The organism is Saccharothrix deserti (assembly GCF_009769385.1).
GTDB lineage: Bacteria > Actinomycetota > Actinomycetes > Mycobacteriales > Pseudonocardiaceae > Actinosynnema > Actinosynnema deserti.
Genome location: NZ_ML775959.1, coordinates 288,358 through 346,028 on the forward strand (window position 1 = coordinate 288,358; position 57,671 = coordinate 346,028).

Below are 57,671 nucleotides of genomic sequence, written 5' to 3' on the forward strand. Positions count from 1 at the left end.
GATCGGCTGACCACCCGTTGGTCGGCTTCGACCACCCGTTGGTCGGCTGACCCTCCTCGAAAGCAGGAAAGCCCATGCGTTTCCCCTACCGGCGTGCGATTCTCGCCGCCGTCGTCACCCTGGGCGCGGCGGTGGTCGTGCCCTCCACGAGCGCCAACGCCGCCACCCCCGTGTCCGGCACGACGTACCAGGTCAGCGTCACGAAGAGCGGCAAGTGCCTGGACATGGCGGCCGGGTCGACCGTGAACGGCGGCCTGGTCCAGCAGTGGGGTTGTTCCGGTGACAAGTGGCAGCAGTTCACCCTCAACTCGTCCGGATCGGGTGTGTTCACCCTGGTCAACGTCAACAGCGGCAAGTGCCTGGACATCCCCAACGGCACCACGCAATCGGGTGTCCAGCTCCAGCAGTGGAGTTGCAGCGGCGCGTCCAACCAGCAGTGGCGGCTCACCGCGTCGGGCAGCGGCACCTATCAGGTGATCAACGCCGCCAGTGGCCTGTGCCTGGCCAACAAGGACGCCTCCACCGACTCCGGCGCACCCATCATCCAGGAGAGCTGCACCGCCAACACCAACAAGCAGTGGCTCTTCACCCCCGTCGGCGGGCGGACGTGGCCGAGCACCGCCGACGGGTTCGCCGGCACGGGCGCCGGCACGACGGGCGGCGCGGGTGGCACGACGGTCACCGTCACGACCTACGCCGACCTGGTCCGGTACGCCACGGCGAGCGCCCCGCACGTGATCCGGGTCGACGGGACGATCACCGTCACGCCGATGGGGACCGAGGTCAGGGTGGCGTCGAACAAGACCATCGTCGGCGTCGGCACCCGCGGCCAGATCGTCAACGGCGGGTTCTTCCTCGGTGCGGGTGTCAGCAACGTGATCATCCGCAACCTGACGATCCGCGACACGCGCATGGCCGACGACGACCCGGGTGACGACACCTACGACTACGACGCCATCCAGATGGACACCGCGAACAGGATCTGGATCGACCACAACCACCTGGCCCGGATGAACGACGGCCTGATCGACAGCCGCAAGGACAACACGAACCTCACCGTGTCGTGGAACGTCCTGGCCGAGAACAACAAGACGTTCGGCATCGGCTGGACCGACAACGTCACCTCGCGGATCACCATCCACCACAACTGGTTCCGCAGCACCAACAGCCGCAACCCCAGCGGCGACAACATCGCCTACGCCCACATGTACAACAACTACCTCCAGAACACCGGCTCCGGCAACTGGTCCAGGGGCGCCACGAAAATGGTGCTGGAGAACAGCTACTTCGAGAACGTGAAGGACCCGTACTACAAGGACGCCGCCGCCGAGCTGCGGCAGTCCGGCAGCATCGTGGTCAACTCGACCGGCCGGCAGGAGACGGGCGGCTCGGCGTTCAACCCGGGCTCGTTCTACTCCTACACGCTCGACCCGGCCGCGAACGTCCCGTCCCTCCTGCGCACCTACGCCGGTCCGCAGGCGAACATCGGCACCTGAGTCGGTCCGGTGGTCCCGGAGGGAGGCGGCACTCCCTCCGGGACCACCCCGCTCCGCACCTATTCGGAAGGGGCCTCGGCGCGCTGCTCGGCGACCCACGTGGCGATCTGCACGCGGGAGGTGAACCCGAGTTTGGTGAGGATGTGCTCCGTGTGGGTTTCGGCGGTGCGGATCGAGATGACCAGTCGTGCGGCGATCTCCCGGTTGGTGAGGCCCTCGGCGATCAGTTCGGCGATCTGCCACTCGCGACGGGTCAGCACGCGCGGCGAGGCCGCCGGCGACTCCTCTGCCGGCACCGGGACGAGTTCCTCGCCGAGGGCGAACGCGATGGCCTCGTCAAGGCTCATCGCCCGCCCGCGGTCGAACGCTTCCTGGAACCGCTTGTCGCCAAGCCGCTCCTCTGCGTTGCGTCGGCATTGCTCGTGCATGGGGTACATGTGCTGGTAGGTGCGCAGCGGGCGACCCATGATCTCCCAGAGTCGGTCGGCGACGCCGAGCAGCGTCGCGACCCGCTCGGGCGGCTCGACCGCGGCCTCGGTCCAGGCCAACGACTCCAACGACCAGCCCAGTCCGGTGAGGTCGCGCACCTCTCTGCGCAGCCGGATGCTCTCGCGGTGCAACTCGGTCGCCCGGGAGTGGTCGCCCTGCTGCATCGCGAACAGGCCGAACGTCCACAGCGCGTACGAGCGGTGGAAGCACTCGCCCGCGGGCTCGGTGATGCGCGTGGACTCGGCGTAGCAGGCATTGGCGCGTTCCGCGTCCCCGATCAGCGCCGACGCGCTCGAGTAGCTCAGCAGCAGGTCCAGGCGCCGGGGCAGGTCGTGTCCCGGTGGCAGTGCCGCGAGGCCGCGTTCGAAGATCGTGATCGCGGTCGGCAGGTCGCCGCTGTAGAGGGCGAAGCTGCCGTCCACCCAGTGGGCGAAGGCCTCGATGGAGGGATCCGCCACGGTGGCGGCGATGGCCTCGGCGTCCGCCAAGCGCTGCCGGGCGGCCTCGAAGTCGCCGTCGGCCTGCGCCAGGCTGGCGTCGGTGAGCAGGGCGTTCGCTCGAACGGCGGTCGGCGGGCCGGGTTGGTCGAGCGCCCGCGCCAGCCACAGCCGGCCTTCCCTGGCCCACCCGCGGCCCCACCAGTAGAAGTGGAACAACGACGCCAGCATCCGCAACGCGGATTCGAGCCGGCCGGGCTCCTTGAGGAAGTAGTCCGCGGCCGTCTGGACGTTGGGGTGTTCCCGGTCCAGCCGGGCGAACCAGTCCACTTGTCGGGGGCTGACCCAGTCGCGCTCGGCCCGGTCCACCAGCAACGCGTACCAGTCGGCGTGCTTGCGGCGCAGCTCGGCGTGCTCGCCGGCCTGCTCCAGCTGTTCCGCGCCGAACTCGCGGATGGTCTCCAGCATCCGGTAGCGCATCACGTCGCCGTCCTGCTCCCCGACCAGGATCGACTTGTCCATCAGGGAGGCCACGGTGTGCAGCACGTCGCCGACGGCGAGGCCGTCACCCGAGCACACGTCCTCCGCGGCGTCGAGTTCGAACGCACCCGTGAACACCGACAGCCGTGCCCAGAGCAGCTGCTCCTGGAGCGAGCACAGGCCGTAGCTCCACTCGATGCACGCCCGCAACGTCTGCTGCCGGGCCGGCATGTCGCGCAGCCGGGCGGTCAGCCGGTGGGGCTGGTCCAGCAACCTGGCGAGGATGTCCTTCTCGGACAGCGCCCGCAGCCGGGCCGCGGCCAGTTCGATCGCCAGCGGGAGGCCGTCGAGGCGCTGGCAGATCTCGACCACCGCGGCCCCGTTGTGGTCACCGACCGTGAACCCGGGCCGGATGGTCGCCGCCCGTTCCACGAACAGGGTCACCGCCTCGGACTGGACCAGGTCCTGGTCGGCGAGCACGCGTTCCGGGTCCGGGAGCGTCAGCGGCGGCACCGGCATGACGACCTCGCCGTGGATGCCCAGCGACTCCCGGCTCGTCGAGAGGATCCGCAGCTCGCGACAGCGCTGCAGCAGCACGCCGGTCAGCTCCGCGATCGCGTCGATCAGGTGCTCCGAGTTGTCCAGCACGAGCAGCAACTGGCGCGAGGCCAGGTAGTCGACCAGCATCTCGACCGTCGCGCGACCCGACTGCTCCCGCAGGCCGACGGCCACCGCGACCGTGTTCGGCACCAGCTCCGGGTTCCGCAACTGGTCGAACTCGACCAGCACCACGCCGTCGGGGAACACCCGGCGCACGGCGTTGGTCACCTCCAGGGCGAGTCGCGTCTTGCCCACTCCGCCCGGCCCGGTGAGGGTCACCAGGCGTGACGTCGACAGCAGGCGCCTGACCTCGCCCACCTCACGTCGGCGGCCGACGAAGCTGGTCAGCTCCAGCGGCAGGCCCGACGTCCTCTGCCGAACGACGGTGCTCATACCGACGCACGGTAGTGCGGCCGACCCCGGCGCGCAGGGTGTACCCACGACGGTTCGGCCGCCGTCGACCTGCGGCGGCACCCGCTTCGCGCCCGTGGCGGAGTTCGCGCCTATCCGGCGGAGGGCCTGGCGCGCTGTTCGGCGACCCACGTGGCGATCTGCACGCGGGAGGTGAACCCGAGTTTGGTCAGGATGTGCTCCGCGTGGCTCTCCGCGGTCCGGACCGAGATGACCAGTCGTGAAGCGACCTCCCGGTTGGTGAGGCCCTCGGCGATCAGTTCGGCGATCTCCGACTCGCGACGGGTCAGCACGCGTGGCGCCGCCGGCGGCGACTCCTCCACCGGCGTCGGCGGCTGCTCGTCCAGGGCGAACGCGATGGCCTCGTCGACGCTCATCGCCCTCCCGCGCTCGAACGCGTCCTGGAACCGCTTGTCACCGAGTCGCTCCTGCGCGCTGCGCTCGCACTCCTCGTGGTAGGGGTAAAGGTGCTGGTAGGCGCGGAGCGGACGACCCATGATCTCCCACAGGCGGTCCGCGGTGCCGAGGAGCGTCGCCACCCGCTCGGGTTCTCCGAACGCCGATTCCGCCCAGGCCAGCGATTCCAGCGACCAGCCTGCTCCGGTGACGTCTTGGAGTTCTCTGCGCAGCTGGAGGCTCTGCTTGTGCAACGCCGCGGCCCGGTGGTGGTCGCCCTGCTGCATCACGTAGAGGCCGAGCGTCCAGAGCGCGTACGAGCGGTGGAAGCGTTCGCCCGCCGGCTCGCTGATGCGCAGCACCTCGGCGTGGCAGGTGTTGGCGCGGTCCGTGTCGCCGATGAGCCCGGCGGCGATGGAGTAGCTGACCAGGATGTCCAGCCGCAGCGTCAGGTGCTGCCCGGGTGGCAGCACGTCGAGCCCCCGCTCGAAGATCGTGATCGAGGTGGGGAGATCACCGCTGTACTCCGCGGCGCACCCCGCCGCCCAGCAGACGAAGCCCTCGATGGCGGGATCGTCCACGGTGTCGAGGATGGCCTTGGCGTCCTCGATGCGTTGCCGACCGCCCTCCATGTCCCCGGCGCCCAGCGCCAGGGTGGCGTCGGTGAGCAGGGCGTTGGCCCGGACGACGGAGAGCGGGCTCGGCTGGTCGAGCGCCCGCGCCAGCCACAGCCGGCCTTCGCGGGACCACCCGCGGCCCCACCAGTAGAAGTGGAACAACGCGATCAGGATCCGCATCCCGGATTCGAGTTCGCCGGGTTCTGCCACGCAGTGGTCCAGGGCCGCCTGGATGTTGGCGTGCTCGCGGTCGAGCCGGGTGAACCAGTCGACCTGCCGGGGGCTGATCCACTCGCTGCGGGCCCGCTCCACCAGCTGCAGGTACCAGTCGCTGTGCCGGTGGCGCAGGTCGGCGTACTCGCCGATGTGCTGGAGTCGCTCCACGCCGAACTCGCGGATGGTCTCCAACATCCGGTAGCGCATGACGTCGCCGTCCTGCTCCCCGGCCAGGATCGACTTGTCCATCAGGGAGGCGACGGTGTGCAGCACGTCGTCGGCGGTCAGGCCGTCACCCGAGCACACGTCCTCCGCGGCGTCGAGCTCGAACGCACCCGCGAACACCGACAGCCGTGCCCAGAGCAGCTGCTCCTGGGGCGAGCACAGGCCGTAGCTCCACTCGATGCACGCCCGCAACGTCTGCTGCCGGGCGGGCACACCCCGCCCCCGTCCGGCCAACAGGTGGGGCTGATCCGACAACCTGGCGAGGATGTCCTTCTCGGAGAGCACGCGCACGCGAGCCGCGGCCAGCTCGATCGCCAGCGGGAGGCCGTCGAGGCGGTGGCAGATCTCGGCCACCACGGCGCCGTTGTTCCCGTTGACCGTGAAGCCGGGCCGGGTGGTCGCCGCCCGTTCCGCGAACAGGGACACCGCCTCGGACTGGACCAGGTCCTGCTCGGCGAACGGCAGCTGCGGGTCCGGGAGCGTCAGCGGCGGCACCGGCATGACGACCTCGCCCTGGATGCCCATCGACTCCCGGCTCGTGGACAGGATCCGCAGTTCAGGACAGCCCCGCAGCAGCGCGCCGACCAGTTCCGCGACCGGGTCGATCAGGTGCTCGGAGTTGTCCAGCACGAGCAGCAACTGGCGCGGAGCCAGGTAGTCGATCAGCATCTCGACCGTCGCGCGGCCCGCGTTCTCCCGCAGGCCGACCGCCACCGCCACCGTGTTCGGCACCAGCACCGGGTCCCGCAGTTGGTCCAACTCGACCAGCACGACCCCGTCCGGGAACACCCGGCGCACGGCGTTGGTGACCTCGATGGCGAGGCGGGTCTTGCCCACTCCGCCCGGCCCGCTGAGGGTCACCAGGCGTGACGTCGACAGCAGGCGCCTGACCTCGCCCACCTCGCGCCGGCGGCCGACGAAGCTGGTCAACTCCAGGGAGAGACCCGACGTTCTCTGCCGAACGGCGGTGCTCATACCACCGCACGGTAGTGCCGCGATCCCCGCTTCGCCGGCCGTAACGACAACGGTTCGGCCACTACCGACATCGGGACGCCGCCGCGCGCCCCTGTTCCGGACGGTTCGCGCCTCGGCAGGAGGCGCTCGGCAACGGCTCCGCGACCACGGCGATGATTTGCGGCGGTGAGAATACCGGTTGATTTGAACCGTTTTGAATAGGGACGGTCGTGCCTGATGTGACGATTTCGGTAATCAGGCGATCGGTCGCCCGAGCGTTTTGTCGGGTCGAACTCCGACTGGTAGCCGTGCGGGCACTTTCCGTTGCCCTGTAACGCTTTCCGGTGCGTTCCCCGATGTCCACGTCAAGTGGAACGAAAGGGGGCCGCAATGTCGCAGCACCCCAGGTTCAAGGCAGCTCTGCTCACTTTTGCCCTGCTCGTGCCCACGGTCGTGGCGATATCGACCGCCCAGGCCGCGACGCTCCCGCCGAACTTCTCCGACCGGGTCGTCTTCAGCGGACTCACGAACCCGACGGCGATCCAGTTCGCCGACGACGGCCGGGTCTTCGCGGCGCAGAAGAACGGTGTCATCAAGGTCTTCGACAACCTGGCCGACACGACGGCGACGACGTTCGCCGACCTGTCCGCGAACGTCCACGACTTCTGGGACCGCGGCATGCTCGGTCTCGCGCTGCACCCCGGCTTCCCCGCGAACCCGTACGTGTACGCGCTGTACGCCTACGACGCGCCGATCGGCGGCACCCCGCCCACGTGGGGTGACGGCTGCCCGACGCCGCCGGGCCCGACGACCGACGGCTGCCTGGTGTCCGGGCGGCTCTCGCGGCTGACCGCGAGCGGCAACACCCGTTCGCCTCGTCCTCCGACCCGAACGCGAAGCGGATCATCGGCTACGGTCTGCGCAACCCGTTCCGGATGACGCAGCGGCCGGGCACGGACGAACTGTGGATCGGCGACGTCGGCTGGGGCACCTGGGAAGAGGTCAACCGGCTCACCGCCACCGGCGGCCGCAACTTCGGCTGGCCCTGCTACGAGGGGGCCGGGCCGCAGAGCGGGTACCAGAGCGCCGGGCTCACCATGTGCTCGCAGCTCTACAACACGGCCGGATCGGTCACGGCGCCGTACTACGCTACAACCACAGCGCGTGCGTGGTGAGCTACACCGGGTGCCGCACCGGCAGCTCGTCGATCACCGGCATGACGTTCTACCGCGGCGGCTCGTACCCCGCGGCGTACAACGGGGCGCTGTTCTTCGGTGACCACAGCCGCAACGAGATCTGGGCGATGATGCCCGGGACCAACGGGTTGCCGGACCCCGGGCAGCGGCAGTGCCTGGTCTGCGTGGACTCCACCGGCGCAGGCGCGGGCCACCCCGTCGACCTGGAGATCGGGCCGAACGGCGACCTGTTCTACGTCAACATGGACAACGGCACCATCCACCGCGTCACCCACTGGCGGCCGGTGTCCGATCCGGATACCGGCCGCCGAGGGCTCAGAGCAGGCGCGGCCCCGTTTCGGGACCGCGCCTGCGCCGGGTCGAACCGGGGTCAGCCGACCTGCACCAGACTCCACTGGTGGTCCAGGGTGCCGGTGTCGTTCCACTGGAGCGTCGCGGCGCCGGAGGTCTTGGACGCGTCCTTGACGCCGAGCACCAGACCGCTGTTCTTGTTGACCAGCTTGCGGTAGCCGCCGCCGGCGTCGACCACTCGCCACAGGTGGTCGGCGGTCAGGGTGTCACCCCACTGCAGGGCGGTCGCGCCGGCCGCCGTGGACGCGCCCTGGATGCCGAGGACGAGACCGCTGTTCCGGTTGAAGATCTTGACGTAGCCGTCCTCGGCCGGCTCCAGCTGCCACTGGTGGTTGACGCTGCTGTCGGCCGACTGCTGCACCACCGCACCGCCGAAGGCGGCGGACGCCCCGGCGACGCCCAGCTCCAGGCCGCTGTTCCGGTTGACGATCCGCACGGCGGCCTGCTGCGGGTACCACGACTCGAACTCCGTGACGCCGACGAACTTGCCCGCCTGCGGGGTGAACACGACCCGTAGCTGGGACGTGGTCACGGTCGTGAACTTCACCTCGTTGGGCTTGTTCGCGACCGGCGTGGCGGGCGTCTTGACCTGGCCCGGCACCGACTGCCACGTGCTGCCCGACAGGTACTGCACGTCGAAGCTCAGCGGCGCCCGCACGTTCTGCCCGTCGTCGTAGGTGTAGATCTTGACCTCGTTGACCGGGCGCTGGTAGCCGAAGTCCACGCCGAGGTGGTCGGTGGCGTTCGGCGACCCGGCGTTGGTCCACCGGTCGTCCGGCATCTTGTCGTACCGGATGAAACCGTTGGTGGCCTTCAAAGGCGCATCAAGAGCCTCGATGCAGCGGGGGTTGTCGGCGCTGCGGCAGCGCTTGCCGTTGGACGCGGTGTTGGTGTACGAGGCGAACGCCTTGGGGTAGGTCTGCGTGTAAGTGCGCCTGTCCCAGCCCTTGAACCACTCCTGGTCGGCGTTCCAGGCGTTGGCGGCCACGTTCTCCAACCGGGTGGCAGCGGGCGGCGCCACCGGGGCCGCGACCTGGATCGTGGTGTTGCCGAGCCCGGCGGACTGGTGGATGCGCGTGCCGTCCTGGAACACCTGCAGGCCGGAGCCCTGGCCGTAGCGCGTGCCGTCCCGGTCCCACAGGATCGTGTACGTGTGGCCGTGGTAGGGCATGTCCTGCACCGCGAAGTGGTTCCAGCTGTCCGGCACCAACGGCTTGAGCACGAGCGTGTTGCCCGCCTGCGGCTTGATGCCCAGCAGACCGGTCAGCACGAGGTCGTTGAAGCTGGAGTGGTTGTAGTGCTCGCTGAAGTCCTGCGCGTCGTAGACCCACTCGCCGGTGTCGCCGTTGGCGGCCTCGGCCACGTACGGCTCGCCGTTCTTGTGCTGGAGCGTGGCGAACTGGCTGAGCAGCTTGTTGTAGGTCTGCTTGGTGACGTAGTCCTGCGCCGGGTAGTCCTGCAACAGGTTCGCCAGCCCGGTCAGGGTCGCGCTGGTCGCGAACGGCCAGGTGGGACCGTTCCAGTGGCAGCAGTTGGTGTCGTCGCGGTTCTGCGTTGCGGGGTAGGCCTGGTAGTTGAAGTACGGGTTCGCGGCGATCTTGTCCAGCTCGGCGTACCCGGTGCCCCTGGTGAACTTCAGGGTGTTGGCGCCCGCCTGCATCGGCACCTGGACCGTCACGGCCTGCGAGCCGGAGAACGAACCCCACGCGCCGGTCGCCGGGTAGCTCACCGTGATCGGCGAGGTCGACCCGTTGACCGCGAGCCGGTGGGTGGAGGTGGCGCCGGTCGCGTTGGCGTAGTGCACCTTCACCGGGTACGTGCCCGCGCCGGGGGCCTGCACGGTGAACGTGACGGAGCTGTCGTCGAAGTCGATCTGGCCGATGTACTGGCCGTTGGACGCGCTCGTCGCGCTGCGCGTGTTCGCGTGGACCACGGCCGCCTGCTCGGCCTCGAAGTCGTGCACCCGCTCCAGCGTCGTCGGCCCGAACGCGGCACCGAACCGCTGCGGGTCGTCGAGGTACTGCCAGGCCGCCGAGTACTTCGCGTCCGGGAGCCCGAACGCCCACGGCGCGTACCCCATCGCCTCGCGCCACGTCGTGCGGGTCCCCGCGATGCCGACGTTGGTGGAGTTGTTGTTGTACACGTGCATGAAGAACTGCCGCTGCGGGTCCCAGAGCGAGTTCTGCACACCGGCTTTGAGCGCAGCGGCCTTGGCCGCGTAGGTGTTCGCGGTCGCGGTGTCGCCGGTCATCGTCGCGACCTTGCTGATGGCCTGCGCCGCCGTGTACATGTAGCTGTTGATCGTCGACCGGTAGCCGGTGCCGCCGGAGAACCAGTTGGTGCTGCGCATCGACGTCTCGGTGTACTCCGTGGCGTCGGAGATCGGCGACTGGAAGTAGAGGTCGTCGCTCGTCTGGGTCCCGTTGACGGTGATGTTCTCGGTGTAGTTCGAGTTCCACTTGTCGAACAGCATGATGAACTGCGGCAGGTACGCCTTGAGCTGCTCCGCGTCGCCGGTGACCAGGTACCGCTGGTACGCCGCGCCGGTGATCCACTCGCTGTAGGTGCGCACGGTGTCCGTGCCGGAGCCGCGCAGCCAGTAGTTGAGGTAGTCGTCCACGTAGGTGCGGTCGCGCAGCCAGCGGCCGTCCGTGATGTGGTACCCCGCCGCGTCCGGCAGCCCGCTGTAGGACACCTTGCCCGAATACCAGACGGGCTGGTCGTACTCGGTGGAGATGTAGCCGGTGCCCGGCGTCGTGTAACGCAGCGCGCGCTTGTAAGTGCTCCACCGGTAGTAGTACACGTCGTTGATGTTCGTGTCCGGCGTGTCCACGAACGGGATGTTGTCCTTGTACCACTGGGGCTCGTCCAAGCCCTGTGCGGCGAGGATGGCGTCCTTGTCGAGAACGGAGGCTCCCGCCTCGTCGGCGGCGCCGGCGTCGACGTTGGCGACGCCGACGACCAGGCCGGCGACCAGCGCCAGACATGCTGCCGCGAACGTCCGGTGACGTTGGTGGGTGCGACGGCGCACGGAACCTCCAAACGCGCGTGGATCCGCCGGAAGGCGGATCTTGTTAACGTTCACATGAACGCCGCGTCAGTTTCCGTGCGAGCGGCATCCGCGTCAACGCCGACTTCGAGACGTAATCGAAGCGACGTTCAGGGGTGCTGCGTGCCGCGTACTGAGACGGTGGGTGGTCACCGGGTGTATCGCAGTGGACGCATAACGGAAAACTGGGCGTTGACTTGACGCCGGGTGATCGCTGAGGATGTGTCGCAACTCGTAGGACATCAACACGAAACCTGGCCGGCACCCGGGTCGGTCCCGGCTGGTCGCTGCACGATTGTGCAATATGTTAACGTTAACATCCTAACATTGTCGAGGACTGACGCATGCCGCGTACCCGTTCCCGAGTCCTGCCCGCGACCGTGGCCGTGATCGTGCTGCTCACCGGCCTGCTGGTGGGCGCCACCCAGTCCGCGTCCGCCGCAGCCGGACGGCCGTACACCAACCCGATCAAATCGGGCAAAGCGGCCGATCCGTTCATGACCTTCTACAACGGCAACTACTACATGATGGGTACGCCGTTCTCGAACACGCTGTGGATGCGGAAGTCCCCGACGCTGGCCGGGCTGGCGACCGCGCCGAGCGTGCAGATCTGGCAGGACACCACGAGTTCGCGCGGTGCCAACTTCTGGGCGCCGGAAATGCACTTCGTCAACAACCGGTGGTACGTGTACTACTCCGCCGCGCAGGTCGGCGCCGCGTGCTGTGACACCCAGCGGACCCACGTGCTGGAGAGCGCGGGCGCCGATCCGCTCGGGCCGTACACGTACAAGAACATGCTCAGCGGGTCGAACCTCACGCCCGGCGGCTGGCTGATCGACGCGAGCGTGTTGCGGCTGAACGACTCGCTGTACCTGCTCGGCAGCGGGTTCCTCAGCGGCGGCGAGCAGAGCCTCGTGATCGCGCCGCTGACCAACCCGTACACGCTCGCCAACACGACGTTCAGCGTCATCTCGAGCCCCACGCTGTCGTGGGAGCGGTCCGGCGGCGCGGTGAACGAGGGCCCCGTCGCGCTCCAGCGCAACGGGCGGACGTTCATCGCCTACTCGGCGAGCGCTTGTGGCACCGCCGACTACAAGCTCGGCCTCCTCTCCTACAACGGCGGCGACCCACTGTCCGCCGCCTCCTGGACGAAGAACCCCAACCCGGTCTTCCAGCGCAACGACGCCAACGGCGTCTACGGGCCCGGCCACAACGGTTTCTTCAGCTCACCGGACGGCACCGAGAGCTGGATCGTCTACCACGCCAACAACTCCGCCACCCAGGGTTGCGGCAACACGCGCACCGCCCGTGCGCAGAAGTTCGCCTGGAACGCCGACGGCACGCCGAACTTCGGCCAGCCCGTGGCGCTGGGCACCACGCTCGACGGACCCTCCGGTGAGACGGCGGCGACGCCGACCGCGTACCGGATCGTCAACCGCAACAGCGGCAAGTGCCTGGACGTGGCCAGTGGCTCGTCGGCGGACGGCGCGAACGTCTTCCAGTGGACCTGCAACGGTGGCACCAACCAGCTGTGGCGCGTCGAAGACGTCGGCGGCGACACCAACCGGCTGGTCAGCGTCGCCAGCGGCAAGGTGCTCGACGTCGGCGAGTGCGGCACCGCCGACGGCGCCGACATCCGGCAGTGGTCCTGGCTGAACAACAACTGCCAGAAGTTCCGCGTGATCATCAGCGACGTCGGCGGCTGGGTTCGCCTGCAGAACGCCAACAGCGGCAAGGTCGCCGACGTGGCCAACTGCGGCACCGCCGACGGCGCCGACGTGCGCCAGTGGAGCTGGCTGGCCAACAACTGCCAGCAGTGGCAACTGCAACCGGCATAACCGCCGCTTCCCAGGACATCGACACAGATCGGGGCAATGATGAAGCGTCGACAACTGCTCTCCGCCGCGGGCCGGGTGGCCGTGGCGATCGGCACCGGTTCGGCCGGTGCGCTGCTGCTGCGTCCCGGCGCCGCCTCGGCGGCCACCTACTCCGGCTACGCGATGGCGTACTTCACCGAGTCGCCGTCGATGAGCGCCGCGAGCTACAGCCTGCACCTGGCGGTCAGCTCGGACGGTCTGAACTGGACTCCGCTCAACCAGAACAACCCGGTGGCCACCCCGACCCAGGGCAGCACCGGCCTGCGCGACCCGTTCATCCTGCGCAAGCAGGACGACACTTTCGTGGTGCTGGCGACCGACCTCAAGGGCACGGACTGGAACTACCAGAGCCAGTACCTGCACGTCTGGGACTCCGCCGACCTGCGCACGTTCACCAACTACCGGCTGCTCAAGGTGCACTCGCTCGCGACGCACGCCTGGGCGCCGGAGGCGGTCTGGGACGCCTCACGGGGCCAGTACGCCATCGTCTACTCGGCGGTCAGCGGCGGCCACAACGTCCTCATGGTCAACTACACGACCGACTTCGTCACGGCGTCCGCGCCGCAGGTGTTCTTCGACCCCGGTTACGACGCCATCGACGGCAGCTTCGTCACCGTCAACGGCGTCAACTACATGTACTACAAGAACAACACCAACAGCACGATGCTCGGAACCCGGTCGAGTTCGCTCAACCCCCGCAGTTGGAGCATCTACACCGGCGCGATCTCGCCCGGACGCGGTGTCGAGGCGCCCAACATCGTCAAGTCGAACACCTCGAACGTGTGGTACATGTGGGGCGACACGTGGAGCCCGAACGGTCGGTTCTTCTGCTGGCAGACCACCGATCTCGCGGGCGGGTCCTGGACGCAGCTGAACGACCGGGCCTACACGCAGCCGCTGAACTCCAAGCACCCCGGCCTCACGCCGATCACCGCAACGGAGATGTCCAACCTGGTCGCCAAGTGGGGCAACCCGACCTGGAACCGGATCAAGTCGTACAACTTCCCCGACCGGTACGTCCGGCACGCCTCCAACGTCGCGCGCATCGACCCGTACCCGTTCGACCCGTACCAGGACCAGCTGTGGAAGATCGTGCCGGGCCTGGCGGACTCGGCCGGCGTGTCGTTCCAGTCGGTGAACTTCCCGAACATGTACCTGCGGCACGAGAACTACGCCCTCGTGCTCGCCACCAATGACAACACGAGCGTGTTCAGGTCGGACGCCACCTTCCACCGGGTGGCGGGTTTCGCCGACTCGTCCTGGACGTCGTTCCGCTCGCACAACTTCCCGGACCGGTACATCCGGCACGCCGGTTACGTGCTCCGGATCGACCCGATCTCCAGCAGTTCGTCGAGTTCGGCCAAGCAGGACGCGACGTTCCGAATCGGGTACTGACGCCGATGTCGGCCGCAGGGTGTCCAGCCCTGCGGCCGACGCAATTCGCAATTGCCGCACTCGACGCCCGGCTCGGCTTCAGGCCGCGGTGCAGCCCCACGGCGAAGACCAGCGTCAGCACGCCGAACACCACGAAGTTGACCTGCTGAACCCAGCCCGCCGGACCGGCCTCCAAGGCGCTGACCGGCTCGGCGATCGGGTCGAACTCGTCGCGGCGGAACGCTTCCTGCGCCAGGAAGCCCACGGTGAACAGGACCGGGCCGACGATCCCCGCCCACGCGTGCGGTCGGACGCTCATGGTGCCTCCTCGGAGAACAACCGGAATGACCGGAATGCCTTCTCCGAAAGGACGCTACGAGCGCCCGGCCGCGTCCGCGATCGGGAGTCGATCGGGAGCCGGTCAACCCGGTCAACCCGATATGTCGTTTTCCTCCCGCATGAAGCCGGTGCTCACCAGACGATTGACCCAGGCGTCCATGTAGGCCCGGATCTGCTCGTAATCGATCTCCCACGTGTCCGCCAGTTCCGCGGCGGCGCGGTCGACCTGGCCGTCGTGTTGTTGCAACGCGATCCACATCGCCGCGGCCACCGGATGACCGCGGTAGTGCTCGTCCGTCTCGGTGGACTTGAGCTCCAAGTAGCCTTCCCGGGTGATGGTCACCGCGACGTTGCGGGCACGTTGCACACCCACAGTGCACCCCTCTCCGTGTGGCTCGGCGCAACGCGGTGCCGACAGTGCGCTGGTTGCCAAGGTCAGCCATGCCGGGGGCGGTTCCCAGGGCTTGCGTACTACATACACTTTCTGTGTATATCGTACGCACTATGATCTTGGTCGTCAACCTCGCACCGAATGCGCGCATCTCGGGTGAACGGCACGGCACCTTTGCCGCGTGTTGAATCGGCTGTCGTCACGCGGATAGTCTTCAGGTGTCCGATCGCCCGATCAGGTCGCGGAGGTCAGTGTTGGACGGAAAAGCTCCTGTTGCGGACCACCGCAAACCCCTGGTGACGATTCTCGGGGCTTCGGGTTTCATCGGATCGGCGGTGATGTCGATTCTCGCGGAACGGCCGATTCGGCTCCGCGCCGTCGCCCGCGGCGAGGTCCGGGCGCCCGCCGGTGCGCGGGCCGAAGTGGAACCGGTCCAGGTCGACATCACCGACCCCGCGCAGCTCGCCGCCGCGGTCGCCGGGTCGGACGCCGTGCTCCACCTGGTCGCCTACATCGCGGGCGACGGGGCGTGGCGTGCCGGCGAGGGCACCGACGCGCGATCGCGGACCAACGTCGGCTCGGTGCACGCGCTGATCGACGCGCTCGCGGACGACGGCGGACGCCCGACCGTGGTGTTCGCCGGCTCGACCTCCCAGGTCGGCCTGTCGGACCGGGTCCGCATCGACGGCACCGAGCCGGACGACCCGCGGACCGAGTACGACCGGCAGAAGCTGGAGGGCGAGAACGCGCTGAAGGACGCGACGGCACGGGGCGTCCTGCGGGGGATCACGCTCCGGCTGGCCACCGTGTACGGCATCGGCCCCGACCCCGGCGCGCTCGGCCGCGGCATCGTGCTGGCGATGGCGCGTCGGGCGCTGGCGGGCGAGCCGCTCACCATGTGGCACGACGGCTCGGTCGAACGGGACCTGGTGCACGTGACGGACGTGGCACGCGCGTTCGTCGCCGCCCTGGACAACGCGGACGCGTTGGCCGGCGGGCACTGGCTGATCGGCGGCGGCGAGAGCCGTCCGCTCAAGGACATCTTCGGCGTGATCGCGCAGGCCGTGTCGGCGGAGACCGGGCAGCCCCCGGTCCCGGTGCTGTCCGTGCCCGCGCCCGACTACGCCAACGCCACCGACTTCCACGGCGTGGACGTCGACGCGTCGGCCTTCCGGGCGGCCACCGGGTGGTCGCCGCGAGTGTCCCTTGAGGACGGACTGCGCGGCGCCGTAGCGGCCGTCGCAGGTCGACGGGAATCGGGTCGGCGGGAACCCGGTCCGCTGGAATCGGGTCGGCGGGAATGACGAAGGCCCGGGGTGGCCGGTGAGAACACCGACCACCCCGGGCCGTTCTCGCCGCGGAGGGGGTTCACGAGGGGTGGCCGCGGCGATGGGGGAGGGGGTCTACAAGGGATCAGGCACTCACCCGGCGGAACCGGCGGATCGACAGCGGGACGAACAGCACCAGCAGGACCAGCGGCCACACCACCGCCATCAGCTGGGCGTTCTGCACGATCCAGGAGTCACCGCCGACACCGGGGTTGCCCCACAGCTCCCGCGTGGCGTTCACGACGGACGTGATCGGGTTCCACTCGGCCGCGACACCGAGCCACTCCGGCATGCGCTCCGGCGCGACGAAGCTGCTGGAGATCACGGTCAGCGGGAACACCAACGGGTAGACGATCGGGGAGACCGCCTCGGCGGGCACCGTCAGCCCGAGCAGGATGCCGCCCCACACCAGGGCGAGCCGCAGCAGGAGCAGGATGCCGATCGCGCTGAAGAAGTCGCCCCAGTCGTTGTGCCACTGCCAACCGATCAGCAGGCCGACGGCGATCACGATGACGGTCTCCACGACACCGCGGATCATCTCGTAGAGGGCACGACTGGTCACCAGCGCGGAGGCGGCCATCGGCATCGAGCGGAACCGGCCGTAGACCGCCTTCTCGGTGTCCCTGGCCATGCCGGACGCGGTGTTGCTCAGGCCGTAGGCCATCACCATCACGATGATGCCCGCGATGAGGAACTCGCGGTAGTTCGCGCTGCCCGGAACCGTGATCGACCCGCCGAACACGTAGCCCAGCAGCAGCATCATCATGATCGGGATCATCAGCGACAGCATCGGCTCGATCGGCTCGCGGATGCCGTGGATCACGTTGCGCTTCAACAGGACCATCGAGTCCGACCAGGCCTTGGCCGCACCCGTGGCCCCGGTCCGCTCGACCTCCGCCGTGGTGCCCACCAGCGTCGTCTCCGCACTCGTGCTCGTCGATGTCGATGTCGATGTCATGACGACGTCGCCTCCAACTCAGGCTCGCCGGCCCGGCGTCCGGTCAGGCCGAGGAACACCTCGTCCAGGGTGGGCCGTCGCACGCCGATGTCCTCGGCGTGGATGCCCGCGTCGTCCAGCGCCCGGACCGCTTCGGTGAGGATCGCGATCCGCGCGCCGGACACCACGACGCTGATCTTGCGGTCGTCCGGCTCGATCTGCGGCTCGCCGCCGCCGATCCGGCGCAGCACCTCGGCCGCGCGCTCCAGGTCGTCTTCACTGCGCAGCACGACGTCGATCTGGTCGCCGCCGATCCGGGACTTCAGCTCGTCCGCGGTGCCCTCGGCGATCACCTTTCCGTTGTCCAGCACCGCGATCCGGTCGGCCAGCTGGTCGGCCTCCTCGAGGTACTGGGTGGTGAGCAGCACCGTGGTGCCCGCCTTCACCAGCGCCCGCACACCGCTCCACACCTGGTTGCGGCTGCGCGGGTCCAGCCCGGTGGTCGGCTCGTCCAGGAACAGCACCTCGGGCGCCTGGATCAGGCTCGCGGCCAGGTCCAGCCGGCGGCGCATACCGCCCGAGTACTGGACCACGGAGCGCTTGGCCGCCTCGACCAGGTCGAAGTGCTCCAGCAGCTCGTCGGCCCTGCGGTCGGCGGCGCGGGCGGTGAGGCCGTACAACCGGCCGAACATGACCAGGTTCTCCCGGCCGTTCAGGATCTCGTCCACCGCCGCGTACTGACCCGTCAGACCGATCCGCTTGCGCACCTCGTCGGGCTGGCGGGTGACGTCGAACCCGGCGATCTCGGCGCTGCCCGCGTCGAACCCCGACAACGTGGTCAGGCACTTGACCGCGGTGGTCTTGCCGGAGCCGTTCGGGCCGAGCAAGCCGTAGACGGTGCCCGTCGTGACGGTCAGGTCGAATCCGTCGAGGGCCTGCACGGAGCCGTAGCTCTTACGTATGCCCTTCGCGACGATGGCTGTTCCGGTTGTGGTCACATCCCCCTCCTCGAACTACCGGTCGATTGCCCTCATCCGAGCGGCACCCGGTAGAGTTTATAGCATACACGTACGCCATACACAACGAAAGGGATGTCCTGCCCCGTTCGCGTGGCCACGGGGGTGGTCGGCAGGTCTCGGCCCTGCTCCGGCCTGCGCGTCCGGGCTCGACGACGACCGCCGTCCACCACGGGTGGCCGGCGGTCGGCAGTCGTCGTCGCGTGCGCGACTCAAATCAACCGAGCATGTTTCACAATGTTTCGACAACGTTCCGAACGGCGCTGATGATCTTGTCCTGGAGGTCCGGTGACAGGGCGGGGTACATCGGCAACGAGAAGATTTCCCCCGCCAGTGCCTCGGTCACCGGGAAATCGCCCGTCCGGTAGCCGAGGTGCGCGAAACCCGTCATCGTGTGCACCGGCCACGGATAGCTGATGTTCAGCTCGATGTCGTACGCCTTGAGCGCTTCGAGGATTTCGTCACGCTTCGGGTGGCGGACCACGTAGACGTAGTGGACGTGCTCGTTGCCCTCGGCCGTGCGGGGCAGGACCAGGTCCGTGTCGCCCAATCCCTCCACGTAACGCCGCGCGACCTCACGGCGGCCCGCGATGTAGGCGTCGAGGCGGCGCAGCTTGCGCCGCAGGATCTCGGCCTGCACCTCGTCGAGCCTGCTGTTGTGGCCCGGCGTGGTGACCACGTAGTAACGGTCTTCCATGCCGTAATAGCGCAGACGGCGCAACGCGGCGGCGACCTCGTCGTCGGCGGTGATCGTCGCGCCGCCGTCGCCGTACGCGCCCAGGACCTTGGTCGGGTAGAACGAGAACGCCGCGGCGTTCCCCATCGTCCCGGCGAGTCGGCCGTGGTGTCGCGCGCCGTGGGCCTGCGCGCAGTCCTCCAGGACCACCAGGTCGTGCTTGCGCGCCAACTCCTCCAACGGGGCCATTTCGACGCACTGCCCGTACAGGTGCACCGGCAGCAGGGCACGGGTGCGCGGCGTGATCGCCGCGGCCACCTGGTCGGTGTCCATCAGGAAGTCGTCCGCGCGCACGTCGACGAACACCGGCTTGGCGCCGAGCGCGTCGATCGCGACCACGGTGGGCGCCGCCGTGTTCGACACGGTGATCACCTCGTCGCCCGCGCCGATCCCGAGCGCCTGCAAGCCCAGCTTGATGGCGTTGGTCCCGTTGTCGACGCCCACGCAGTGCGGCACGCCGTGGTACCGCGCGAACTCGCCCTCGAATCCGCGAACGCTGTCACCCATCACGAGAGTGCCGGAGCCGAACACGGTTTCGACGGCGTCGAGGATGTCGTCGCGCTCCTGCCCGTATTCCCTCAGGTAGTCCCATACGCGAGTAGTCATCGGCTCGCCACAACCTCCCGACGCGCAGGTGCACAGTATCCTTGCGACGCGATAGCCCGGTGAGGACATCACACGTCGCGAGAGCGCCACAACCCCCTAGTCGCACCCCAGTCGAACCGCCGTCCCCGGACTTTCCGCAGGTCTATTGCGGGGCGTCGAACGGCGGTCCTACGGTCGGCAGCACCTTATGGTTCGGCGAGGAGCTGGCAATGAAGGGCATCATCCTGGCCGGCGGGGCCGGCACACGGCTACACCCCATTACCCTGGCCTCGTCCAAACAACTCCTCCCGGTCGGCGACAAGCCGATGATCTACTATCCGCTGACCGTGCTGATGCTCGCCGGAATCCGCGAAATCCTGCTCATTTCGACACCGGCCGACATCCCGCAATTCCGCAGGCTGCTCGGTGACGGCAGCCGGTTCGGGCTGCACGTCGAGTACGCGGAGCAGCCGGAGCCGAACGGCATCGCGGCGGCGTTCGTCATCGGCGCGGACTTCGTCGGCGACAGCCCGGTCGCGCTCGTGCTGGGCGACAACATCTTCCACGGCCACGCGTTCTCCGACGTGCTGGCCGAGCACGTGCGGGACGTGGACGGCTGCGTGCTGTTCGGCTACCCGGTGCACGACCCGCACCGCTACGGGGTCGGCGTGACCGACGAGTCCGGCCGGCTCGTGGCGATCGACGAGAAACCGGAACGGCCCCGGTCCAACCGGGCCATCACGGGCCTCTACCTCTACGACAACGACGTGCTGGACATCGCCAAGAACCTGCGCCCCTCGGCGCGCGGCGAACTGGAGATCACCGACCTCAACCGCGTGTACCTGGAGCGCGGCAAGGCCGAGCTGGTCGACCTCGGCCGGGGGTTCGCCTGGCTGGACACCGGGACCGTGGAGTCGTTGCTCCAGGCCGGCCAGTACGTGTTGACGCTGCAACAGCGCCAGGGCGTGCGCATCGCGTGCGTGGAGGAGGTGGCGCTGCGGATGGGGTTCATCGACGCGGACGCCTGCCACCGGTTGGGGCAGGAGCAGGCGAACTCGGACTACGGCCGTTACGTCATGGACATCGCCCGGGAGTTCCAGGCCGGCGTGTGAGCCCTCGTGGGTGTGTTCCCGCGCACCCACGAGGCGGCGTCAGGCCCCGTGTCGGGCTTCGCGTCGGGCTTCGTGTCGGGCCTCGTAGAGCTTGCGCTCGATCGCCAGGCAGTCGGCGTACTGCGGCAGGATCCCCTGCTCGTCCGCCTCCGCGAGGGTGGGCGCGGCGGTGTCGCGATCGGACAGGACCGGCGTGATGCCCTCCGGGATCGGCAGCGCCAACGCGGGGTCGAGCGGGTGCAGGGCCAGCTCGTTCGCCGCGACGTAGCTGCGCGACAACAGGTAGTGCATCATCGTGTCGTCCTCCAGAGCGACGAACGCGTGCCCGACCCCGACCGGCAGGTACACGGCGCGGAACGACTCCGCGTCCAGCACCACCGAGTCCCAGCGGCCGAACGTCGGCGACCCCGGTCGGATGTCCACCACGACGTCCAGTGCGCGGCCACGCGGGCAGTACACGTACTTGGCGGTGCCGAACGGGTTGCGGCTGAAGTGCACGCCGCGCACGACGTCCTTGCGCGAGAGGCTGCAACTGGCCTGCCGCACCGGGAAGAGCGGGCGGCCGACCGACTCGGCGAACGGGTCGTGCTGGAACGGCGAGGTGAACAGCCCCCGGTCGTCGGCGAAGACGTCGGGGGAGAACTCGAAGGCACCGGCGACGGCCAGTTCACGTTTCCGCATCCGTCACACCAGGTGGACTTCGGGCACGTACAGGATCCACTTGCCGCCTGCCTGCCGGAACTTCTGCTCCTTGGCCATGATCTCCTCGGCGTGGTTCCACGCGAACAGCAGCGCGTAGTCGGGGTACGGGTCCGCGAACGCCTCGGCCGGCAGGACCGGGATGTGCGTGCCGGGGGTGAGCCTGCCCTGCTTGGCGGGCGTGGTGTCGCACACGTGCGACACCAGATCCGGTCCCAGACCGCAGAAGTTGGCCACCGTGGCGCTCTTGGCCGTCGCACCGTAGGCCACCACCCGCTTGCCCTCGGCGCGCAGGCGTTCCAGCAGCGCCGTGAGGTCGTCCCGGATGTGCGTGATCCGCTCGGCCAGCCGGGCGCAGGTCGCGGGCGACGCGAGGTCCCGCGCGACCTCCTCCGCGACCAGCTCGGCCACGGCCGGGTTCGGCGTGCGCTCGCCCGCGCGGGCGAGGGTGTACCGGACCTCGCCGCCGTGCACCGGCAGCCGCTCGACGTCGACCAGCGCGAAACCGAAGCGCTCGGCCATGGCCCCCACCGACCGCGCGGTGAACAAGTAGAAGTGCTCGTCGTAGATCTGGTCGAACGACGTCTTCTCGACGATGTCGCCGAAGTACGGGTCCTCGAAGACGAACACGCCGCCGGGCGCCAGCAGGGCGTCCACCCCGCGCATGATCGAGTCGAGGTAGGGGATGTGGCAGATGGTGTTCGCCGCGTAGATGACGTTCGCCGGACCGTCGGTGCCCGCGATGTCCCGTGCCGTGGACTCCTCGAAGAAGTCCGTGCGCACGCGGATGCCGTTGCCGCGCGCGACTTCCGCGACGCCGCCGGACGGTTCCACGCCCAGGTGCCGCACGCCCGCGTCCGCGACCGTGCGCAGCATGACGCCGTCGTTGCAGCCGATCTCCACGACGAACGGGTCCGGCCCGGTCAGCTCGGTCTCCAGGAACCGCTGCGCGGTCTGCTGGAAGTGCTTGCGCATCACCGAGGAGCCGGACGAGTGGTAGGGGTAGTCCTGGTGGAACATCCGGTCGCGCGGGACCTCCTCCACCAGCTGCACCATCGTGCAGGAGCCGCAGACGCCGACGGCTAGCCGGAAGAAGAACTCGTCGTCGGTCTCATGTGGACGGACGAACGCATCGGAGAGCGGCTGACGCCCGAAATCGAGGAACTCGTGCAGAGTCGAGTCGCACACGCGGCACTTCGGCATGCGGGCGACGGTACTGTCGGCCGTCCGGGACCGACAACCCCTGCTCACGGCCACCGTGCCGGGACGAGCACGGTCCCCTACAACCCCCCTTACCGGCCATTGATTGGTCGGTTCGCGGCGGTAGGGCCTCCCGGTCGCGCGGTCGGCGTCCATACGCTCCGGAACCGCACCGCACTGATCCGCTGGAACTCCGCTGGAACGGAGCCTTGTCGTGACCGAACTCCAGACCGGCCTGCTTCGGCCGCGCGACCTGACGACCCCGCTGCGCATCGCGGAGTCCGCCTTCGTCGCCGACGGGTCCGTCCTCGGCCTGTCGGACTTCTACGACTGGTTCCGCACGCGGACGGAGCTCGACGTCGCGCGGGTGACCCGGATCCCGTTCGACCGGTTGCGGCAGTGGAGCTTCCACCCCGACACCGGCGACGTCGTGCACGACAGCGGCAGGTTCTTCGCCGTCCAGGGCCTGGAGGTGCGCTTCCCCGGCGGACCGGTGCCGGTGTGGGCGCAGCCGATCATCAACCAGCCCGAGATGGGCATCCTCGGCATCCTGGTCAAGGAGTTCAACGGTGTGCTGCACTGCCTGATGCAGGCCAAGAACGAGCCGGGCAACCGCAACGGCGTGCAGCTCTCCCCGACCGTGCAGGCGACCAAGAGCAACTACTCCCGCGTGCACCAGGGCAAGGCCGTGCCGTACCTGGAGTACTTCCGGGACACCTCCGGGCACCACGTGATCGCGGACGTGCTCCAGTCCGAGCAGGGCGCCTGGTTCTTCCAGAAGCGCAACCGCAACATGGTGGTGGAGACGCGGGACGACGTGGAGGTGCTGGACGGGTTCTGCTGGCTGACCATCGGTCAGATGCACCGGCTGCTCGCGGACGAGGACCTGATCAACATGGACTCCCGGACCGTGATGTCCTGCCTGCCGTTCTCGGCGGCGGACCTGCCCGGCGCCTTCAGCCGGGACGAGGACGACTTCCAGACCGCGGTGCTGCGGTCGTGCAGCGAGGAGTACGGCAGCCTGCACGCGACCGGCGACATCCTCAGCTGGATCACCGAGGCCCGCACGCTGCACGGCGTGGAGACGTCCCGGATCCCGCTGGACGAGGTGCGCGACTGGACCCGCACCGACGATGCCGTCTCGCACCGGTCCGGGCTGTTCTTCGACGTCATCGCGGTCGACGTGGAGGTGGGGCACCGCGAGGTGAGCGCGTGGACCCAGCCGATGATCGACCCCGGCGGTCTGGGCGTGGTCGCGTTCCTGGTCAAGCGGATCGGCGGCGTGCTGCACGTGCTCACGCACGCCAGGGTGGAGCCGGGGTACCTGGACGTGGTCGAGTTGGCCCCGACCGTGCAGTGCTCACCGCGCAACCTGCCGGCGCTGCCCGCCGAGGCGCGGCCGTTGTTCCTCGACGAGGTGCTGTCCGCCGGTCCGGACCGGATCCGGTTCGACGCCGTGCTGTCCGAGGAGGGCGGCCGGTTCTACCACGCGCAGAACCGCTACCTGGTGGTCGAGGTGGACGACGACTTCGGTCTCGACGTCCCGCCCGACTTCCGCTGGGTGGCCCTGCACCAGCTGGTCGGTCTGTTGCGGCACAGCCACTACCTCAACGTGCAGGCGCGCAGCCTGGTCGCCTGCCTGCACAGCCTCACCAGCTCCCCGGCCTGACCGGACTGACCGGACTGACAGGACTGACCGGCGGAGCCGGGGCGGGGTCAGCAGGGCGGGGTGGCGAGGAAGAGCTCGATGGGCAGGGCGGCTTCGCGGTCCACGCCGAGCTTGCGGTAGATCCTGGTCAGGTGGTGCTCCACGGCGTCGACCGGGATGTCCAGCTCAACGCTGATCTCGCGATTGGTGTGGCCGCGCGCGGCGAGCACCGCAATGCGGTGCTCGCTCTCGGTGAGCCGGGCGGTCTGCTCCGGGGACAGCGGTCCCAGCCGGATCCGCCGGACGTGCGGCAGGTCGCCGAGATCGACGCCCGGCCCCGGCTGCGCGGCGGCCTCGCTGGTGGTCAGCACCAGCACGACAGCCGCGGACCCGATCCGCCGGTGGACGTGGAGGAGGGCGTTCAGGGACGGCTCGTCGGCGTACTGGAGGTCGTCCACGGCAATCACCAGCGGACGCTCCTCGGCCAACCGCAGCAGCACGGCGTGCAACTCCTGGTGGAACCGTTCGTCCGGTCCGGTGGCCGGGAGGTCGTCCAGCAGTTGCCGCAGGAGGCCCAACGGGGTGGTGTGCCCGGCGGGCGATCCGGTGGCGGACAGTATCCGGCCGCCACATTCCGCAACGTATTCGGTGAATTGTCGCAGGAGAGTGGTCCGTCCACAGCCGACGACGCCGTCGATCAGCACGGTGTGGCCGCGGCCGGAAAGCGCCTCGTTGTATATGTCGACCAATTCATCGAGTTTTGCCCGCCCGAAGCCAAGAGGCATGTGAAGAACTCCCCCTCAGTTCGAGTCACCACACGCGCAAGGCTCGGTCACCCCGAGTGGTGGCCGAGATCCCGAGTAGATAGAACGTCGTTAACCTGATAGGGCCTGCCGGTGACAAAAGGTACCGTGTCGGAGTGGCCCCGTGGAAGCCAACGGCGCCGGTTGCGACGTTCGGTGTAGTCCGGCAGTCCGAACGGACCGGCCGGTGGAGCGGGGCTCCTCCGCGTTTTTGATCCACAGTGTTTCCGAATGGTTGAGCACCAGAGCCTTCGTGACGTGCGGCGGCAGGCGCTGCGGAGTCCGCCGAGCGTCGCCGGCGCCGAAGTGGATCGCGGGTGCGGGATGCCGAACGGTGGCCGGCGCGGCGTCTGTTCTGCTTAACGCGCCGGTAGGTTTGCGCTGGTGCCGCCACACGGGTACGTCATCACCCCCGGGGGACCCCCAGATCACGGGTTGACGCCGCAACCCCTCATGATCAACTCCTCGTCGGGACCGTCGCGCGACCCTCCCACCAGCCAAGTTCGTGAAGCCGGGCCGGGGCGCAAGGGGGGCGTAGGGGGTGGCCCACCCGGGTAGGGGAGTAGGGGTTGTCCCCATCATGTAGGGGTGCTTTACTCCGGCTCGTTCGCGCATTGTGTAGACAATAAGCGTAAGGCCTAAACACAGGTAAAGCACACGTTACGAGAACGTGGCTCGATGGGCGGCAGGTCGGCGGCTCGTGGTGGCGGGCAGTGGGCGCCGGCAATGGGGATGGACCGGGGAAACCGGGGGAACTGGGGGAGCTGGGGAAGGGGAAGTCGGCATGGTGCTCGTCGAAAGGAACTATGCGCTATCAGCCCTCAAGCGGATGTTCGCGGAATGTGATGAGGGCAGAGGGAGGATGATGCTGGTCAGCGGGGCGCTGGCCAGTGGCAAGACGGAACTCCTGCACGCGTTCTGCGACCACGTCGCGGACTCGGGTGGTCTGCTCCTCACCGCGACCGGGGCTCGGTCGGAGAGCGGCGTGCAGATGGGCGTGCTGAGCCAGCTGGTGCACAGCGCCCCGCTACCGCCGGAGATCACCGACCGGGTGGCCGCCGCCGCTGCCGCCTCCGAGGCCGGTGCCCCGGAGACGGGTGCGCCGCTCGTGCCGTCGGCACGCCGTCCCGAGATCGGGCTGATCAGAGATTTCTGCGCGACCCTGCTGGAGCTGTCCAAGGAGCGTGCCGTCGTCATCGCCATCGACGACCTGCACTTCGTGGACCAGGCGTCCGTGCAGGCCCTGCTGTACCTCCGGCTGCGGATGCGGTCGGCACGCATCCTGTTGATCTCCACCGAGTGGACGCAGCCGTGGGCCACGCCGTCGTCGCTCCGGGTCGAGCTGACGAGGCTGCCGCACCACCGGATCATGCTCAGCGCGCTGTCCCAGAGCAGTGTCGGCGAACTCCTGGCCCAGCACCTGGGTGCGCCGGTGGCCGCGCAGTCGGCCGCCACGTACCACCAACTGACCGCGGGCAACCCGATGCTGGTCCGGGCGCTCATCGAGGACAACGTGGCCTTCATGGTGCGGGGCGGTGACGGCGGTCCGGTCACCGAGCCCGTGGTCGGCGTCGCGTTCGGCCAGGCCGTGCTGTCCTGCCTGCACCGCTGGGAACTGGGCCTGGTGGACATAGCGCAGGGCGTGGCCGTGCTGGGCGCGCACGCCACGCCCGCCCTGGTGAGCAGGCTGCTCGACGTCGAACCGGACGCGGTCGTGCGCGGTATCGGCATACTGACCGAGGCAGGTCTGCTCGGTGCGGGCCGGTTCCGGCACGCGGCGGCGGGTGCGGCGGTGTTGGACAGCCTCGCCGCGACCGACGCGTCACGGCTGCACCTGCGGGCAGCCGAACTGTTGTACCAACAGGGCGCCGCGACCGTGGAGGTGGCGCGGCACATCGTCGCCGCCGACGACGTGGGCGGTCCGTGGGCCGTGCCGCTGCTGCGCGAGGCGGGCCGCCAAGCCATGATGGACGACGAGGTGCAGTTGGCGGCGCAGTGCCTCCTGCTGGCCTTGCGCGCGTGCGACGACGAGCGGGAACGCGTCTCGATCACGGCCGAGCTGGCGACGGTCCGGTGGCGGGTCAACCCGTCGGCGGCGATCCGGCTGACGCCGCTGCGCGGAGCGTTGTTCGAGGGCGAGCTGAGCGGCCGGGACGCGGCGACGGTGGTGCGGAACCTGCTGTGGCAGGGCGACCACGAGGAGGCGGTCAAAGCCCTCACGGTGCTGCACGGCCCGAAGGGCGTGCTGGACCCGCAGACCGGCGCCGAACTGGACCTGGCCTACCAGTGGATCTACGGTCCGCGCCGGGCGCGGGTGCCCCGGCAGGCCGTCGGCGACCACCACCGCGCCGGTGCCGCCGCGAACCCGTGGACCAGGGCCGCCTCGGCGCTGACCGCCGCGCTGCACGACCGCACGCGTGACGACCTGGTGGACAGCGCGTGGCACCTGCTGCGCAGCTCACGGCTCAGCGACACGTCGCTGGAGGTGCTCGCCAACGCCCTGCTGACGCTCACCTACGCCGACCAGCCCGACTGCGCCGCGTCCTGGTGCGACAACCTGCTCGCGGAGGCGGTGCGGCGGCGGGTGCCGACGTGGCAGGCGGTGCTGGGCAGCGTCCGGGCGGACATCGCGCTGCACCAGGGCGACCTGCCCGCGGCGAAGGCGTGGGGGCGGACGGCGCTGGAGAAGCTGCCCGCGCAGAGCGGCGGCGTGCTGATCGGCTACCCGCTGTCCACGTTGGTGCTCGCGGCCACCGCGATGGGCGACTACGACGAGGCGTCTGCCCTGTTGCAGCACGCGGTGCCGGAGAAGATGTTCGAGACCGTGTTCGGCCTGCGGTACCTGCACGCGCGAGGTCACCTCTACCTGGAGACCGACCGGGTGCTGGCCGCGTTCACGGACTTCCAGAACTGCGGCAGCCTGATGCGCAAGTGGGACATCGACGTGCCGGTGATGGTCCCGTGGCGCAGCGATCTCGCCCAGGCGCACCTGCGGCTGGGGCACCTGCCGGTGGCCAGGGACCTGGTCACCAAGCAACTGGAGCAGCCCAGCGCGATCGGCTCCCGCGTGTGGGGCATCTCGTTACGGGTGCTCGCCGCGAGCGGTGACGTCAAACAGCGGCCACAACTGCTGCGCGACGCCATCGACCGGTTGCGCGCCTCGGGTGACCGGCTCGAACTGGCCAAGGCGATGGCCGACCTCAGCCAGGCGTACCACGAGATCGGGGAGTCCGGCCGCGCCCGCAAGATGGCGCACCGGGCCAGGGAGGAAGCCGAGGTGTGCCAGGCCAACGTCCTCTCCGAGCAGTTGCGGGAGAGCGGCGGCCGGGCCGCCCAGGGCGAACGGTCCGAACAGCAGGCCGACCTGGACGGGATGTCGGTGCTCAGCGACGCCGAACGCCGGGTCGCGTCGCAGGCCGCGCTCGGCTACACGAACCGGGAGATAGGGCTGCGGCTGTTCATCACCCCGAGCACCGTCGAGCAACACCTGACCAGGGTCTACCGCAAGCTCAAGGTGAACGGCCGTCGACACCTGCCGCCCGAACTGCTGCTCCAGGGCGTCACCGAGGAAGCCCGCCAGAAGCAGCCGAGCTGACCCACCCGCGTGGGCACTCCGACACGGCGAACCGCGTCGGAGTGCCCACTTCGGTTTTCTGGGGGGTGCGCGGTCGTCCTAGGGGGTCTGCACGGCACTTCCCGCCGGTAGAACAACCAAAGGACCGCAGACAGAGGAGGACTCCCATGGGTGGGCGGGTGGAAGGCAAGGTCGTCGTGATCACCGGCGCCGCGCGCGGTCAGGGGCGCGGGTACGCCGTCCGACTGGCCGAGGAGGGCGCGGACGTCATCGCCATCGACCTGTGCGAGGACATCGACACCGCCGGCTACGCGATGGCCGGCCTGGACGACCTGGACGAGACCGCCCGCCTGGTGGAGAAGGCCGGGCGGCGTGCCGTGACGCAGCGCGCCGACGTGCGCGACCGGGCCGCGTTGCAGGCCGCCATCGACGCCGGTGTCGCGGAACTGGGCAGGCTGGACGTGGTGATCCCCAACGCGGGCATCCTGCCGATGGGGCCGCAGCGCCCGGTCAGCGCGTTCACCGACGTGCTCGACGTCGGCCTGCTCGGCGCGATCAACACCGTGCACTGCGCCCTGCCGCACCTGGGCGCCGGCGCGTCGATCGTCGTGATCGGGTCGATCGCGGCGTTCATGCCGCCCGCGCCGGAGGACGCGGGCGCGGGTCCCGGGTACAGCGGCTACAAGTTCGCCAAGCACACCCTCGTCGAGTACGTCGACGCGCTGGCCAAGCAGCTCGGGCCGTCCGGCCGCCGGGTCAACGCCGTGCACCCGACCAATGTGGACACCGACATGGTCCGCAACGAGTCGTACTACCGGACGTTCCGGCCCGACCTGGAGAACCCGACGCTGGAGGACGTCCAGCAGACGTTGACCATGATGCACGCGCTGCCGATCTCCCACGTCGGCCCCGAGGACGTCGCCCACGCCGTGGTCTACCTGGCGTCCGACGAATCGCGCTACGTCACCGGAACCCACCTGCGCGTCGACGGCGGCGCGCTGGCCAAGCTCGGACTGTGAAGGGAACCCCCGCGATGGCCCACCACCTCCTCTTCCTCTGCATGCCGAACTACGGCCACCTGCTGCCCAACCTCGCCGTGGTGGAGGAGTTGAAGCGGCGCGGGCACCGGGTCACGTTCGTCACCGGCGAGAGCCTCGCCGAGATCGTGCGCACGTCCGGCGCGGACGTGGTCACCTATCCCTCGCTGCACGACAAGCACGCCCCCGGTGAGCGCAAGTGGACCCAGGAGGGGGAGAACAACCCCGTCCACACCCTGGAAGACAGCGCGCTCATGCTGAGGGAGGCCAAGGCCAAGCTGGACGACGACCGGCCCGACGTCGTGCTGTACGACTTCGCGGCGTTCCAGACCGGGCGCATCCTCGCCGGCCGGTGGGGCGTGCCCGCCATCCAGCTCAACCCGATGTTCGCGGTGAACGAGCACTGGTCGCTGGCGCACGCGATCCACCCCGCCGAGCAGGACGAGGCCAAGGCGGAGGAGCAGGTCAAGCAGGAGGAAGCACCCGCCCAGGGCCTGCCGCCGGGTCTGGAGGCGTTCCTGGCCAAGCTCGGTGAGCTGCTGGCGGACAACGGGGTGCAGGCCTCGCCGTGGGAGTTCCTCAGCGCGATCGAGAAGTTCTCGCTGGTCTACGTGCCTCGCGCGTTCCAGTTCGCGGGCGAGACGTTCGACGAGCGGTTCGCGTTCGTCGGACCGTGCCTGAGCGACCGGTCGTTCTGGGGCGAGTGGCGCAAGCCCGACACCGACCGGCCGATCCTGCTGGTCTCGCTGGGCACCATCTTCAACGAGTTGGCCGACTTCTGGCGCGCGTGCGTGCGGGCGTTCGCGGACGAGCCGTGGCACGTGGTGATGACGGTGGGCCAGAACATCGACCCGGCCGAGCTGGAACCGCTGCCGCCCAACGTGGAGGTGCACCGGTTCGTCCCGCACCTGGACGTGCTGCGGCACGCGCAGGCGTTCGTCAACCACGGCGGCACCGGCAGCGTGATGGAGTCGCTGATCTGCGGCGTGCCGATGGTGGTCGTGCCGACGTCCACCGACGGCCGCCCGGTGACCGTGCGCGTGGAGCAGCTGGACCTCGGCCGGGAGGTGCTGCTCGACGACGTCACGCCCGAGCGGCTGCGTGACGCCGTGCGCGAGGTGGTCGGCAACGACACGATCCGCAAGAACGTGCAGGAGATGCGGCAGCTCATCGAGGACGCCGGCGGCGCGCCGCGTGCGGCGGACGAGATCGAGGCGTACGTGGCCCGGTCCACCGCCTGAGGCGCGCGCCAGTCGTCGGACCAGATCAACGCCCTAGCGGACTGGAGAGCCGAGTGATGCAACCGGTGCGGGTCGGGGTCCTCGGTGCGTCGTCGATCAGCTGGCGGCGCATGCTGCCCGCGATGCGGGACAACCCGGGCACCACGGTGGTCGCGGTCGCCAGCCGGGACAAGGCCAAGGCCGAGAGGTTCGCCGCGGAGTTCGGCTGCGCGGCGGTGGACGGGTACGCGGCGCTGCTGGCCATGCCGGACATCGAGGCGGTCTACCTGCCGCTGCCGAACTCGCTGCACTTCGAGTGGGCACGGGCCGCGCTGGAGTCCGGCAAGCACGTGCTGTCGGAGAAACCGCTGACCACGTCCGCCAAGGACACCGCGGAACTGGCGCGGTTGGCCGACAGCCGCGGCCTGGTGCTGCGGGAGAACATCGCGTTCGTCCACCACGGGCAGCACCGGCGGGTGGCGGAACTGGTCGACGCCGGTCGGATCGGCGCGTTGCGCCACCTCGTCAGCTCGTACTGCTTCCCGCCGCTGCCGCCCACCGACGTCCGGTACCGCCCGGAGCTGGGCGGTGGCGCGTTGCTGGACGTCGGTGTCTACGGGGTGCGTGCCGCCCAGTTCTTCGCCGGGGACGACCTCACCGTCGTCGGCGCGGTGCTGCGGCACGACCCCGAGACGGGGGTGGACGTGTCCGGGTCCGTCCTGCTCCGCTCCGGGAGCGGGGTGATGGCCACGGCGAACTTCGGTTTCGAGCACAACTACGGCTCCCGGTACGTGCTGTGGGGCAGCAAGGCCACGCTCAGCGTCGACCGCGCGTTCATGCCCGCGCCGTCGGCGGCGCCCGTGCTCCGCATCGAGGAGCAGGACCACGCCGAGGAGATCACGTTGCCCGCCGAGCACCAGTTCAGCAACTCGGCGGGCGCGTTCGCCGCCGCCGTGCGCACCGCGCAGCACGTGGGGCACGATCCCGACCACCGCGAGTGGGCCGGCACCGCGGTGCGGACCGGCGAGCTGATCGAGACCATCGCGGAGACCGCCGACCGGGTCACCATCGCGGCGGGTTCGTGATGGAGGTCGTCGGTCGCGGTTTCCTCGCGGGCAGCATCGGTGTGCTCGGTGACCGGCACCCCGGCGCGACGGTGCTGGCCGCCGGCGTGTCCAGCACGTACGTCACCTCGGCGGAGGACTTCGCCAGGGAGCTCGACCTGGTGTGCGAGGTGGCGCGGTCGTGCGTGCGCACCGGACGCGTGCTGGTGGCGTTCTCCACCGCCTCGCACGCGATGTACGGGGCGACCACGACACCGGCGCGGGAGGACAGCCCGGTCGCGCCGGTGTCCCCCTACGGCCGCAACAAGCTCGCGCTGGAGCAGGTGGTCGCCGAGTCCGGCGTGAAGTGGCTGGTGCTGCGGCTCAGCCACGTCTTCGGCGCCGGGCAGCGCGAACACCAGCTGCTGCCCAGTTTCATCCACCAGATCAGGACGGGGACCGTGCGGCTGTACCGGGGCGTGCACCGGGACGTGGTGGACGTCGCGGACGTGGTGTCCGTTGTGGACGGACTGCTGCGTGACGGCGTCACGGGCGAGGTCGTCAACGTCGCGTCCGGGAACCCGGTACCCGTCGAGCGGATCGTCGACGGCATCGAGCGGCGGATGGGCGTGACCGCCGACCGCGAGCACGTCGACGCCGAACCCATGCGCACGGTGGTGTCCCTGGAGAAGTTGCGGTCCCTGCTGCCCTGCGTGGGGCCGATCGGCGGCGGGGACTACCTCGACGCGGTGCTCGACCGCTACGTCGGGTGCTACTAGCAGAACGTCGGAAATCCCGATAGGAGAAGCACAGTGTCGGAGCACTACCTCTTCCTGACCGTGCCGGACCGCGGGCACGTCTTCCCGAACCTGGCGGTGGTGGAGGAACTCGTCCGCCGGGGCAACCGGGTCACCTACGTCACGGCCCCGAGCCTGGCCGACCGGGTGGAGGCCGCGGGCGCCGAGTTCCTGCCGTACGAGTCCGAGTACGAGGACATCGACAACAAGCTGGAGAACTTCAACAAGGGGCACGGCCTGCACGTGCTGATGCTCGTGGTGGACGAGAGCGCGGCGATGCTGCGCGCGGTGGAGTCGCACTTCGGCGACGAACGGCCCGACCTCGTCGTCTACGACGTGGTCACCTCGCACGCCGGCCGCATCCTGGAGCGCAAGTGGGGCGTTCCGGCGGTGCAGACCAGCCCGCTGTTCGCGCAGAACGAGAAGTTCAACTTCGGCTCCTCGTTCGACGACCAGGGCGAGACCGAGCAGCCCGACATGACGCCGTGGGTCGGCAAGATCATGGGCCTGCTGGGGCAGCACGGCCTGCAGGTGCCGTTCGACGAGTTCTTCATGAAGCCGGCGGACTTCACGGTGGTGTACGTGCCGCGGGAGTTCCAGCCGTTCGGGGAGAGCTTCGACGAGCGCTTCGCGTTCGTCGGCCCGTGCGTGGGCGACCGCAGCTTCCTCCAGCCCTGGCAGCCGCCGGAGACGGACCTGCCGATCGTGCTGATGTCGCTGGGCACGCTGTTCAACGACCTGACCGACCTGTTCCGGGTGTGCGTGGAGGCCTTCACCGACGCGCCGCTGCACGCCGTCATCTCGGTCGGCCAGGCGACCGACCCGGCCGCGTTCGGTGAGCTGCCGCCGAACATCGAGGTGCACCGCTGGGTGGCCCACCTGGACGTGCTGGAGCACGCGAAGGCGTTCGTCAACCACGGCGGCATGGGCAGCGTCCTGGAGTGCCTGAGCGTGGGACGGCCGATGGTCGTCATGCCGCTCGGCCCGGTGGACCGGCCGACCGGCAAGCAGGTCGAGCAGCTCGGCCTGGGCCGGATGATCCCGCCCGCCGAGGTGACGCCCGAGCTGCTGCGGCAGACCGTGCTGGAGGTGGTCGAGGCCGATCTCGACGAGAACCTGGCGCGGATGCGCCAGAGCATCGAGCGGGCCGGCGGGACCACCCGGGCCGTGAACGAGATCGAGGGTTACCTGAAGCGGCGGCGCTGACGTGGGCGGCGCTGACACGGGCCCCGACTCGGGCACTGACTCGGGCCCTGACACGGGCACTGACATGGCCGCTGACACGGACCGACTCGTCCACGGGCTGCTGGACCGGGCGGTGGCCGAGACGCCGGACGCGCCCGCCGTCCGGGACGCCACCGGCGGGTGGACCTACCGGCACCTGTCCGAGGTCAGCCACGCGTTCGGCGAATGGCTGCGGCTGGCCGGGATCGGCCGGGGCGACCGGCTGGTGGTGCAGTTGCCGAGCACCCGCGAGCTGGTCGCGATGTTCTACGGGGCGAGCAGGCGCGGGGTGATCTTCGTGCCGCTCAACCCCGCGATGCGCGAGTACCACCTCGCGTCCGTGCTGACCAACGCCGAGCCCGCCGCCGTGATCGCGGAAGGCGCCGCCGTGGAACGGATGCGCCGGGTCACCGGTGTTCCGGTGCACGACCTGGCGGACATCCGGCCCCGGATCGAAGAGCTCCACGGCACACGCACCGAGGCGGAGGTGCTGCCGGACGACATCGCGGCGCTCGTCTACACCTCCGGCAGCACGGCGGTGCCGAAGGCGGTGATCTGCCCGCACGCGCAGGTCACGTTCGCGTCCGAGGCGATCAACGCCGTGCTCGGCTACCGGCCGGACGACGTCGTGTTCTGCCGGTTCCCGCTGTCCTGGGACTACGGGCTCTACAAGGTGCTGCTGTCCTGCCTGGGCCGTTCCGAGATCGTGCTGGCCGGCGAGGAGTCCGACCTGCGGCTGCTGAGCCGGATGCGGCAGACGGGCGCGACGGTGGTGCCGATCGTGCCGTCGCTGGCCACGATGATCGCGACGCTGGCGCAGCGGGACACCGAGCCGCCGCCCCCGATCCGGATGATCACCAACACCGGGGCGGCGCTGCCACCGGCGACGATCGCCGCACTACGCGAGGCGTTCCCCGGCGTGCGGGTGGTGCGCCAGTTCGGCCAGACCGAGTGCAAGCGCGTGTCGATCATGCCTCCGGAGGAGGACGGCGAGCGCCCGGGTTCCGTGGGCCTCCCGCTGCCGGGCACCACCGTCGAGCTGCTCGGTCCGGACGGCGAACCGGTGCCGGTGGGCGAGGTCGGGGAGATCGTGGTGCGCGGGCCGCACGTGATGCCGGGCTACTGGCGTGCGCCGGAGGTGACCGCGCGGACGTTCCGGCCCGACCCGAGGACCGGGGAGACGCGCCTGCACACCGGGGACTACGGCCGGGTGGACGAGGACGGCTACCTGTACTTCGAGGGCCGGCGCGACGACATGTTCAAGCGCAAGGGCATCCGGATGAGCACGATCGAGATCGAGGCCGCGGCCATGGACGTCGACGGCGTCCGCACGGCGGCGGTGCTGCCGCCCACCGAGGCGCGTGATCTCGCGATAGTGGTGGAGAGCGACCTGGAGCCGCACGTGATCCTCAAGGAACTGGCCCAACGCCTGGAACCCGCCAAGGTGCCCGCGGTCTGCCGCGTCGTGGCGGAGCTGCCGCTCACCCAGCACGGCAAGAACGCCCGCGACGCGCTCGCGCGACTGGTCGACGGGGACCGGTCGTGAGCGGCCACACCGAAGTCGCGAGCGGCCACGCCGAGCTCGCCGCCCGTTTCGGCACGCCGCTGTACGTCTACGACCTCGACGAGGTGGCCGCCGCCCGGCGTGAGCTGGCCGACGCGTTGCCCGAGGAGTTCGAGCTGTACTACGCGCTGAAGGCCAACCCGCACCCGGACGTGGTGCGCGAGCTGCGCACGGGCGGGGACCGCGGCTGCAAGGCGGAGATCAGCTCCACCGGGGAACTGGCCGTCGCCCTGGCCGCGGGCTTCACCGGCGCCGACTGCCTCTACACCGGACCGGGCAAGACCTCGGCGGAACTGGACGAGGCCATCGAACTCGGCGTGCGGACGTTCTCGACCGACTCGGTCACCGACGTGCGCCGGGTCGGCACGGTGGCCGTCGGGCACGGCGTGGTCGTGGACTGCCTGCTGCGGGTGAACAGCGCCAACGCGAGCGCCACCACGAGCATCCGGATGACCGGCACGCCGTCCCAGTTCGGCTTCGACAGCGAGACGCTGGCCGACGTGCTGCCGGAGCTGCGCCGGGTGCCGGGTGTGCGGATCGCGGGGTTCCACTTCTTCCCGCTGAGCAACGCCAAGGACGAGGCCAGCCTGGTGGCGGAGTTCCAGCACACCGTCGAGCTGGCCGCCGGGCTGGCCAGGGACCTCGACCTGCCGTTGAGGGTGCTGGACATCGGCGGCGGTTTCGCGGCGCCGTACGGGGTGCCGGGCTCGCGCGGGTCGTACCCCAAGCTGCGCGCCGAGCTGACCGACGTGCTGGACCTGCACTTCCCCGAGTGGCGCGCGGGCTCGCCCCGGCTGGCGTGCGAGTCGGGGCGGTTCCTCGTCGGCACGTCGGGCACCCTGCTGGCGACGGTGAGCAACGTGAAGGTCAGCCGTGGCCGCAAGTTCGTGATCCTGGACGCGGGCATCAACACCTTCGGCGGCATGTCCGGGCTGGGCAGGCTGATGCCGGTGTCGGTCCGGCTGGACGGGCGGGAGGCGGAACGGGCCAGCCTGGTCGGTCCGCTGTGCACGCCCGGCGACGTGCTTGGCCGGGAGATCGAGCTGCCCGTGCTGTCGCCGGGAGACCTGGTGGCCATCCCGAACGCGGGCGCGTACGGGCCGACCGCCAGCCTGCTGGGCTTCCTCGGCAGGCCGGCGCCGACCGAGGTCGTCGTGCGCGGTGACGAGGTCGTCTCGGTGTCGCGGCTGGAACTGCGCCGGTCCGCCGCGCCGTGACCGGGGTCGACGTCCGGCCGGCCGGCACGGTGGTGGTCAGCGGTGTCTCGTCGGACGCGCACACCTGGAACCTGGTGTACCTGCAACTGCTGATCGAGGAACTCGGGTTCGAGGTGGTGAACCTGGGGCCGTGCGTCCCGGACGAACTGCTCGTGGACACGTGCGCGCGGGTGCGGCCGGTGATGGTGGTGGTCAGCAGCGTCAACGGGCACGGGCACGTGGACGGCCTGCGGCTGATCCGCGCGCTGCGCACGCGGGTGGAGTTGGACGGGGTCGTCGCGGTCATCGGCGGCAAGCTCGGCATCGACGACGGAGACGCCGAGCAGAACGCCGCCAAGCTGGTGGCCGCCGGGTACGACGCGGTGTTCGCCGACGGCGCGGGCGTGGGCGATTTCCGCGCACTGGTCCGTTCGTTGCGTCCGGAGCTGCGTCCGGAGCTGCGCCCGGACCTGCGCCGGGAACTGCGCCCGGACCTGCGTCCGGAACTGGAGGAGTCGGCGTGAGTTCGCTGGATCGGCGGCGGGTCGCGGACTTCGGCGCGTTCGTCAAGGCGGCGGGCGGGCTGGTGGTGCAACCGCGGATGGGGTTCGGGTCGCCGGAGCGGATGCGGGCGGGGCTCGCGGCCACGAAGTCCGCCGACGCCCGCACCGTCGGCACCATCACGCTCGACAGCTACACCAGGGTCGGCGACCACGAGGCCGTGGTCGACGCGTTGCGCCAAGGCGTCGGCCTCAACGGCTACCCGATCGTGCACTACGACCGTGCCGTCACCGAACGGGTCCTCGACGGCATCGGCGGCCCCGACTTCCCGGTGCAGGTGCGGCACGGCTCCGCCCAGCCCCGTGACATCTTCGCCGCGCTCGTGGCCTCGGGCATGAGCGCCACCGAGGGCGGCCCGGTGTCGTACTGCCTGCCGTACGGCCGCACCCGGCTGGCCGATTCGGTCGCGGAGTGGGCGGCCTGCGTGGAGAGCTTCGCCCGGCTGCGCGAGGTCGGCGTCGAACCGCACCTGGAGACGTTCGGCGGCTGCATGATGGGCCAGCTGTGCCCGCCGAGCGAGCTGGTGGCCATCAGCGTGCTCGAAGCGCTGTTCTTCCACGCCCACGGCGTCCGCAGCGTCTCGGTCAGCTACGCGCAGCAGACCAACCACGACCAGGACGTCGAGGCGGTGCTGGCGTTGCGCAGGCTGTGCGCCGAACTGCTGCCGCACCCGGACTGGCACGTGGTCGTGTACGCGTACATGGGCCTGTACCCGGTCACCCCGGAGGGCGCGTACCGCCTGCTGGGCAAGGCCGCCGAACTCGCCGTGGCCACCGGGTCCGAGCGGCTCATCGTGAAGACCGTCGCGGAATCGCGCCGCATCCCGACGGTCGAGGAGAACGTGTCCGCGCTGGAGCACGCCGCACGCGTGGCGGAACGGTCGCGCCCGTTGTCGGGTCCCGCCGATTCCGCGACCTACCAGGAGGCGCGGACGCTCATCGAGGCCGTGCTGAACCTGCACCCGGACATCGGGACCGCCCTGCGTACCGCGTTCGCCCGGGGGTACCTGGACGTGCCGTACTGCCTGCACCCCGACAACGCGGGCCGCACCCGCGGCTACATCGACGACCGGGGCTGGCTGCGCTGGGCCGACACGGGCCGGCTCCCGCTCGGTCGTGCGGTGTCCAGCCCGCGCACGGTCACCGCCGGCGGCCTGCTCGCGGACCTGTCCCACGTGCGGCGGGCGTACGACGCTCCCCACGCGCAGGTGGAGCCCGTCGCCGGGGTCTGACCGCCGCGCCGGCTTCGGGGGTGCCTAGGGGGTCGGGGTGGGGTTTGCGGCACCCCCTTGATCGTGTCCGATGGGATCGGTGGTCCTTGCCTGCTCTAGGAGTGTGCGCGGATGAGGGATCTGCTCGGTGTGGTGGTCCAGGCCACCGGTGACGTGCTTCGCGTGATCCGGCCGGACGGGTCCGTCGAGGTGCCGCCGGACCTGGCGTTCCGCGAGTTGGGCATCGACTCGCTCGGGGCGATCGAACTGCATCGCGTGCTGGTCGCCGCGACCGGCGTCGACCTGCCGGTCACGGTGGTGTTCGAGTGGCCGACGCCGCGCGCGCTGGCCGAGCACCTGCGATCCGTGCTGTCCGGCGGGGCCGTGTCCGAGGACGGGGCCGAGCCGGTCGACGTGGTGATGCCGGCGGCGGCCGACGACGACCCGATCGCGATTGTCGGCATCGGCTGCCGCTACCCCGGCGGGGTGACCGGCCCCGAGGAGCTGTGGCGGCTCGTGGCCGACGGCAGGCACGTGATCTCCGGGTTCCCCGCCGACCGGGGCTGGGACCTGGACGCGCTCTACGACCCGGACCCGGACAAGCCCGGCACCACCTACGTTCAGCACGGCGCGTTCCTGCACGACGCCGGGCACTTCGACGCGGACTTCTTCGGCATCGGCCCCCGCGAGGCCGCCGCGATGGACCCGCAGCAGCGGTTGGTCCTGGAAACGGCCTGGGAAGCCGTCGAACGCGCCGGGATCGCCCCGGACTCCCTGCACGGCACGCGGTGCGGGGTCTTCATCGGAGCCGAACCGCAGGAGTACGGCGTCCGCCTGCACGAGGCCCCGGACGGGCTCGACGGCTACCTGCTGACCGGCACCGCACCCAGCGTGGTCTCGGGCAGGCTGGCGTACGCGCTCGGGCTGGAAGGCCCGACCCTCACCGTGGACACGGCCTGCTCCGGGTCGCTGGTCGCGCTGCACCTGGCCGCGCAGGCGTTGCGCCGCGGTGAGTGCACTTTGGCGTTGGCCGGTGGCGTCGCGGTCATCGGCAACCCCGGTGTCTTCACCTCGTTCAGCCGCCAGCGCGGGCTCGCGCCGGACGGCGTGTGCAAGCCGTTCGCCGCCGCCGCCGACGGCACGGGCTGGTGCGAGGGCGCCGGGATCCTCGTCCTGGAACGCCTGTCGGACGCCCGGCGCAACGGCCACCGGGTGCTCGCCCTGGTCGCCGGTTCCGCGGTGAACTCCGACGGCGCGTCGAACGGCCTCACCGCGCCCAGCGGCCCGGCCCAGCAGCGGGTGATCCGGCAGGCGCTCGCCTCGGCAGGGATCAGCGCGTCCGAAGTGGACGCGGTCGAGGCGCACGGCACCGGCACCCGGCTCGGCGACCCCGTCGAGGCACGGGCGCTGATCGCGGCCTACGGGCACAACCGCACCCGGCCGCTGTGGCTGGGTTCGCTGAAGTCCAACATCGGGCACGCGCAGGCCGCCGCCGGCGTGGCGGGCGTGATCAAGATGGTGATGGCGCTGCGCAACCGGCTGCTGCCGCGCACGCTGCACGTCGACGCGCCCACACCGCACGTGGACTGGTCGGCGGGTGACGTGCGCCTGCTCACCGAGGCGGTGGAGTGGGAAGCGGACGGCTCGCCGCGCCGTGCCGGGGTGTCCTCGTTCGGTGTCAGCGGCACCAACGCGCACGTGATCCTCACCGAAGCTCCCGAGGAGGCGTCGGAGGAGGCGTCGTCGGAACAGCCGCCGGTGTCCGGGCTGTTCCCGGTCGTCGTCTCCGCCAAGACCGCGCCCGCGCTGCGCGCACAGGCCGGGCGATTGGCGCAATCCCTGCGCGACGGGCAGCTCACGGGCCGGCTTGTCGACGTGGCGATGTCCCTCGGCACCACCCGTGCCGCACTGCCGCACCGCGCCGTGGTCCTCGCCGAGGACTTCGAGGAACTCGGGCGCGGGCTGGATGCCGTGGCGGCCGGCGAGCCGGGACCGGTGGTCGGCAAGGCAGGCGGGCGGCTCGCCGTGCTGTTCACCGGGCAGGGCAGTCAGCGCGTGGGCGTGGGGCGGTCGCTGTACGCGCGGTACCCGGTGTTCGCGGCGGCGTTGGACGAGGCGGCCGGGTACCTGGACCTGCAACTCGACCTGCCGGTCCGGGACGTGCTGTTCGGGCGGGACGACCTGCTGGACCGGACGGTGTACGCGCAGACCGCGCTGTTCGCGGTCGAGGTCGCGCTGTACCGGTTGCTGGAGTCCTGGGGCGTGACACCGGATTTCGTGGCCGGGCACTCGGTCGGCGAGATCGTCGCCGCGCACGTCGCCGGCGTCCTGTCCCTGGAGGACGCGGCCACGCTCGTCGCGGCACGCGGCCGGTTGATGGACGCGTTGCCGGACGGTGGCGCGATGGTGGCCGTTGAGGCGACCGAGGACGAGGTCCGGCCGCTGCTCACGCCGGGAGTCGGGATCGCCGCGGTCAACGGGCCGGGCTCCGTGGTGCTGTCCGGCGAATCGGGTGCGGTGCTCGCGGTGGCCGCCCGGCTCGGTGGCCGGGCGAAGCGGCTGCGGGTGAGCCACGCGTTCCACTCCCCGCTGATGGAGCCGGTGCTGGCCGAGTTCTCCCGCGTGGCGCGGGTGCTGACCTACCACGAGCCCCGCATCCCGGTGGTCTCCAACGTCACCGGCGAGCCGATCGCGCTGCTCGACCCGGCGTACTGGGTCGAGCACGTGCGCCGCACCGTCCGGTTCTCCGATGCTGTGCGCCACCTGGAGTCGGCCGGTGTGACCACGTTCCTGGAGCTGGGGCCGGACCCGGTGCTCTCGGCCATGGGCCGGCAGTGCGTCAGCGGTGAGGACATCGCGTTCGCCGCCGTGCTCCGCCGTGACCGTGATGAGCGACGCGAGCTGCTGTCGGCGTTGGCGGTGGCTCATACGCGCGGCGCGCGGGTGGACTGGGGAGCCGTCCACGGCGAGGGCCGGTGGATCGACCTGCCGACCTATGCCTTCCAGCGCAAGCACTTCTGGCTCGCGGGTGCCGCCAAGCGGCGAGGCGGGACCGGGCACCCGTTGCTGGACACGGTGGTGGAGCTGGCCGAGGACGACGGTGTGCTGCTCACCGGCGAGGTCTCGCCGCACACGCACCCGTGGCTCACCGACCACGTCGTGGCCGGCGCGAACCTCCTGCCCGGCACGGCTTTCGTGGAGATGGCCGGGTTCGCGGCGGAGCAGGTGGGCTGTTCCGCCGTGGAGGAGCTGACGCTCCAGGCCCCGCTCCTGCTGTCCAGGAGGGTCGCACTGCAAGTGGCGGTGGGTGCCGCCGACGAGAGCGGCCGTCGCCCCATCGCCATCCACTCCCGGTCGGGAGATGCCGACTGGGTGCGGCACGCGGCGGGCGTGCTCGCGGACACGGCGGGTGCCCGTGTCGACCTGGTGGAGTGGCCTCCTGCCGGTGCGCAGCCGATCGGGATCGAGGGCTTGTACGGGGACTTGGCCGAGCAGGGGTACGGCTACGGTCCCGCGTTCCAAGGACTGCGCGCGGTCTGGCGGCGTGAGGCGGAGGTGTTCGCGGAGGTCGTGCTGCCGTCTGACGTTGCGCCGGAGCGGTTCACCCTGCACCCGGCGTTGTTGGATGCGGTGCTGCACGCCACCGATTTCGCCACTCCCGAGCCACCCGACCAGCGCGTCCGCCTGCCTTTCGAGTGGTCGGGCGTCACGCTGTTCGCCGGCGGCGCGTCCGCCCTCCGCGTCCGCATCGTGCCGACCGGGCCGGACTCGGTGGCGATGGCGATCGCGGACGCCTCGGGACGACCGGTCGCCGCCGTCGAGGGCTTCCGGTCGCGTCCAGTCGACCGGGTGGCTGCCGGCCCAGGACTGCTGACCAGGGCCTGGGTGCCGTGGACCGGCGCACCCACCGACCCCGGCGATTTCGTGGTCGAGCACTTCGAGCCCGGCCCCGCTGACGGTGACGTGCCGCAGGCGGTGCGGGACACCCTCGAGCAAGCGCTGGCCTGGCTCGCTACGAACACCTCGACCAAACTCGTCGCCGTCACGCGGGGCGCGGTAGCCACCTCCGAGGACGACCTGATCAGCCTGTCAGCTGCACCGCTCTGGGGTCTGCTCCGCGCGGCACAGGCCGAGAACCCCGGCCGGATCGTGCTGGTCGACACCGACCCCAACGCCGACCCCAACGCCGACTCCGGCTCCGGCTCCGGCGACATGCTCGCGGCAGCGGTTGCGGCGGGGGTGGCGGAGGTCGCGATCCGGCGTGGCGAGTTGCTCGTGCCCACCCTCGTCGCGGTGCCGCCAAGGCTCGACGGGGTGTGGCAGGCCCAGGGCACGGTCCTCGTCACCGGTGGCACGGGTGCGCTCGGTGCGTTGGTCGCCCGGCACCTGGTCGAGCAGCACCGGGTTCGCAGTCTGCTGCTGGTCGGCAGGCGGGGGCTGGAGGCACCGGGCGCGGATCGGTTGCGCGAGGAGCTCACGGCGGCCGGCGCGTCGGTGACGATCGTGGCGTGCGATGTCGGGGATCGGGCGGCGGTGGCGGCGTTGTTGGCCGAGCACCGGGTGGACGCGGTCGTGCACACCGCCGGCGTGCTGGACGACGGTCTCGTGGACTCCCTCACCGCCGAACGGATCGACAGCGTGCTGCGGGCCAAGGCCGATGCCGCCTGGCACCTGCACGAGCTGACCGGGAACCTGTCCGCGTTCGTGCTGTTCTCCTCGACGGCGGGTTTCCTGGACGGGGCCGGGCAGGGCAACTACGCCGCCGCCAACGTCTTCCTCGACGCGCTGGCCCACCACCGCCGGGCCGCGGGCCTGCCCGCCACGTCGATCGCCTGGGGACCGTGGCGGTCCGGGATGGCCGCCGACCTGGACGACGCCGCGCGACGCCGCCTGGCCCGGCTCGGTGTCGAGCCGATGTCGGACGAGGACAACCTCGCCGCGTTCGACACCGCTGTCGCGGGCGCGGAAGCCTGCGTCGTCGCGGTGAGGATGCGCCGACCCAGCCGACCCAGCCGACCCGGCCGAGCCGAGAAGCCGACCGGGCAGCCGGCGGTGGGTGACCCGCTCGAACTGGTCAAGTCGCAAGTCGCGGACGTGCTCGGGCACGCGAGCGCCGACGAGATCGACCCGGACCGGGCGTTCAGCGACATCGGCTTCGACTCGCTGGCCGCCGTCGAACTGCGCAACCGCCTCAAGGCGCTGACCGGACTCCCGCTGAGCGCCTCACTGGTCTTCGACCAACCGACACCTCGCGTGCTGGCCGCGTACCTGGCCGACCGGCTCGGCGGCGTCGAGCGCAAGACCGCCGTCCGGGCAACCGCCGCGACCGAGGAACCGATCGCGATCATCGGCATGAGCTGCCGCTACCCCGGCGGCGTCACGTCGCCGGAGGAGCTGTGGCGACTCGTGGTCGACGGCGTGGACGCGGTCTCGGGGTTCCCGACCGACCGGGGCTGGGACGTCGACAACGGGTACGACCCCGGCGCGACCCGCGAGGGCGGGTTCCTCTACGACGCCGCCCGGTTCGACCCGGACTTCTTCGGGATCAGCCCGCGCGAGGCGGCGGCGATGGACCCGCAGCAACGCCTGCTCCTGGAAGCCTCCTGGGAGGCGTTCGAACGGGCCGCGATCGACCCGACGTCCGTGCGCGGCACGCCCACCGGCGTCTTCGCGGGCGTGATGTACCACGACTGGGGCACCAGGCTCGGCGACGTGCCCGAGGACATCGCGGGCTACCTCGGCAACGGCAGCCTGGCCAGCGTCGTCTCCGGGCGGGTCGCGTACACGCTCGGTCTCGAAGGACCCGCCGTGACGGTGGACACCGCGTGCTCGTCCTCCCTCGTCGCGCTGCACTGGGCGGTGCGGGCGCTGCGGCAGGGCGAGTGCACGCTGGCACTGGCCGGCGGCGTGACCGTGATGTCCACTTTGGACACGTTCGTGGACATGAACCGGCAGGGCGGGCTCGCCGGGGACGGTCGCTGCAAGTCCTTCGCCGCCTCCGCCGACGGCACCGGGTGGGCGGAGGGCGTCGGCGTGCTCCTGCTCGAACGGCTGTCCGACGCACGGGCCAACGGGCACCGCGTGCTGGCGGTGGTGCGTGGTTCGGCGGTCAACTCCGACGGCGCGTCGAACGGCCTGACCGCGCCCAACGGCCCCTCCCAGCAGCGGGTGATCGAGCAGGCGTTGTCCGTCGCCGGCCTGCGTCCGTCCGATGTGGACGCGGTCGAGGCGCACGGCACCGGCACCCGGCTCGGTGACCCGATCGAGGCCGAAGCCCTGATCGCCACCTACGGCCAGGACCGGCCGCAACCGTTGCTGCTCGGTTCGGTCAAGTCCAACCTCGGCCACACCCAGGCCGCCGCCGGCGTGGCCGGTGTGATCAAGACGGTCATGGCGATGCGGCACGGCCTGCTGCCCAAGACCCTGCACGTGGACGAGCCGACGCCCCAGGTCGACTGGACGGCGGGCGCGGTGGAGCTGCTCACCGAGAGCCGCGCGTGGCCCGACCTCGGCCGTCCCCGCCGCGCCGGCGTCTCGTCCTTCGGCATCAGCGGCACCAACGCGCACGTCATCCTCGAACAGGCGCCGGACGCCCCGGAACCAGCAGGGAGCGGCCCCGCGATCGTCCCCTGGGTGCTGTCCGCGAAGACGCCACAGGCGTTGCGGGCGCAGGCGGCCCGGCTCAAGTCCGTCGACGGCGACGTGGCGGCGGTGGCCCGGACGTTGGCCACCGGACGTGCGGCGTTCAGGCACCGCGCGGTCGTGGTCGGCGCCGACCACGCGGAGTTCGCCCAAGCCCTGGGCGCGGTCGTGGGGGACGAGGTCGGCACCGGCAAGCTGGCCTACCTGTTCACCGGGCAGGGCGCGCAGCGGCTCGGCATGGGACGCGAGCTGCACGCCGCGTTCCCGGTCTTCGCGCACGCCTACGACGCGGCGATGGCCGAACTGGACCTGCCGGACACCGACGACGTGCGGCGGACGGACGTGGCCCAGCCGTTGCTGTTCGCGGTCGAGGTGGCGTTGTTCCGGTTGCTGGAGTCGTGGGGCGTCCGGCCGGACTTCCTGGCCGGCCACTCGGTCGGTGAGATCGCCGCCGCGCACGTGGCCGGTGTGCTGTCCCTGTCCGACGCGGCACGGCTGGTCCGCGAGCGCGGTCGGCTCATGTGGACGATGTGCGACCCCGGCGCGATGGTGGCGGTCCGGGCCTCCGAGCAGGAGATACGGCCGCTGCTGACCCCGCACGTCGACATCGCGGCGGTCAACGGCCCGGAGTCGCTCGTGCTGTCCGGGACGGAGGAGGCGGTCGACGAGCTGCTGGCGCGGCTGGGTCGCAAGGGCGGCAGGCTCAAGGTGAGCCACGCCTTCCACTCGCCGTTGATGGAGCCGATGCTCGACCGGTTCGCCGCGGTCGCCGCCGACCTGACCTACTCGCCGCCGTCGATCCCCGTGGTGTCCACCGTGACCGGCGACCCCACCGACGAGATCGCGACGCCGGAGTACTGGGTGCGGCACGTGCGCGCGACCGTTCGGTTCGCGGACGCCGTGCGCTACCTCGAATCGGCTGGGGTCACCACGTTCGCCGAGGTCGGGCCGGACGCCGTGCTCACCGCGATGGGACCCGACTGCGTGACGGGGGAGGCGGCGTTCACCCCGCTGCTGCGCCGTGACCGGTCCGAGGAACGCGAGGTGCTCGCCGGTGTCGGAGCCCTGTGGGCCCGGGGGACCGACGTCGACTGGGCGGCGGTGCTGGGCGAGCGGGGCGCCGGGCACGTGGACCTGCCGACCTACCCGTTCCAGCGCGAGCACTACTGGCTCGACGCCCGGCCCGGCCCGGCCGACGTGTCGTCCGCCGGCCTCGACCGCGTCGGTCACCCGTTGCTCGCCGCGGCGATCGCGGTGCCGGGTTCCGACGAGGTGGTGCTGACCGGGCGACTGTCCCGCCGGACGCAGCCGTGGCTGGCCGACCACGAGGTGCTCGGCCGGGTCCTGTTGCCGGGCACCGGTTTCGTGGAACTCGCCTTGCGGGCGGCCGAGCACGTGGGCGCGTCCGGGGTGGCGGAGCTGACGCTCGAAGCGCCCCTGGTGCTGCCGGAGGACGGCGGCTTGCCCATCCGGGTGGTCGTCGGCGGCGATGGCACGATCGCCGTCCACTCCCGTGCGGAGGATGCGGAGTGGGTGCGGCACGCGACCGGGCGACTGGCCGTGACCGCAGCCGCACCGGAGTTCGACCTGGTGCAGTGGCCGCCGCCCGGCGCCGTCCCGGTGCCCGTGGCCGCCGCTTACGACAGCCTGGTGGAGCGCGGGTACGGGTACGGACCGGCCTTCCGCGGCCTGACGGCCGCGTGGCGGCGCGGCGACGACGTGTTCGCCGAAGTCGCCCTCCCCGATTCGGTCTCCGCGTCCGGGTTCGGCCTGCACCCCGCGTTGCTGGACGCCGCCATGCACGCCGACCTGCTCGACGAGCACGGCACGGCGGCCGGTGACACGCTGCTGCCGTTCTCGTGGAGCGGTGTCACCCTGCACGCGCCCGGCGCGGACGCCCTGCGCGTGCACATCCGCCGGATCGACGGTGACGAGCGGTCCGCGATGTGGTTCGCGGACACCGCCGGTCGTCCGGTCGCGACCGTCGAGTCGCTGGTCTCCCGGCCCGCCGAGCGCAGCCGGGTCGTGTACCGGCTCGACTGGCAGCCGGTGTCGGGCGACGGCGCGTGGTCGACGGGCACGTCCACGGCCGCACCCCGGAGCACGGCTGTGGGCGGTGGGAGGTCGAACGCCGCGGTCGTCTTCGAGGTCCCGGCCGGCGAGGGCGATGTGCCGACGCGCGCCCGTGCGGCGACCGGCGCGGTGCTGACCGCCGTCCGGGACTGGCTGGACGACGAGCGGTTCGACACGAGCAGGCTGGTCGTGGTGCTGCGCGGCGACGACCTGGCCCACGCCCCCGTCCGGGGACTGGTGCGGGCCGCCGAGGTCGAGAACCCCGGCCGGTTCACGTTGTTGGAGGTCGACGACCCGGACAGCCCGGCGGTCGCCGACGCGGTCGACTCGGGCCTGCCGGAGGTGGCGGTCCGCGACGGCCGGGTCCTGGCACCGCGCCTGGTCCGCACGGCGGTGCCGGACGGCACGGCACCGTGGGACGGCACGGTGCTGATCACCGGCGGCACCAGCGGGCTGGGCGCGCTGGTCGCGCGGCACCTGGTGACCGAGCACGGGGTGCGCCGGCTGGTGCTGACCAGCCGCCGGGGTGGTGCGGAGGAGTTGCGGGCGGAGCTGACCGCCGCCGGTGCCGAGGTCACCGTCGCGGCCTGCGACGTGGCCGACCGGGAGGCGCTGGCCGCCCTGCTGGCGGACATCCCGGACCTGCGGGCCGTGGTGCACGCGGCGGCCGTGGCCGAGGGCGGGCTGGTCGGCTCGCTCACCGAGGAGAAGATCGACACCGTCTTCCGGCCCAAGGTCGACGGCGCGTGGCACCTGCACGAGTTGACGCGGGACCGGGACCTGGCGGCGTTCGTGCTGTTCTCGTCGGCGGGCGGGCTGGTGCTGGCCGCCGGACAGGGCGACTACGCCGCCGCGAACGTCTTCCTCGACGCGCTGGCCGAGCACCGGCAGGCGCAAGGTCTGCCCGCGACGTCGATCGCGTTCGGCATGTGGGCCGTGGACACCGGACTGGGCGGTCCGCTCACCGACGCCGACCTGGACCGGATGCGCAGGCTCGGCCTGCCGGCCATCGAGCCCGCCGAGGGCTTGGCGCTGTTCGACGCGGTCGTGGCGTCCGGTGAGCCGCTGCTCGTGCCGTTGCGGGTGGATGCGAAGGCCGCGGAGCTGCCCGTGCTGCTGCGGCCACGCGCCGCCGTGCCGCCCGTGGCGTCGGGCACCACGGACCGGCGGTCGCTGGTCGACCTGGTGCGCACGCACGTCGCGGCGGTCCTCGGGCACGCGGGCGTGGCGGCGATCGGGCCGGACCGGGCGTTCAAGGAACTGGGCTTCGACTCGCTGGCCGCCGTGGAACTGCGCAACGCGCTGGACAAGGCGACCGGGTTGCGGCTGCCGGCCACACTGGTGTTCGACCACCCGACCGCGCGCGCCGTCGCGAGCTTCATCGCAGAACGGCTGGCGGGCACGACGGCGACCACCCCTGGCACGTCCACCCCTGGCACACCCGCCCTGGTCGTGGACGCGGACGAGCCCATCGCCATCGTGGGCATCGGCTGCCGCTTCCCCGGCGACGTGCGCGACAGCGCCGGGCTGTGGCAGCTGGTGGCCGAAGGCCGTGAGGCGATCACCGGCTTCCCGACCGACCGAGGCTGGGACCCCGACGCCCTCTACGACCCCGAACCGGGCGTGCCGGGCCGCACCTACGTGCGGGAAGGCGGGTTCCTGCACGACGCGGCCGAGTTCGACCCCGAGTTCTTCGGGATCATGCCGCGCGAGGCGTTGGCGATGGACCCGCAGCAACGGCTGCTGCTCGAAGGCGCGTGGGAAGCGGTCGAACGGGCCGGTATCGACCCGACCAGCCTGCGCGGCAGCCGGACCGGCGTGTACGTGGGCGTGATGTACCACGACTACGGCTCCAGGCTGCACGACGTTCCCGACGACGTGGCCGCCTACCTGGGCAACGGCAGCGCGGGCAGCATCGCGTCCGGTCGGGTCGCCTACGCGTTGGGGCTGGAGGGTCCGGCGGTCACCATCGACACCGCCTGCTCCTCGTCGCTCGTCGCGCTGCACATGGCCTGCCAAGCCCTGCGCCGCGGCGAGGTCGGCCTCGCGCTCGCGGGTGGCGTCACGGTGATGTCCACGCCGGAGATCTTCGTGGAGTTCAGCAGGCAGCGCGGGCTGGCGGCCGACGGTCGGTGCAAGGCGTTCGCGGGCGCGGCCGACGGCACCGGCTGGTCCGAGGGCATGGGTCTGCTGCTGGTGGAACGCCTGTCCGACGCCCGGCGCAACGGCCACCCGGTGCTCGCCGTGATCCGCGGCAGTGCCATCAACCAGGACGGCGCGTCGAACGGCCTCACCGCGCCCAACGGACCGTCGCAGCAGCGGGTGATCCGGGAGGCGCTGCGGGCGGCCGGCCTGCGCCCCGGCGAAGTGGACCTCGTGGAGGGCCACGGCACAGGTACCCGGCTCGGTGACCCGATCGAGGCCCAGGCGCTCCTGGCCACCTACGGCCAGGACCGCACCGAGCCGGTCCGGCTGGGCTCGGTCAAGTCGAACATCGGCCACGCCCAGGCAGCGGCCGGTGTCAGCGGTGTCATCAAGGTCGTGGAGGCGCTGCGGCACGGAGTGATGCCCCCGACCCTGCACGTCGACGAGCCGTCGCCGCACGTGGACTGGAGCGAGGGCACCCTCGAACTGCTCACCGAGGCACGGCCATGGCCCGAACACGACCGCCCACGCCGCGCGGCGGTCTCCTCGTTCGGGCTCAGCGGCACCAACGCGCACGTCATCCTGGAGCAGGCGCCAGCTCCTGTCCCCGCCCCAGCCCCCGTGCCCGTTCCCGCATCCGTGCTCGTTCCAGCGGAAACCGCGGCACCCGTAGTACCGCTCGTGCTGTCCGCGCCGACCGCGGAAGCCCTGCCCAGGCAAGCCGAACGACTGCGGGAACACCTCCTGGTCAACCCCGAACAACGCCTGCTGGACGTCGGCTTCTCCCTGGCCACCACGCGCGCCCTGCACGACCACCGCACCGTCATCGCCGCCACCGACCGCGAGCAGGCGCTCCGAGACCTCGCCGAGCTGAGCGGGCCGATCCGGACCAGGACGGACGGCGCGACCGCGTTCCTGTTCACCGGACAGGGCGCGCAGCGCCTCGGCATGGGACGTGAGCTGCACGCCGCCTTCCCCGCCTTCGCCAAGGCGTTCGACGCCGTGGCGGCCGACATCCGCGACGTGATGTGGGGCGAGGACCCGGACGCGCTCAACCGCACCGAGTTCGCGCAGCCCGCGCTGTTCGCGATGGAAGTGGCGCTGTTCCGGCTGCTGGAGTCGTGGGGCGTCCAACCGGACTTCCTGGTCGGGCACTCCATCGGCGAGATCGCCGCCGCGCACGTCGCCGGCGTGCTGTCGCTACCGGACGCGGTGCGGCTGGTCTCGGCTCGCGGCCGTCTCATGCAGGCGTTGCCGGCCGGCGGGGCGATGGCCGCGATCGTGGCGTCCGAGCAGGAGATCCTCCCGCTGCTCACCCCGGACCTGGGCATCGCGGCCGTCAACGGACCGAACGCGGTGGTCGTGTCCGGCGCCGAGGAACGGGTGCGCGACGTCGTGGCGGCTTTCGCCGCACAGGGCAGGCGGACGACCCGGCTGCGGGTGAGCCACGCCTTCCACTCGCCCCTGATGGAGCCGATGCTCGACGAGTTCGCCCGCATCGCCGCCGACCTGTCCTACGCGTCGCCGCGCATCCCGATCGTGTCCACCGTGACCGGGACCGTCACGGACGTGGACGCCGACCACTGGGTCCGGCACGTGCGGGCCACCGTGCGGTTCGCGGACGCCATGCGGCACCTGGACGAGCAGGGCGTCACCACCTACGTCGAACTGGGACCGGACAGCGCGCTCGGCGCGATCGCGGACGTGCCGGTGGTGCCGACGGTCCGCAGGGACCGGCCGGAGGCGGACACCCTGCTCACCGCCCTCGGCGCGCTGGACGTCGACTGGCGCGCGTACTTCGCCGGTTCCGGCGCCCGCCGGGTCGACCTGCCGACGTACTCGTTCGAGCGCAGGCACTTCTGGCTGCGCTCCACGCCCGCCCGCCACGACGTCACGCGGCTCGGCCAGACCGACGCAGGTCACCCGCTGCTCGGCGCGGTGATGGACACCCCCGAGGGCGGCGTGGTGCTCACCGGGCTGATCTCCACCGCGACGCACCCCTGGCTGGCCGACCACGACGTGCTCGGCCGAGTCGTGCTGCCCGGAACCGCATACGTGGACCTGGCGTTGCGCGCGGGGGAAGAGGTCGGCTGCGACGTCATCGAGGAGCTGACCATCGAGCAGGTCCTCCTGCTGCCCGAACGCGGCGGGGTCGCGTTGCGGGTGGTGGTCGGGGAGCCGGAGCCGGACGAGCGGCGCTCGCTGGCCGTGTACTCGCGGGTGGACGGCGAACCGTGGACACGGCACGTCTCCGGTTGGCTCGCCTCCGGTACCGCACCGCCCGTGCCGCTGGACGTGTGGCCGCCCGCCGGCGCGGAGCCCGTGGACGTCGACCTGGCCGAGGTCTACGACTACCTCACCGGCCAGGGCTACCACTACGGGCCGACGTTCCGGGGCCTGCGCGCGGTGTGGCGGCGGGACAAGGAGGTGTTCGCCGAGGTCGCGTTGCCGGAGTCGGCCGGGCCGGACGCCGCCGGGTTCGGTGTGCACCCGGCGTTGCTCGACGCCGCGATGAGCGCCACCGACTTCCTCGGCGACCGGACCCCGCAGCAGGCGGGCGGCACCCAGCTCCCGTTCTCGTGGTCGGGGGTCGCGCTGCACTCCGCGGGCGCTTCCCGGCTGCGCGTCCGCATCACGTGGACCAGCTCGGACCCGGCGGCCGGAGCCGAAGCGGTCCGGCTCGACCTGGCCGACCCGGCGGGCACACCCGTGGCGACGGTGGAGTCGCTGGTCGTGCGGGTGCTGACACCGGAACGCATCGCCGCCGCGGGTGCGCGGACGACGGGGGCCGACTCGGTGTTCCGCCACGACTGGCGGCAGTTGCCGCTGGGGGCCGCGGCCGACGCCGAGCCGGGGGACTGGGCCGTGCTCGGCAACCTCCGCATACCCGCGAAGCCATACGCCACCCTGGCGGACATCACCGAGGCACCGGAGGTCGTGTTCCTGCCGTGCGGCGCGGGCGGTGACGGCGACGTTCCGATCGGCGTGCGTTCGACGCTGCACCACGTGCTCGGCGTCGTGCGGGAGTTCCTCGCCGACGACCGGTTCGCCGCGACGAAGCTCGTCGTGGTGACCACGGGAGCGGCCGGGCTCGCCGGCGAGGACGTGGACCTGGTGCAGGCGCCGGTGTGGGGCCTGGTGCGGGCCGCGCAGGCGGAGAACCCCGACCGGATCGTGCTGGTGGACGTCGACGGTCTGCGTTCCTCTCTTCGCACCATGGCCGCCGCGCTGGCGTTGGGCGAGCCGGAGCTGGCGGTGCGGGGCAGCGAGGTGCGGGTGCCGCGGCTGGCCGCCATCCCGGCCGGACCACGGCGGGACGCGCCCTGGGACCCCGATGGCACCGTGCTGATCACGGGCGGCGTCAGTGGCCTCGGCGCGGTGCTGGCACGCCACCTGGTCGAGGCCCACGGCGTGCGGAACCTGCTCCTCGTGGGCAGGCGCGGTGCGGACACACCGGGTGCGGACCGGTTCGACGCGCTCGAAGCCAACGTGACGATCGCCGCGTGCGACGTGACCGATCGGGACCAGTTGGCACGGCTGCTGGAGGGAAGGCGGCTGACTGCGGTCGTCCACGCCGCCGGGGTGCTCGACGACGGGCTGGTGGCCGGGCTGACCACCGATCGGCTCGACCGGGTGCTGCGCCCCAAGGTGGACGCCGCGTGGCACCTGCACGAGCTGACCAGGGACATGGACCTCGCCGCGTTCGTCGTGTACTCGTCAACGGCGGGCACGATCGACCCCGCCGGCCAGGGCAACTACGCGGCGGCGAACGTCTTCCTGGACGCGCTGGCCCGTCACCGCCGTGCGACGGGACTGCCCGGAACGTCGCTGGTGTGGAACCTGTGGACCGGCCCGGACGGGATGGGCGCGCACACACCCGAGGCGGTGGCCGCGCGGATCGCGCGGATGGGGATGCCCGCGCTGTCGCCGGAGGACGGGCTGGCGCTGTTCGACCAGGCCATGGGGTTGGACGACCCCGTGCTGGTCCCGTTGCGGCTGGACCCGGCCGCGCCCGGTCCCGTGCCCGCCGTGCTGGGTGACGTGATGCGCGCGCCCACACCACCCCGTCCCGAGCGTCGACGGACCCGCCGCGCGGAACCCGTGGCGGCGGGCGGCCCCACGTTGGAGCAGAAACTGGCGGGGCTCGACGAGTCCGGTCGCGAGCGACTGGTGCTGGACCTGGTGCGCGAACACGTGGCCGCGGTCCGGCACGACGAGTCCGGTGCGGTAGAGGCGGGCAAGGGCTTCACCGAGATGGGCCTGGACTCGCTGGCGGCGGTCGAACTGCGCAACCGACTCGGCACGGCCACCGGCCTGCGCCTGCCGGCCACGCTGATGTTCGACCACCCGACCCCCGCCGCGCTCGCCCGGCACCTGCTCGCGGAACTCGCGCCCGCACTGCCCTCGGCCGGCGCACCCGCCGAGAACGGTGCCTCCGCCGACGACGAGCGGATCCGCGAGTCGTTGTCCCGGATCCCGATCGAGCGGCTGAGGGAGGCCGGTCTGGTGGACGCGTTGCTGCGCCTGGCCCCGGCGACGCAGCCCGCACCGACCTCGCTAGCGACACCGACGACACCGACGACACCGGCGCCCGAGGACGACCTGAGTGACGCGATCCGCGCGATGGATGTGGATGACCTCGTGCGGACCGCGCTGGCCGGAGGGGATTAGGGACTGAAGTGGACACCGAGCGGGTTGCCGAAGCACTGCGCGCGTCGCTGCTGGAGAACCAGCGGTTGCGGCGGGAGAACAAGAAGCTGACCGAACCCATCGCCATCATCGGGATGGCCTGCCGGTACCCCGGCGGGGCGGACACGCCGGACGAGCTGTGGCGGCTGGTGGTGGAGGGCCGGGACGCGGTCACGCCGTTCCCGACCGACCGCGGCTGGAACCTCGACCGGCTGTCGGCCGACAGCGCCGCCCTGGCGGGGTCGTTCCTGCACGACGCGGCCGATTTCGACGCCGACCTCTTCGGCATCTCGCCCCGCGAGGCTCGCGCCATGGACCCACAACAGCGCGTGCTGCTCGAAGTCGCCTGGGAGGCGCTGGAGAACGCCCGGATCAACCCGCTCTCGCTGCACGAGAGCAAGACCGGCGTGTTCACCGGCGTCATGTACCACGACTACGACGGCGCGGACGGCGTCGGCAGCCTCATCAGCGGCCGGGTGGCGTTCAGCCTCGGTCTCCAGGGACCGGCGGTCTCGATGGACACCGCCTGCTCGTCGTCGCTGGTGGCGATGCACACGGCCGCGCAGGCACTGCGTTCCGGCGACTGCGCGTTGGCGCTGGCGGGCGGGGTGACCGTGATGACGACCCCGGAGACCTTCGTGTACTTCACCAACCAGCGAGGACTCGCGGCGGACGGCCGGTGCAAGGCGTTCGCGGACAGCGCCGACGGCGTCGGGTGGGGCGAGGGAGCCGGGCTGGTCGTGCTGGAGCGGCTGTCCGACGCGGTGCGCAACAACCGACGCGTCCTGGCCCTGCTGAGCGGCTCGGCCGTCAACTCCGACGGCGCCTCCAGCGGGATCACCGTGCCCAACGGACCGGCGCAGCAACGGGTCATCCGGCAGGCGTTGGCCAACGCCGGTCTCGGTCTGTCCGATGTGGACGCCGTCGAAGCGCACGGCACCGGCACCCGCCTAGGTGACCCGATCGAGGCCCAAGCCCTCCTCGCCACCTACGGCCAGGACCGCTCGGAGCCGCTGTGGCTGGGGTCGGTCAAATCCAACATCGCGCACACCCAGGCCGCCGCCGGAGTCGCGAGCGTGATCAAGGTGGTGCAGGCCATGCGGCACGGCGTCCTGCCGCGCACCCTGCACGTGGACCAGCCCACTTCCCAGGTGGACTGGGAAGCCGGGAACGTGCGGCTGCTCACCGAAAACCAGCCGTGGCCCGACACCGGACGCCCCCGACGCGCCGGCGTGTCGTCGTTCGGCATCAGCGGCACCAACGCGCACGTGCTCGTCGAGCAGTCCCCCTAGCCATCCCCCTGAACCCGTTGTGCCAACCCTAGAACACCGCCGCGACAGCACCGCGGGCACGCACGGCGGCTCTAGCCTTTCGCCAGACCCCATGACGCGCGGAGGGAACCATGCGATTCGGTCTCATCTACCACCACCAGCTCCCTCGGCCTTGGTCCGAGGACGCCGAAGAGCGGCTCTACAACGAGGCGCTCGAGCAGATCGAGCTGGCCGACCGACTGGGCTTCGACTACGCCTGGGCGACCGAGCACCACTTCTTCGAGGAGTACTCGCACTCCTCCGCGCCGGAGGTCTTCCTCGCCGCGGCTGCAGCCCGGACCAAGAACATCCGCCTGGCGCACGGCATCGTGCACCTGCTGCCGTCGGTCAACCACCCGGTGCGGGTGGCCGAACGGCTCGCCACCCTCGACCTGATCTCGGGCGGTCGGCTGGACTTCGGCTCCGGGCAGGGCAGTTCGCAGCTGGAGGTCGAGGCGTTCGGGGTCGACCGCGACGAGAAGTACGACCAGTGGCGGGAAGCGCTGTCGGTGGTGACCCGGATGCTCACCGAGACCCCCTTCAGCGGCCACACCGGCAAGTACATCGACGTGCCGCCGCGCAACGTCCTGCCGAAGCCCAAGCAGAAGCCGCACCCGCCGCTGTGGCGGGCGTGCACCCGGCGCGAGACGATCGAGGAAGCCGCCCGCGAAGGGCTCGGCGCGCTCGCGTTCTCGTTCATCCAGCCGGAGGACGCCAAGGAGTGGGTGGACACCTACTACCGCACCATCGCCTCCGACGAGTGCGTCCCGGCCGGGTTCGCCGTCAACCCCAACGTGGCGCTGGTGCTGCCGTTCATGTGCCACCCCGACGAGGAAACCGCTCTGGACCGCGGCCTTGAGGGCGCGCACTTCTTCTCGTACTCGTTGATGCACTACTACGTCTTCGGCGAGCACCACCCCGGTGTCACGGACGTCTGGGCCAACTTCCAGGCGGCCAAGGAGCAGATGGGCTTCACCCGCGAGGAGGTGATGCCCGACGACACCGAGGCCGCCGACCCGGTGGTGCAGAAGATGCTGGAGCAGATCACCTCGCTGCGCCGCGGCATCAGCACCCCGGACAAGATCAGGGACATCCTGCGCCGCTACCAGGCCGCGGGCGTCGACCAGATCATCTTCTCGGTGCAGATCGGCAACAACGCCCACGAGCACATCATGGAGTCGCTGGAGCTGTTCGCCCGCGAGGTGATGCCGGAGTTCGTCGACGGCCGGGACGAGCGCGAGGCGGCCAAGGCCGAGCGGCTCGACGAGGCCCTGCGCAACGCGCACGAGCGCATCCCGGACCGGGCGGCCGACGGCACGGGCTACGTGATCAAGCCGGAGCTGATGTCCTGATGACGGTGGTGAACGGGCAGAGCCCGCAGTGGGAGCACATCAGCAACACCCGGATGACGCCGGAGGCCGTGGCCGAGCTGTCCGGGTTCAAGTCCGGCGCGGTGAACTTCAAGCTGGGCCTGTGGGACACCGGCGTCAACGGCGTGCGGTACCTCAAGGCGCTGACCTACAACCTCGCGGCCACGTTGAGCGAGCCGAACTGGGACCGGCTGCGCCGCATCCACAACCGCGACGTGGGCGACCCGATCTCGGTGACCTACCACGGCGAGTCCGTCTGCATGGACTACCTGCGCGCGGTGTACGAACTGGAGTTCATCGCCGACCGGGCGCCCCTGGACGGGGCGAGGGTGTTGGAGATCGGCGCCGGCTTCGGGCGCACCTGCCACGCCCTGCTGGCCAACCACGACATCGTCGAGTACGTCATCGTGGACCTGGCCACCACGCTGGAGCTGGCGCGCAACTACCTCTCGGAGGTGCTGCCGCCGCACCTGTTCGAGCGGCTGCGCTTCGTCCCCGTGGAACGCACCGAGGAGGAGCTGGCCGGTCTGCGGTTCGACCTGTGCGTCAACATCGACTCGTTCGCCGAGATGACCCCCGAGACGGTCGGGTACTACCTCTCCCTGGTGGACCGGCAGTGCGAGCGGCTGTACGTGAACAACCCCGTCGGCAAGTACCTCGACAAGAGCCTGGACGGGCACACGCAGGGCGAGGAGATCGTCAAGCTGGCCCTGAGCACCGGTCTGCTGCGCGATGTCATCGACATCCACGACGACCGCGCCGTGGCCGCGCAGTCCCGCAAGTTCCTCGACGCCTACCGACCCGGCGACGGCTGGACCTGCGTGGGCGAGAGCTGGGCCGTCCCGTGGAGCTACTACTGGCAGGCCCTCTACGCCAGGTGAGCGGAAACCGGTGCGGGGAAGGCGGTGATCCGCCTTCCCCTCACCGGTTCGCACACGTGAGCCGTCAGTCGTTCGGCGGCAGGTACTTCGGCGCGAAGAGCTCCTCGATGGGCTTCGGACCGGTGTACTGCCGGCAGGTGCAGGGCACGTACACGTGCCGGACGACCACGCCG

Annotated in this window: 33 protein-coding genes and 2 pseudogenes (2 of these 35 only partly in view); 23 read left to right on the plus strand and 12 right to left on the minus strand. The window is 70.8% G+C overall.

All coding sequences use genetic code 11. From position 1 onward, the window contains the following. On the plus strand, positions 1–10 hold the 3' portion of the coding sequence (locus FM051_RS01050; protein ID WP_238412033.1) for a pectinesterase family protein. It extends 1,397 nt beyond the left edge of the window; the window shows 10 of its 1,407 coding nt (coding positions 1,398–1,407); the start codon falls outside the window, past its left edge; it ends in the stop codon at positions 8–10. A gap of 64 nt (positions 11–74) precedes the next feature. After that, entirely contained in the window at positions 75–1,496 is a 1,422-nt protein-coding gene (locus FM051_RS01055; protein WP_158839634.1) for an RICIN domain-containing protein, read from the plus strand. A gap of 59 nt (positions 1,497–1,555) precedes the next feature. Here the strand turns inward: FM051_RS01055 and FM051_RS01060 are convergent, their stop codons facing one another. Together FM051_RS01060 and FM051_RS01065 are read right to left on the minus strand one after the other, a co-directional pair. After that, complete coding sequence (locus FM051_RS01060) at positions 1,556–3,895, minus strand: ATP-binding protein (RefSeq protein ID WP_158839636.1); 2,340 nt, start codon at positions 3,893–3,895, stop codon at positions 1,556–1,558. A gap of 110 nt (positions 3,896–4,005) precedes the next feature. After that, complete coding sequence (locus tag FM051_RS01065; protein WP_158839638.1) at positions 4,006–6,342, minus strand: ATP-binding protein; 2,337 nt, start codon at positions 6,340–6,342, stop codon at positions 4,006–4,008. A gap of 369 nt (positions 6,343–6,711) precedes the next feature. Here FM051_RS01065 and FM051_RS01070 point away from each other — a divergent pair, with 369 nt between their 5' ends. Both FM051_RS01070 and FM051_RS01075 read left to right on the plus strand, forming a co-directional pair. Continuing rightward, positions 6,712–7,260 (plus strand): PQQ-dependent sugar dehydrogenase, encoded by a 549-nt coding sequence (locus FM051_RS01070; protein ID WP_158839640.1) that lies wholly within the window; start codon positions 6,712–6,714, stop codon positions 7,258–7,260. Continuing rightward, positions 7,239–7,496: a PQQ-dependent sugar dehydrogenase gene (locus tag FM051_RS01075; protein WP_238412068.1), complete on the plus strand. Its 258-nt coding sequence runs from the start codon at positions 7,239–7,241 to the stop codon at positions 7,494–7,496. Before FM051_RS01070 ends, FM051_RS01075 begins: the two co-directional genes overlap by 22 nt. Before the next feature lie 391 nt (positions 7,497–7,887). On the opposite strand, the gene FM051_RS01080 is transcribed toward FM051_RS01075, so the two are convergent. Beyond that, positions 7,888–10,899 carry an MGH1-like glycoside hydrolase domain-containing protein gene (locus FM051_RS01080; protein ID WP_158839642.1) on the minus strand — a complete coding sequence of 1,004 codons (3,012 nt, stop codon included), beginning with the start codon at positions 10,897–10,899 and terminating at the stop codon, positions 7,888–7,890. A gap of 362 nt (positions 10,900–11,261) precedes the next feature. On the opposite strand from FM051_RS01080, the gene FM051_RS01085 reads away from it, so the two are divergent. Both FM051_RS01085 and FM051_RS01090 read left to right on the plus strand, forming a co-directional pair. Further along, entirely contained in the window at positions 11,262–12,755 is a 1,494-nt protein-coding gene (locus tag FM051_RS01085) for a family 43 glycosylhydrolase (protein WP_158839643.1), read from the plus strand. A gap of 36 nt (positions 12,756–12,791) precedes the next feature. Next, positions 12,792–14,189: a glycoside hydrolase family 43 protein gene (locus FM051_RS01090; RefSeq protein ID WP_238412034.1), complete on the plus strand. Its 1,398-nt coding sequence runs from the start codon at positions 12,792–12,794 to the stop codon at positions 14,187–14,189. Positions 14,190–14,253: 64 nt separating this feature from the next. Here FM051_RS01090 and FM051_RS53885 read toward each other — a convergent pair. Together FM051_RS53885 and FM051_RS01100 are read right to left on the minus strand one after the other, a co-directional pair. After that, positions 14,254–14,487 (minus strand): annotated as a pseudogene (locus FM051_RS53885) (DUF998 domain-containing protein); the annotation flags it as partial. A 111-nt stretch (positions 14,488–14,598) separates the two neighbouring features. Beyond that, the gene (locus FM051_RS01100) at positions 14,599–14,874 is read right to left on the minus strand and encodes a PqqD family peptide modification chaperone (protein ID WP_158839645.1); all 276 of its coding nucleotides are present in this window, start codon (positions 14,872–14,874) and stop codon (positions 14,599–14,601) included. Positions 14,875–15,194: 320 nt separating this feature from the next. On the opposite strand from FM051_RS01100, the gene FM051_RS01105 reads away from it, so the two are divergent. Beyond that, on the plus strand, positions 15,195–16,202 hold the full coding sequence (locus tag FM051_RS01105; protein ID WP_274383414.1) for an NAD-dependent epimerase/dehydratase family protein: 1,008 nt from the start codon (positions 15,195–15,197) through the stop codon (positions 16,200–16,202). Positions 16,203–16,311: 109 nt separating this feature from the next. Here FM051_RS01105 and FM051_RS01110 read toward each other — a convergent pair whose 3' ends face one another. The 3 genes from FM051_RS01110 to FM051_RS01120 all read right to left on the minus strand — a co-directional run bounded on the left by FM051_RS01110 (position 16,312) and on the right by FM051_RS01120 (position 19,521). Continuing rightward, positions 16,312–17,184 (minus strand): ABC transporter permease, encoded by an 873-nt coding sequence (locus tag FM051_RS01110; protein WP_158839649.1) that lies wholly within the window; start codon positions 17,182–17,184, stop codon positions 16,312–16,314. Continuing rightward, positions 17,181–18,161 carry an ATP-binding cassette domain-containing protein gene (locus FM051_RS01115; protein WP_158839651.1) on the minus strand — a complete coding sequence of 327 codons (981 nt, stop codon included), beginning with the start codon at positions 18,159–18,161 and terminating at the stop codon, positions 17,181–17,183. Before FM051_RS01115 ends, FM051_RS01110 begins: the two co-directional genes overlap by 4 nt. Positions 18,162–18,411: 250 nt before the next feature. After that, positions 18,412–19,521 carry a DegT/DnrJ/EryC1/StrS family aminotransferase gene (locus tag FM051_RS01120; protein ID WP_158839653.1) on the minus strand — a complete coding sequence of 370 codons (1,110 nt, stop codon included), beginning with the start codon at positions 19,519–19,521 and terminating at the stop codon, positions 18,412–18,414. 209 nt (positions 19,522–19,730) lie between these two features. On the opposite strand from FM051_RS01120, the gene rfbA reads away from it, so the two are divergent. Then, a complete protein-coding gene (rfbA, locus tag FM051_RS01125; protein ID WP_158839655.1) occupies positions 19,731–20,612 on the plus strand; it encodes a glucose-1-phosphate thymidylyltransferase RfbA in 882 nt (293 codons plus the stop codon). Between the two features lie 39 nt (positions 20,613–20,651). On the opposite strand, the gene FM051_RS01130 is transcribed toward rfbA, so the two are convergent. Beyond that, positions 20,652–21,293, minus strand: coding sequence for a dTDP-4-dehydrorhamnose 3,5-epimerase family protein (locus tag FM051_RS01130; RefSeq protein ID WP_158839657.1), 642 nt, complete (start codon positions 21,291–21,293; stop codon positions 20,652–20,654). 3 nt (positions 21,294–21,296) lie between these two features. Then, the gene (locus tag FM051_RS01135; RefSeq protein ID WP_158839659.1) at positions 21,297–22,514 is read right to left on the minus strand and encodes a class I SAM-dependent methyltransferase; all 1,218 of its coding nucleotides are present in this window, start codon (positions 22,512–22,514) and stop codon (positions 21,297–21,299) included. A 211-nt stretch (positions 22,515–22,725) separates the two neighbouring features. Between FM051_RS01135 and FM051_RS01140 the strand changes: the two genes are divergently transcribed. Beyond that, the gene (locus FM051_RS01140; protein WP_238412035.1) at positions 22,726–24,180 is read left to right on the plus strand and encodes an NDP-hexose 2,3-dehydratase family protein; all 1,455 of its coding nucleotides are present in this window, start codon (positions 22,726–22,728) and stop codon (positions 24,178–24,180) included. A gap of 47 nt (positions 24,181–24,227) precedes the next feature. On the opposite strand, the gene FM051_RS01145 is transcribed toward FM051_RS01140, so the two are convergent. Further along, a complete protein-coding gene (locus tag FM051_RS01145; RefSeq protein WP_158839661.1) occupies positions 24,228–24,944 on the minus strand; it encodes a helix-turn-helix domain-containing protein in 717 nt (238 codons plus the stop codon). Positions 24,945–25,746: 802 nt separating this feature from the next. Between FM051_RS01145 and FM051_RS01150 the strand changes: the two genes are divergently transcribed. The 14 genes and pseudogenes from FM051_RS01150 (at position 25,747) to FM051_RS01215 (ending at position 57,498) form a co-directional block, all read left to right on the plus strand. Next, on the plus strand, positions 25,747–28,557 hold the full coding sequence (locus tag FM051_RS01150; protein WP_274383417.1) for a helix-turn-helix transcriptional regulator: 2,811 nt from the start codon (positions 25,747–25,749) through the stop codon (positions 28,555–28,557). Positions 28,558–28,703: 146 nt separating this feature from the next. After that, positions 28,704–29,555 carry a mycofactocin-coupled SDR family oxidoreductase gene (locus tag FM051_RS01155; protein WP_158839665.1) on the plus strand — a complete coding sequence of 284 codons (852 nt, stop codon included), beginning with the start codon at positions 28,704–28,706 and terminating at the stop codon, positions 29,553–29,555. Beyond that, on the plus strand, positions 29,552–30,814 hold the full coding sequence (locus FM051_RS01160; RefSeq protein ID WP_238412037.1) for a macrolide family glycosyltransferase: 1,263 nt from the start codon (positions 29,552–29,554) through the stop codon (positions 30,812–30,814). The genes FM051_RS01155 and FM051_RS01160 overlap by 4 nt, the downstream gene beginning before the upstream one ends. 56 nt (positions 30,815–30,870) lie before the next feature. Beyond that, complete coding sequence (locus FM051_RS01165) at positions 30,871–31,878, plus strand: Gfo/Idh/MocA family protein (RefSeq protein WP_158840059.1); 1,008 nt, start codon at positions 30,871–30,873, stop codon at positions 31,876–31,878. Then, a complete protein-coding gene (locus FM051_RS01170) occupies positions 31,878–32,615 on the plus strand; it encodes an NAD-dependent epimerase/dehydratase family protein (protein ID WP_158839667.1) in 738 nt (245 codons plus the stop codon). The genes FM051_RS01165 and FM051_RS01170 overlap by 1 nt, the downstream gene beginning before the upstream one ends. 33 nt (positions 32,616–32,648) lie before the next feature. Continuing rightward, a complete protein-coding gene (locus tag FM051_RS01175; protein WP_158839669.1) occupies positions 32,649–33,839 on the plus strand; it encodes a macrolide family glycosyltransferase in 1,191 nt (396 codons plus the stop codon). A 64-nt stretch (positions 33,840–33,903) separates the two neighbouring features. After that, the gene (locus FM051_RS01180; protein WP_158839671.1) at positions 33,904–35,403 is read left to right on the plus strand and encodes an AMP-binding protein; all 1,500 of its coding nucleotides are present in this window, start codon (positions 33,904–33,906) and stop codon (positions 35,401–35,403) included. Beyond that, positions 35,400–36,638, plus strand: coding sequence for a type III PLP-dependent enzyme domain-containing protein (locus tag FM051_RS01185; RefSeq protein ID WP_158839673.1), 1,239 nt, complete (start codon positions 35,400–35,402; stop codon positions 36,636–36,638). Before FM051_RS01180 ends, FM051_RS01185 begins: the two co-directional genes overlap by 4 nt. Continuing rightward, positions 36,635–37,141 carry a cobalamin B12-binding domain-containing protein gene (locus tag FM051_RS01190; protein ID WP_158839675.1) on the plus strand — a complete coding sequence of 169 codons (507 nt, stop codon included), beginning with the start codon at positions 36,635–36,637 and terminating at the stop codon, positions 37,139–37,141. Before FM051_RS01185 ends, FM051_RS01190 begins: the two co-directional genes overlap by 4 nt. Then, positions 37,138–38,409: a methylaspartate mutase gene (locus FM051_RS01195; protein ID WP_274383420.1), complete on the plus strand. Its 1,272-nt coding sequence runs from the start codon at positions 37,138–37,140 to the stop codon at positions 38,407–38,409. The genes FM051_RS01190 and FM051_RS01195 overlap by 4 nt, the downstream gene beginning before the upstream one ends. Positions 38,410–38,520: 111 nt before the next feature. Next, on the plus strand, positions 38,521–53,919 hold the full coding sequence (locus FM051_RS01200) for a type I polyketide synthase (RefSeq protein ID WP_158839679.1): 15,399 nt from the start codon (positions 38,521–38,523) through the stop codon (positions 53,917–53,919). 23 nt (positions 53,920–53,942) lie between these two features. Next, positions 53,943–55,226, plus strand: a pseudogene (locus FM051_RS01205) (type I polyketide synthase); the annotation flags it as partial. 113 nt (positions 55,227–55,339) lie between these two features. Continuing rightward, positions 55,340–56,599 carry an LLM class flavin-dependent oxidoreductase gene (locus tag FM051_RS01210; protein ID WP_158839683.1) on the plus strand — a complete coding sequence of 420 codons (1,260 nt, stop codon included), beginning with the start codon at positions 55,340–55,342 and terminating at the stop codon, positions 56,597–56,599. Continuing rightward, positions 56,599–57,498: a putative sugar O-methyltransferase gene (locus tag FM051_RS01215; protein ID WP_158839685.1), complete on the plus strand. Its 900-nt coding sequence runs from the start codon at positions 56,599–56,601 to the stop codon at positions 57,496–57,498. Before FM051_RS01210 ends, FM051_RS01215 begins: the two co-directional genes overlap by 1 nt. A 64-nt stretch (positions 57,499–57,562) precedes the next feature. Here FM051_RS01215 and FM051_RS01220 read toward each other — a convergent pair whose 3' ends face one another. Next, positions 57,563–57,671: the 3' portion of a hypothetical protein gene (locus FM051_RS01220; protein WP_158839687.1), read on the minus strand. Its footprint extends 188 nt past the window's final position; only the last 109 of its 297 coding nucleotides appear in the window; the start codon falls outside the window, past its right edge; its stop codon occupies positions 57,563–57,565.

Bases quoted from the DNA above. Each gene is read 5' to 3' on its own strand.
- FM051_RS01170 (WP_158839667.1), top strand. From the start codon at position 31,878: ATGGAGGTCGTCGGTCGCGGTTTCCTCGCGGGCAGCATCGGTGTGCTC.
- FM051_RS01060 (WP_158839636.1), bottom strand. From the start codon at position 3,895: ATGAGCACCGTCGTTCGGCAGAGGACGTCGGGCCTGCCGCTGGAGCTG.
- FM051_RS01145 (WP_158839661.1), bottom strand. From the start codon at position 24,944: ATGCCTCTTGGCTTCGGGCGGGCAAAACTCGATGAATTGGTCGACATA.
- rfbA (WP_158839655.1), top strand. From the start codon at position 19,731: ATGAAGGGCATCATCCTGGCCGGCGGGGCCGGCACACGGCTACACCCC.
- FM051_RS01150 (WP_274383417.1), top strand. From the start codon at position 25,747: ATGGTGCTCGTCGAAAGGAACTATGCGCTATCAGCCCTCAAGCGGATG.
- FM051_RS01200 (WP_158839679.1), top strand. From the start codon at position 38,521: ATGAGGGATCTGCTCGGTGTGGTGGTCCAGGCCACCGGTGACGTGCTT.
- FM051_RS01165 (WP_158840059.1), top strand. From the start codon at position 30,871: ATGCAACCGGTGCGGGTCGGGGTCCTCGGTGCGTCGTCGATCAGCTGG.
- FM051_RS01155 (WP_158839665.1), top strand. From the start codon at position 28,704: ATGGGTGGGCGGGTGGAAGGCAAGGTCGTCGTGATCACCGGCGCCGCG.
- FM051_RS01215 (WP_158839685.1), top strand. From the start codon at position 56,599: ATGACGGTGGTGAACGGGCAGAGCCCGCAGTGGGAGCACATCAGCAAC.
- FM051_RS01120 (WP_158839653.1), bottom strand. From the start codon at position 19,521: ATGACTACTCGCGTATGGGACTACCTGAGGGAATACGGGCAGGAGCGC.
- FM051_RS01130 (WP_158839657.1), bottom strand. From the start codon at position 21,293: ATGCGGAAACGTGAACTGGCCGTCGCCGGTGCCTTCGAGTTCTCCCCC.
- FM051_RS01180 (WP_158839671.1), top strand. From the start codon at position 33,904: ATGGCCGCTGACACGGACCGACTCGTCCACGGGCTGCTGGACCGGGCG.
- FM051_RS01135 (WP_158839659.1), bottom strand. From the start codon at position 22,514: ATGCCGAAGTGCCGCGTGTGCGACTCGACTCTGCACGAGTTCCTCGAT.
- FM051_RS01110 (WP_158839649.1), bottom strand. From the start codon at position 17,184: ATGACATCGACATCGACATCGACGAGCACGAGTGCGGAGACGACGCTG.
- FM051_RS01070 (WP_158839640.1), top strand. From the start codon at position 6,712: ATGTCGCAGCACCCCAGGTTCAAGGCAGCTCTGCTCACTTTTGCCCTG.
- FM051_RS01055 (WP_158839634.1), top strand. From the start codon at position 75: ATGCGTTTCCCCTACCGGCGTGCGATTCTCGCCGCCGTCGTCACCCTG.
- FM051_RS01090 (WP_238412034.1), top strand. From the start codon at position 12,792: ATGATGAAGCGTCGACAACTGCTCTCCGCCGCGGGCCGGGTGGCCGTG.
- FM051_RS01085 (WP_158839643.1), top strand. From the start codon at position 11,262: ATGCCGCGTACCCGTTCCCGAGTCCTGCCCGCGACCGTGGCCGTGATC.
- FM051_RS01065 (WP_158839638.1), bottom strand. From the start codon at position 6,342: ATGAGCACCGCCGTTCGGCAGAGAACGTCGGGTCTCTCCCTGGAGTTG.
- FM051_RS01210 (WP_158839683.1), top strand. From the start codon at position 55,340: ATGCGATTCGGTCTCATCTACCACCACCAGCTCCCTCGGCCTTGGTCC.